At 66.1% G+C, this 53912-nt stretch carries 63 protein-coding genes, 2 tRNA genes and 1 pseudogene (1 of these 66 running past the window's edge); 21 read left to right on the top strand and 45 right to left on the bottom strand.

Annotation, left to right across the window (positions count from 1 at the left end; genetic code table 11):
• From NATPE_RS08220 to NATPE_RS08185, 8 genes are all read right to left on the bottom strand, one after another.
• Positions 1–566, bottom strand: partial view of an FAD-binding and (Fe-S)-binding domain-containing protein gene (locus NATPE_RS08220; protein WP_006182184.1) — the 5' portion only. It extends 2575 nt beyond the left edge of the window; 566 of the gene's 3141 nt are visible here — the first part of the coding sequence; its start codon is at positions 564–566; its stop codon lies off the left edge, out of view.
• Positions 567–741: 175 nt separating this feature from the next.
• Entirely contained in the window at positions 742–1344 is a 603-nt protein-coding gene (sod, locus tag NATPE_RS08215) for a superoxide dismutase (RefSeq protein ID WP_006182183.1), read from the bottom strand.
• Between the two features lie 286 nt (positions 1345–1630).
• Positions 1631–2038 (bottom strand): DUF7344 domain-containing protein, encoded by a 408-nt coding sequence (locus NATPE_RS08210; protein ID WP_015298896.1) that lies wholly within the window; start codon positions 2036–2038, stop codon positions 1631–1633.
• Between the two features lie 176 nt (positions 2039–2214).
• Positions 2215–2679 carry a nucleoside-diphosphate kinase gene (gene ndk, locus NATPE_RS08205; protein WP_006182181.1) on the bottom strand — a complete coding sequence of 155 codons (465 nt, stop codon included), beginning with the start codon at positions 2677–2679 and terminating at the stop codon, positions 2215–2217.
• Positions 2676–3026 carry a 50S ribosomal protein L24e gene (locus NATPE_RS08200; RefSeq protein ID WP_006182180.1) on the bottom strand — a complete coding sequence of 117 codons (351 nt, stop codon included), beginning with the start codon at positions 3024–3026 and terminating at the stop codon, positions 2676–2678. Before NATPE_RS08200 ends, ndk begins: the two co-directional genes overlap by 4 nt.
• Complete coding sequence (locus tag NATPE_RS08195; RefSeq protein WP_006064297.1) at positions 3026–3250, bottom strand: 30S ribosomal protein S28e; 225 nt, start codon at positions 3248–3250, stop codon at positions 3026–3028. The genes NATPE_RS08200 and NATPE_RS08195 overlap by 1 nt, the downstream gene beginning before the upstream one ends.
• Positions 3251–3261: 11 nt before the next feature.
• Positions 3262–3624, bottom strand: a complete 363-nt coding sequence (rpl7ae, locus tag NATPE_RS08190; RefSeq protein WP_006182179.1) for a 50S ribosomal protein L7Ae — start codon at positions 3622–3624, stop codon at positions 3262–3264.
• Between the two features lie 308 nt (positions 3625–3932).
• Positions 3933–5531 carry an oleate hydratase gene (locus tag NATPE_RS08185; RefSeq protein WP_006182177.1) on the bottom strand — a complete coding sequence of 533 codons (1599 nt, stop codon included), beginning with the start codon at positions 5529–5531 and terminating at the stop codon, positions 3933–3935.
• A 173-nt stretch (positions 5532–5704) separates the two neighbouring features.
• Here NATPE_RS08185 and NATPE_RS23225 point away from each other — a divergent pair, with 173 nt between their 5' ends.
• Together NATPE_RS23225 and tmcA are read left to right on the top strand one after the other, a co-directional pair.
• Positions 5705–5827, top strand: a complete 123-nt coding sequence (locus NATPE_RS23225) for a hypothetical protein (protein ID WP_275040174.1) — start codon at positions 5705–5707, stop codon at positions 5825–5827.
• 35 nt (positions 5828–5862) lie between these two features.
• Positions 5863–8130: a tRNA(Met) cytidine acetyltransferase TmcA gene (gene tmcA, locus NATPE_RS08180; RefSeq protein WP_006182176.1), complete on the top strand. Its 2268-nt coding sequence runs from the start codon at positions 5863–5865 to the stop codon at positions 8128–8130.
• 31 nt (positions 8131–8161) lie between these two features.
• On the opposite strand, the gene NATPE_RS08175 is transcribed toward tmcA, so the two are convergent.
• Both NATPE_RS08175 and NATPE_RS08170 read right to left on the bottom strand, forming a co-directional pair.
• On the bottom strand, positions 8162–8434 hold the full coding sequence (locus NATPE_RS08175; protein WP_006182175.1) for a HalOD1 output domain-containing protein: 273 nt from the start codon (positions 8432–8434) through the stop codon (positions 8162–8164).
• Between the two features lie 79 nt (positions 8435–8513).
• The gene (locus tag NATPE_RS08170; protein ID WP_006182174.1) at positions 8514–9254 is read right to left on the bottom strand and encodes an SDR family NAD(P)-dependent oxidoreductase; all 741 of its coding nucleotides are present in this window, start codon (positions 9252–9254) and stop codon (positions 8514–8516) included.
• A gap of 77 nt (positions 9255–9331) precedes the next feature.
• On the opposite strand from NATPE_RS08170, the gene NATPE_RS08165 reads away from it, so the two are divergent.
• The gene (locus NATPE_RS08165) at positions 9332–9817 is read left to right on the top strand and encodes a DUF456 domain-containing protein (RefSeq protein WP_006182173.1); all 486 of its coding nucleotides are present in this window, start codon (positions 9332–9334) and stop codon (positions 9815–9817) included.
• A gap of 44 nt (positions 9818–9861) precedes the next feature.
• Complete coding sequence (locus NATPE_RS22645; RefSeq protein ID WP_006182172.1) at positions 9862–10026, top strand: hypothetical protein; 165 nt, start codon at positions 9862–9864, stop codon at positions 10024–10026.
• 55 nt (positions 10027–10081) lie between these two features.
• Here the strand turns inward: NATPE_RS22645 and NATPE_RS08160 are convergent, their stop codons facing one another.
• From NATPE_RS08160 to NATPE_RS08145, 4 genes are all read right to left on the bottom strand, one after another.
• The gene (locus NATPE_RS08160) at positions 10082–11824 is read right to left on the bottom strand and encodes a glutamate--tRNA ligase (protein ID WP_006182171.1); all 1743 of its coding nucleotides are present in this window, start codon (positions 11822–11824) and stop codon (positions 10082–10084) included.
• Positions 11824–12240, bottom strand: coding sequence for a hypothetical protein (locus NATPE_RS08155; protein WP_006182170.1), 417 nt, complete (start codon positions 12238–12240; stop codon positions 11824–11826). Before NATPE_RS08155 ends, NATPE_RS08160 begins: the two co-directional genes overlap by 1 nt.
• Before the next feature lie 106 nt (positions 12241–12346).
• The gene (gene idsA3 / locus NATPE_RS08150; RefSeq protein ID WP_006182169.1) at positions 12347–13399 is read right to left on the bottom strand and encodes a geranylfarnesyl diphosphate synthase; all 1053 of its coding nucleotides are present in this window, start codon (positions 13397–13399) and stop codon (positions 12347–12349) included.
• A 1-nt stretch (position 13400) separates the two neighbouring features.
• Entirely contained in the window at positions 13401–14747 is a 1347-nt protein-coding gene (locus NATPE_RS08145; RefSeq protein WP_006182168.1) for a ribonuclease J, read from the bottom strand.
• Between the two features lie 357 nt (positions 14748–15104).
• Here NATPE_RS08145 and trkA point away from each other — a divergent pair, with 357 nt between their 5' ends.
• On the top strand, positions 15105–16436 hold the full coding sequence (trkA, locus tag NATPE_RS08140) for a Trk system potassium transporter TrkA (protein WP_006182167.1): 1332 nt from the start codon (positions 15105–15107) through the stop codon (positions 16434–16436).
• A 126-nt stretch (positions 16437–16562) separates the two neighbouring features.
• Here trkA and NATPE_RS08135 read toward each other — a convergent pair whose 3' ends face one another.
• The 4 genes from NATPE_RS08135 to NATPE_RS08120 all read right to left on the bottom strand — a co-directional run bounded on the left by NATPE_RS08135 (position 16563) and on the right by NATPE_RS08120 (position 19491).
• Positions 16563–16766 (bottom strand): hypothetical protein, encoded by a 204-nt coding sequence (locus tag NATPE_RS08135; RefSeq protein WP_006182166.1) that lies wholly within the window; start codon positions 16764–16766, stop codon positions 16563–16565.
• Positions 16763–18313 carry a TrkH family potassium uptake protein gene (locus tag NATPE_RS08130; protein ID WP_006182165.1) on the bottom strand — a complete coding sequence of 517 codons (1551 nt, stop codon included), beginning with the start codon at positions 18311–18313 and terminating at the stop codon, positions 16763–16765. The genes NATPE_RS08135 and NATPE_RS08130 overlap by 4 nt, the downstream gene beginning before the upstream one ends.
• Positions 18314–18440: 127 nt before the next feature.
• Entirely contained in the window at positions 18441–19127 is a 687-nt protein-coding gene (locus tag NATPE_RS08125) for a potassium channel family protein (RefSeq protein WP_006182164.1), read from the bottom strand.
• 118 nt (positions 19128–19245) lie between these two features.
• Positions 19246–19491, bottom strand: coding sequence for a hypothetical protein (locus tag NATPE_RS08120; protein ID WP_006182163.1), 246 nt, complete (start codon positions 19489–19491; stop codon positions 19246–19248).
• 200 nt (positions 19492–19691) lie between these two features.
• On the opposite strand from NATPE_RS08120, the gene NATPE_RS08115 reads away from it, so the two are divergent.
• Positions 19692–21236, top strand: a complete 1545-nt coding sequence (locus NATPE_RS08115) for a TrkH family potassium uptake protein (RefSeq protein ID WP_006182162.1) — start codon at positions 19692–19694, stop codon at positions 21234–21236.
• A gap of 127 nt (positions 21237–21363) precedes the next feature.
• Here the strand turns inward: NATPE_RS08115 and NATPE_RS08110 are convergent, their stop codons facing one another.
• Positions 21364–22098 (bottom strand): isopentenyl phosphate kinase, encoded by a 735-nt coding sequence (locus NATPE_RS08110; protein WP_006182161.1) that lies wholly within the window; start codon positions 22096–22098, stop codon positions 21364–21366.
• Positions 22095–23081, bottom strand: a complete 987-nt coding sequence (mvk, locus tag NATPE_RS08105) for a mevalonate kinase (protein WP_006182160.1) — start codon at positions 23079–23081, stop codon at positions 22095–22097. The genes NATPE_RS08110 and mvk overlap by 4 nt, the downstream gene beginning before the upstream one ends.
• 133 nt (positions 23082–23214) lie before the next feature.
• On the opposite strand from mvk, the gene NATPE_RS08100 reads away from it, so the two are divergent.
• The 4 genes from NATPE_RS08100 to NATPE_RS08085 are packed head-to-tail and all read left to right on the top strand — an operon-like array spanning position 23215 to position 26788.
• Positions 23215–24123 (top strand): phosphate/phosphite/phosphonate ABC transporter substrate-binding protein, encoded by a 909-nt coding sequence (locus NATPE_RS08100; protein ID WP_006182159.1) that lies wholly within the window; start codon positions 23215–23217, stop codon positions 24121–24123.
• Between the two features lie 11 nt (positions 24124–24134).
• The gene (locus NATPE_RS08095) at positions 24135–24836 is read left to right on the top strand and encodes a phosphonate ABC transporter ATP-binding protein (protein WP_006182158.1); all 702 of its coding nucleotides are present in this window, start codon (positions 24135–24137) and stop codon (positions 24834–24836) included.
• Complete coding sequence (phnE, locus tag NATPE_RS08090; protein WP_006182157.1) at positions 24829–25785, top strand: phosphonate ABC transporter, permease protein PhnE; 957 nt, start codon at positions 24829–24831, stop codon at positions 25783–25785. The genes NATPE_RS08095 and phnE overlap by 8 nt, the downstream gene beginning before the upstream one ends.
• Before the next feature lie 58 nt (positions 25786–25843).
• Positions 25844–26788: a thiamine-phosphate synthase family protein gene (locus NATPE_RS08085; RefSeq protein ID WP_006182156.1), complete on the top strand. Its 945-nt coding sequence runs from the start codon at positions 25844–25846 to the stop codon at positions 26786–26788.
• Here the strand turns inward: NATPE_RS08085 and NATPE_RS08080 are convergent.
• The 15 genes from NATPE_RS08080 to moaA form a co-directional block, all read right to left on the bottom strand.
• Positions 26785–27201, bottom strand: coding sequence for a hypothetical protein (locus NATPE_RS08080; protein WP_006182155.1), 417 nt, complete (start codon positions 27199–27201; stop codon positions 26785–26787). The two genes, NATPE_RS08085 and NATPE_RS08080, sit on opposite strands and share 4 nt — an antisense overlap.
• 156 nt (positions 27202–27357) lie before the next feature.
• Positions 27358–28161 (bottom strand): 30S ribosomal protein S2, encoded by an 804-nt coding sequence (rpsB, locus tag NATPE_RS08075; protein ID WP_006182154.1) that lies wholly within the window; start codon positions 28159–28161, stop codon positions 27358–27360.
• Positions 28158–29363 carry a phosphopyruvate hydratase gene (eno, locus tag NATPE_RS08070; protein WP_015298893.1) on the bottom strand — a complete coding sequence of 402 codons (1206 nt, stop codon included), beginning with the start codon at positions 29361–29363 and terminating at the stop codon, positions 28158–28160. Before eno ends, rpsB begins: the two co-directional genes overlap by 4 nt.
• Entirely contained in the window at positions 29360–29542 is a 183-nt protein-coding gene (locus NATPE_RS08065; protein WP_006182151.1) for a DNA-directed RNA polymerase subunit K, read from the bottom strand. The genes eno and NATPE_RS08065 overlap by 4 nt, the downstream gene beginning before the upstream one ends.
• 3 nt (positions 29543–29545) lie before the next feature.
• A complete protein-coding gene (locus NATPE_RS08060; protein WP_006182150.1) occupies positions 29546–29740 on the bottom strand; it encodes a DNA-directed RNA polymerase subunit N in 195 nt (64 codons plus the stop codon).
• Between the two features lie 12 nt (positions 29741–29752).
• A complete protein-coding gene (locus NATPE_RS08055; RefSeq protein WP_006182149.1) occupies positions 29753–30151 on the bottom strand; it encodes a 30S ribosomal protein S9 in 399 nt (132 codons plus the stop codon).
• A complete protein-coding gene (locus NATPE_RS08050) occupies positions 30145–30594 on the bottom strand; it encodes a 50S ribosomal protein L13 (RefSeq protein WP_006182148.1) in 450 nt (149 codons plus the stop codon). The genes NATPE_RS08055 and NATPE_RS08050 overlap by 7 nt, the downstream gene beginning before the upstream one ends.
• Complete coding sequence (locus NATPE_RS08045; protein WP_006182147.1) at positions 30591–30944, bottom strand: 50S ribosomal protein L18e; 354 nt, start codon at positions 30942–30944, stop codon at positions 30591–30593. The genes NATPE_RS08050 and NATPE_RS08045 overlap by 4 nt, the downstream gene beginning before the upstream one ends.
• Before the next feature lie 128 nt (positions 30945–31072).
• A tRNA-Leu gene (locus NATPE_RS08040) sits at positions 31073–31157 on the bottom strand.
• Between the two features lie 129 nt (positions 31158–31286).
• A complete protein-coding gene (locus NATPE_RS08035) occupies positions 31287–32036 on the bottom strand; it encodes a DNA-directed RNA polymerase subunit D (RefSeq protein ID WP_006182146.1) in 750 nt (249 codons plus the stop codon).
• Positions 32037–32039: 3 nt separating this feature from the next.
• Positions 32040–32429, bottom strand: a complete 390-nt coding sequence (locus NATPE_RS08030; RefSeq protein WP_006182145.1) for a 30S ribosomal protein S11 — start codon at positions 32427–32429, stop codon at positions 32040–32042.
• A 3-nt stretch (positions 32430–32432) separates the two neighbouring features.
• Positions 32433–32954: a 30S ribosomal protein S4 gene (locus NATPE_RS08025; RefSeq protein WP_006182144.1), complete on the bottom strand. Its 522-nt coding sequence runs from the start codon at positions 32952–32954 to the stop codon at positions 32433–32435.
• The gene (locus NATPE_RS08020) at positions 32954–33481 is read right to left on the bottom strand and encodes a 30S ribosomal protein S13 (RefSeq protein WP_006182143.1); all 528 of its coding nucleotides are present in this window, start codon (positions 33479–33481) and stop codon (positions 32954–32956) included. Before NATPE_RS08020 ends, NATPE_RS08025 begins: the two co-directional genes overlap by 1 nt.
• Before the next feature lie 72 nt (positions 33482–33553).
• Positions 33554–33636, bottom strand: a tRNA-Ser gene (locus NATPE_RS08015).
• A gap of 220 nt (positions 33637–33856) precedes the next feature.
• A complete protein-coding gene (moaA, locus tag NATPE_RS08010) occupies positions 33857–34873 on the bottom strand; it encodes a GTP 3',8-cyclase MoaA (RefSeq protein WP_015298892.1) in 1017 nt (338 codons plus the stop codon).
• 151 nt (positions 34874–35024) lie between these two features.
• Here moaA and NATPE_RS21065 point away from each other — a divergent pair, with 151 nt between their 5' ends.
• Positions 35025–35234, top strand: coding sequence for a hypothetical protein (locus NATPE_RS21065; RefSeq protein WP_006182141.1), 210 nt, complete (start codon positions 35025–35027; stop codon positions 35232–35234).
• 344 nt (positions 35235–35578) lie between these two features.
• Here NATPE_RS21065 and NATPE_RS08000 read toward each other — a convergent pair whose 3' ends face one another.
• The 3 genes and pseudogenes from NATPE_RS08000 to NATPE_RS07995 all read right to left on the bottom strand — a co-directional run bounded on the left by NATPE_RS08000 (position 35579) and on the right by NATPE_RS07995 (position 39047).
• Positions 35579–38119 carry an RtcB family protein gene (locus NATPE_RS08000; protein WP_394296295.1) on the bottom strand — a complete coding sequence of 847 codons (2541 nt, stop codon included), beginning with the start codon at positions 38117–38119 and terminating at the stop codon, positions 35579–35581.
• A gap of 48 nt (positions 38120–38167) precedes the next feature.
• Positions 38168–38476 (bottom strand): annotated as a pseudogene (locus NATPE_RS23350) (RtcB family protein); the annotation flags it as partial.
• 133 nt (positions 38477–38609) lie between these two features.
• On the bottom strand, positions 38610–39047 hold the full coding sequence (locus NATPE_RS07995; RefSeq protein WP_006182139.1) for an archease: 438 nt from the start codon (positions 39045–39047) through the stop codon (positions 38610–38612).
• A 159-nt stretch (positions 39048–39206) separates the two neighbouring features.
• Here NATPE_RS07995 and NATPE_RS07990 point away from each other — a divergent pair, with 159 nt between their 5' ends.
• Positions 39207–39683 carry a GNAT family N-acetyltransferase gene (locus tag NATPE_RS07990; RefSeq protein WP_006182138.1) on the top strand — a complete coding sequence of 159 codons (477 nt, stop codon included), beginning with the start codon at positions 39207–39209 and terminating at the stop codon, positions 39681–39683.
• Positions 39684–39710: 27 nt separating this feature from the next.
• Here the strand turns inward: NATPE_RS07990 and NATPE_RS07985 are convergent, their stop codons facing one another.
• Entirely contained in the window at positions 39711–40253 is a 543-nt protein-coding gene (locus NATPE_RS07985) for an ArsR/SmtB family transcription factor (RefSeq protein WP_006182137.1), read from the bottom strand.
• A gap of 294 nt (positions 40254–40547) precedes the next feature.
• On the opposite strand from NATPE_RS07985, the gene NATPE_RS07980 reads away from it, so the two are divergent.
• The 7 genes from NATPE_RS07980 to NATPE_RS07950 all read left to right on the top strand — a co-directional run bounded on the left by NATPE_RS07980 (position 40548) and on the right by NATPE_RS07950 (position 47610).
• On the top strand, positions 40548–40760 hold the full coding sequence (locus NATPE_RS07980) for a heavy-metal-associated domain-containing protein (protein WP_006182136.1): 213 nt from the start codon (positions 40548–40550) through the stop codon (positions 40758–40760).
• A gap of 6 nt (positions 40761–40766) precedes the next feature.
• Positions 40767–42698: a heavy metal translocating P-type ATPase gene (locus tag NATPE_RS07975; protein ID WP_006182135.1), complete on the top strand. Its 1932-nt coding sequence runs from the start codon at positions 40767–40769 to the stop codon at positions 42696–42698.
• Between the two features lie 30 nt (positions 42699–42728).
• Positions 42729–43388, top strand: coding sequence for an FmdE family protein (locus NATPE_RS07970; RefSeq protein ID WP_006182134.1), 660 nt, complete (start codon positions 42729–42731; stop codon positions 43386–43388).
• A 117-nt stretch (positions 43389–43505) separates the two neighbouring features.
• Positions 43506–44681, top strand: coding sequence for a DNA primase small subunit PriS (gene priS / locus NATPE_RS07965; protein ID WP_006182133.1), 1176 nt, complete (start codon positions 43506–43508; stop codon positions 44679–44681).
• The gene (locus NATPE_RS07960) at positions 44678–45622 is read left to right on the top strand and encodes a hypothetical protein (RefSeq protein ID WP_006182132.1); all 945 of its coding nucleotides are present in this window, start codon (positions 44678–44680) and stop codon (positions 45620–45622) included. Before priS ends, NATPE_RS07960 begins: the two co-directional genes overlap by 4 nt.
• Positions 45623–45753: 131 nt before the next feature.
• Positions 45754–46233: a peroxiredoxin gene (locus tag NATPE_RS07955; RefSeq protein ID WP_006182131.1), complete on the top strand. Its 480-nt coding sequence runs from the start codon at positions 45754–45756 to the stop codon at positions 46231–46233.
• A gap of 105 nt (positions 46234–46338) precedes the next feature.
• Entirely contained in the window at positions 46339–47610 is a 1272-nt protein-coding gene (locus NATPE_RS07950) for an MFS transporter (protein WP_006182130.1), read from the top strand.
• A gap of 77 nt (positions 47611–47687) precedes the next feature.
• On the opposite strand, the gene NATPE_RS07945 is transcribed toward NATPE_RS07950, so the two are convergent.
• Positions 47688–49952, bottom strand: a complete 2265-nt coding sequence (locus NATPE_RS07945; protein ID WP_006182129.1) for a CDC48 family AAA ATPase — start codon at positions 49950–49952, stop codon at positions 47688–47690.
• The gene (locus tag NATPE_RS07940; RefSeq protein WP_006182128.1) at positions 49949–50197 is read right to left on the bottom strand and encodes a DUF7127 family protein; all 249 of its coding nucleotides are present in this window, start codon (positions 50195–50197) and stop codon (positions 49949–49951) included. The genes NATPE_RS07945 and NATPE_RS07940 overlap by 4 nt, the downstream gene beginning before the upstream one ends.
• A 237-nt stretch (positions 50198–50434) precedes the next feature.
• On the opposite strand from NATPE_RS07940, the gene NATPE_RS07935 reads away from it, so the two are divergent.
• Positions 50435–51211, top strand: a complete 777-nt coding sequence (locus tag NATPE_RS07935; protein WP_006182127.1) for an alpha/beta fold hydrolase — start codon at positions 50435–50437, stop codon at positions 51209–51211.
• Positions 51212–51274: 63 nt separating this feature from the next.
• On the opposite strand, the gene NATPE_RS07930 is transcribed toward NATPE_RS07935, so the two are convergent.
• Entirely contained in the window at positions 51275–51475 is a 201-nt protein-coding gene (locus NATPE_RS07930; protein WP_006182126.1) for a DUF7511 domain-containing protein, read from the bottom strand.
• A 177-nt stretch (positions 51476–51652) separates the two neighbouring features.
• Positions 51653–52465 carry a 3-methyl-2-oxobutanoate hydroxymethyltransferase gene (gene panB, locus NATPE_RS07925; protein WP_006182125.1) on the bottom strand — a complete coding sequence of 271 codons (813 nt, stop codon included), beginning with the start codon at positions 52463–52465 and terminating at the stop codon, positions 51653–51655.
• Positions 52466–52563: 98 nt separating this feature from the next.
• Between panB and NATPE_RS07920 the strand changes: the two genes are divergently transcribed.
• On the top strand, positions 52564–52797 hold the full coding sequence (locus NATPE_RS07920; protein ID WP_006182124.1) for a DUF5822 domain-containing protein: 234 nt from the start codon (positions 52564–52566) through the stop codon (positions 52795–52797).
• A 29-nt stretch (positions 52798–52826) separates the two neighbouring features.
• Here NATPE_RS07920 and NATPE_RS07915 read toward each other — a convergent pair whose 3' ends face one another.
• Entirely contained in the window at positions 52827–53366 is a 540-nt protein-coding gene (locus NATPE_RS07915; RefSeq protein WP_006182123.1) for an HAD family hydrolase, read from the bottom strand.
• Positions 53367–53431: 65 nt separating this feature from the next.
• Complete coding sequence (locus tag NATPE_RS07910) at positions 53432–53851, bottom strand: hypothetical protein (protein ID WP_006182122.1); 420 nt, start codon at positions 53849–53851, stop codon at positions 53432–53434.
• Between the last annotated feature and the right edge of the window lie 61 nt (positions 53852–53912).

Here is a 53912-nt window from a genome sequence, read left to right as displayed (position 1 = left end):
GTGATCCCGTACCGGACCGAGTGGGCACCCGTCGAGTTGTTGCCGATCCCGCCGCCGATCGTCGCCCGGTTCGAGGAGGCCGGATCGGGCGCGAACCGCAGTCCGTGGGGCTCGAGGGCGTCGTCGAGATCGTCCTGAACGACCCCTGGCTGGACGACGGCAGTCCGGCCGTCGGGCTCGATCTCACGGATCTCGTCCATATGCCGCAATAGGTCGAGGACGACACAGCCCGGTCCCACGGTCTGTCCGGCGAGCGACGACCCTGCACCCCGGGGCAGGACCGGCACGTCGTGGTCGGCCGCGACGGTCATCGCCGCGCGGACGTCGGCGGTGTCCCGCGGGAAGACGACGCCGGCAGGCTGTGCGCCGTAGATGCTCCCGTCCGTCGCATAGAGGACCCGCGTGTACTCGTCGAACCGAACGTCGCCGTCGACGGCTGCTCGCAGGTCGGCCGCGAGTTCCCCGCCGGCATCGTCGCCGCCCGCTCCCGTCTCGAGCGGCGGCCGGTGTCGCGTCCCGTCTCTATTCTCGACCCTCGCGTTGACGCCGCTGTCCTCGGCAGCCATAGAATGGGGATCGTCCCACGAACAGTTAAACCATGGCAGTCATTCACAGCCACTGTCCGCGAGCGAGCGTCGGGCGATCGGCTCGAGCGGGTTCGGCAATGGTGTCGGGTCGGGACCGGCAGCGGTGGCTACCGGGACTGGCACAAGAAAAATTCGGGATCGACTGGCTCGTCGCTTACTCGAAGTGGTCGAGGCAGGTCTGGTACTCTTCTTCGGCCTTCTCCCAGTTGACGACGTCGAAGAAGCCGTCGATGAACTCGCCACGGTCCGGTCCGTAGTCGTAGTAGTAGGAGTGTTCCCAGACGTCCAGCGCGAGGATGGGGTGGGAGCCCCAGAGTGCGCCCTGGTCGTGCTTGTCGACCGCGACGTTGCGAAGCTGTTTCGCAACCGGGTCGTAGACCAGCAGTGCCCAGCCACCGGCGGCACCGGCAGCGGCCTCGAACTCGCCCTTCCAGCCCTCGTAGGAACCGAAGTCCTCCTCGATGCGGTCGGCGAGGTCGCCCTCGGGTTCGCCGCCGCCGTTGGGGGACATGTTCTCCCAGAACAGCGTGTGGAGATAGTGGCCACAGCCGTTGTGGGTGACGTCGCTGAGCGCGCCCGGCGTCGAGCCGAAGTCGCCCTCCTCGCGGTTCTGGGCGAGGGTTTCCTCGGCGGAGTTGAGGCCGTTGACATAGCCCTGATGGTGCGTGTCGTGATGCCAGGTCAGTACCTGTTCGGACAGTGCCGGTTCGAGCGCGTCGTAATCGTACGGCAGTGGTGGAAGTTCGTGGTCAGCCATAGTATACACCTCATGAATCGTATCGGTTTCTCGCCTGTTAAGTTTTGAGGAGAGAGACGATATCACACGCCATAAAGTATCGCCGCTCCCGCTGGCGATTTCCCGATACGTCACCGGAACCACTACGGACTCGGACTTAAACCTTTCAGACCGTCTCCGGTCCGTCGTTGCCGGTGGGACCGCGACTGGCCTGTGGTCCCACCGGGCTCGGGACAGCAAACCGAATCAGCGACCCCAACCCGACCGCCCACCGCCGGCTCCGCGTTCGCGGTCCGTGACCGACGGTCTACGACATCTCCTTGTGATGTGCATGCTCGAGCCACTCCTCGAGCGACGGCTGTCCCCAGTACCGCACCGTCTCGCTTCGCCGGTCGTGTTCGAGAACACCGGCATCCTCGAGTTTCGGGAGGTGGACGTGTCGGAGTTCCACCCGAACGGTTTCCCGTTCGTCGGCGGGGTCCGCGTCCCGGTCGGGTGGCGACCGCGCCGAATCGCGGTCGGCGTCCTTGGCGGCGATCCGCTCGAACGCGACGACGTTCTGTGCCAGGGCTGTGACCGTCGCGACGCCATCGGATTGCTGATTGAGGTAGTATAGCGCGTAGCGCCGTCGTCTGTTCGAGAGGAGATCGAAAACGAGGTCCAGCGACGGCATCGCGTCGGCCTGCAAGCTCGATACACCCTCCCGTTCACGCATCCACGAACCACCTACCGTCTGTTCCCATTCGAAACCACCACGGGCGTCTACTTCGGCCGCCACATTAGACTTTACGTCTGTCTGAAAATATATGTATGCCAACGTCTCAGCTCGCCGTAACTGATACTAGCGACAGCCAAAACCGGCGGTGAAGCCGCCGTTCGATCCGGAATGCGTTACTCGTAGAGCCACTCGGCGTCGTGCTGATCGTAGTCGATCAGCTCGTCCTCGTCGAAGTGGATCGCGATCTCGCGTTCGTTCGCACCCTCGTCCTCGTGGTCGGCGGCGTGAACGACGTTCCGACCGAGGTCGAGCGCGTAGTCGCCCCGGATCGTTCCGGGTTCGGCCTCGAGCGGGTCGGTCTCGCCGATCATCTGGCGGACCTGTCGGGTCGCGTCCTGGCCCTCCCAGACCATCGGGACGACCGGTCCCGAGGTGATGAAGTCCACGAGGTCGTCGTAGAACGGCTTGTCCTCGTGTTCACCGTAGTGTTCTTCAGCCCGTTCGCGGGGCATGTTCTCGACTTTGATGCCGACGAGCTTGAGCCCGCGGTCCTCGAGTCGGGAGACGACCTCGCCCACGAGTCCGCGCGCGAAGGCGTCGGGCTTGACCATCACGAAGGTTCGCTCGTGATCGGTCATGCTTCCTCGGCCTCGGTTTCGGCGTCTTCGGCCTCGTCGGCCTCCGCTTCCTCGGTCTCGTCGACCGCGTCGTCACCGGCGGGCGCGTCTTCCTCGTCGTCGGCGTCCGTCTCGAGGTCCTCGTCCTCGTCGGTCTCGTCGGCAGGCGTCTCGTCCTGCGCGGGACCCTTGCCGCGACGACCCTCTTCGGTCCACTCCAGGTCTCGGGGTTCGCGCCCGAGCTTGTAGTTTTTCTCCGCCTTGGAGTCGACGAAGTGGAGTACGGAGCCGTCGTTTTTGACGTACATGATGCCCGTACCGGGTTCGATCTCTTCGCCCGTGTAGTCGCAGGTTCGTTTCTCGACCATTATTGTCCCCCGATGGAGTCGGCCTCGCGGGCGGTCTCGCGAAGTTGGAGTACGTCCCCTTCGCGGACCGGCCCGAGGCAGTTACGGGTGATGATGCGTCCCTGATTCTCGCCCTCCTTGATTCGGCATTTGACCTGCATGGCTTCGCCGTGCATGCCGGTCTTGCCGACGATCTCGATGACCTCGGCGGGCGTGGAGCCGCTTTCTTCCTCTTCAGCACTCATCTTTGGTCACCTCAGTCGAGGTCCTCGACCTTGTCGGCGATGTCCTCGACGTCGTCTTCTGCCTCGCCGGCGTCGACGATCGCCGCAGCGGCCGAGCCGACCTCGAGGCCGGCGGCGTGGCCGACGTCGTCTTGGGTCTCGATGAAGACGACGGGGATGCCCTTCTCCTCGGCGAGGTCGGGCAGGTGCATGACGATCTCCTCGGGGGAGACGTCTTCGGCGACGTAGACCAGATCGGCGTTGCCGCGCTCGATGGCCTTCGTGGTTTCGTTCGTTCCTTTCTTTACGCGTCCGGTGTCTCGTGCGACCTCGAGCGCCTCAAGGGCGTCGTCGGCGAGGTCGGCTGGGATGTCGGTGTTGACGTAGACTGACATGGTTGTTCACCTCTCCTACACGTGGGCTCGCGCTCCCCTGCCGTCCGGGCACTGGGTACCCGTGCCGGGCCGATCCCGGCGGAAGTCCTGTGAAGCTAGGAGCATCATCAACCCCGCGTAGGGTGTACACTCGAATAGCGTTGCCCCCCTTAAAAGCGTGTTCAAACGGATGGCGAAGTGAGACACCTCCGCACGGACGAGATCGGTTCGGATCGCCATCGGGTGCGAAAAATGACAGAATTGAACGGGCGTGTTCTCCCGGCCGGCAGTGGGTTCCCACACCGCCGGTGAGTACTCCGGTATCGGGACTATCTGAACGCCGCTTTCGCGGCGTCGACGAGAACCTCGGGTTCGTACTGGTGCGTACTTACCGGGGGCACCTCCCGATCCACGTCGAGTTGGTCGTAGACGGCCCGCATCGCGGACCGTACCGAATACTCGACGGTGAACACCACGTCCCGGGGTTGCTCCGCGAACTGGCCGATGAACGCGAGGTTGTTCGATCCCGGTGGGACGACGTCCGGCCGATCGCCGGGCGTCCGCGGCATGAAGTGACTCGTGATAAACGGCATATTACAGGGGATACAGTTCGCGTCCTCGAGGACCGACGGGAGTTCATCGAGATAGCCGAGGTGGTAGCACAGTTCCTCGAGGATCTCTTCGCCGGTGCAGTTCCCCATCTTCTTCTCGACGTAGTTCCCCTCCTCTTCGGGGAACAGGCCGTACCCCCAGAAGACCTTCACGTCGTCGGGCTGGTTCGCGAAGTGGGGCTGGGCGGCGACGACGATGGACATCAACCAGTTCGACTCGGTGAACGTGATCAATCCGTTCCCGGGCGCTTCGCCCGTGACCTCGACGATGTGTTCGAGCAGGTCCGGCTCGTCGAGCGTGACGGTGTAGGACGGCCACTTCGTCTCCTGGACGTGGTCGGTAAACGCCGACGGCGTCCCGAACTCGGGGTTGTCCTCGGCGATGTTCTTCCACAGTTCGAAGGACGCCCCCGTCGTGTTCAGGTCGGGCGCTTCGGTCATCGATCCGAGATCCGAGCCGTCGGTCATCGAGCCGTTGGTCACGAAGACGAGATCCGTCGGCTCGACGTCGATCGTCTCGGCTACGCCGTCGGCCTCGTAGTGGATCCGTTCGACGGTCTTGCCGTCCCGACCGGGCACGATATCCATGTCCGTCACTTCACAGCCGCCCCGGAACTCGACGCCGTGGTCTTCCAGCCACCGCCGAATCGGGCGGACCATCGAGTCGTACTGGTTGTACTTGGTCCGGTGGATCCCCTCCATGGTGTTCAACCGGGGGAACTCGTGCATGAAGCGGTGCATGTATCGGCGCATCTCCGCGACGCTGTGCCAGGGCTGGAAGGCAAACGTCGTCGCCCAGATGTACCAGAACGTCGTCTCGAAAAAGGAATCGGAAAACCACTCTTCGATCCGCGTGTCGCCGAGTTGCTCCTCGGGCGTCAGGACCAGTTGAAGCAAAGAGAGCCGATGCTCCATCTCGAACCCGTACGACGAGACGTCGAGGACTTCCTGCTCGTCACCCACCAACCGGGCGACGGCGTACGTCTGGTGTTCCTCGTTGAACTCGTCCATGACGTCTTTGACCGATCGCTCGCGGTCCTCGAGCGACGGAATCGTCTCGAGCAGGTCCCACGTACACTCGTACGTCGGGAAGTTGAGCATCCGGCCGCCCCGAATGACGTACCCTTCCTCGGGCGAGCCGGCTCCGTCGAGTGCCCCGCCCATCACGTCCAGTTTCTCGAGGACGTGGACGTTCTCGCCCGGCAGTTCGCTGTCACGGACGAGGAACGCGGCTCCGGCGAGGGATGCGATCCCCCCGCCGACGAAGTACGCCTCCCGGTCCGATCCGTCCTGTCGCTGGGGTTGTTCGTTACTCATCTGATCTTCCCTCCGTGTTTCCGATCGACATTCCGTTTCGCCGGCGTGACCGGTTCGAATCCGTCCTGTCGTACATGTACAACCACACTTGGGGATTTGACACGATTAGTATTGAAAGCGTACAGCAGTTCTCATAGCGTGGAAATGATGAACAAGTTATGAGTTTTCGGAAATTGCCATCCCAATCGGACGCGATTCGACGGACGGAGACGGCGAGAGTCGCCGAATCGATCCTCGAGGCGGGACACGGAGTCGCGATGGTCGACGGTGCCCTCGACGACGGCGTTCGCGCATGAGTGAATAATTATACCGGCACACACGAAGCGGGCGTATGAACGCGGACGCGGACGTCGTTACACTCGCGCGAACACTCCGCGCGGAAGCCGAGCGCGCCACCGAACGGCGGGCGTTGGTCCTTGCGGGAGACCGAGAGCGCGGGTACGATCGTCTCGAGTCGGTCCTCGATACCCTGTCGGTCCCGATTACGTCGACGACGCTGGTCGGGCCCGACGACCGACTTCGCTGCGAACAGTTGCCCCAGGCCAACGCGAGCGAATTGCTGGGAACGACGCGAGAGGTGATCGCCGTCGACGCTCACGCGGAACTCCGGCCCAACGCCGTCGGGAAAGTCGCCGGTGCGGTCGACGGCGGCGGCCTCCTCGTCTTGCTCGTGCCGCCGCTCGAGGCGTGGCCGGACCGCCGTGACGGGTTCGACGAATCGCTTGCCGTCCCGCCGTTCGAACTGGACGATGTCTCCGGCCGCTTCCGACGACGGCTCGTCGAGACATTGCGGGCACACCGCGGCATCGCCATCGTCGACCTCGAGTCAGGACGGATCGAGGCCGACGGCCTGACCCACCCAGCCCCGCGGCTGGCGACGGCCGATCCCGCGCCGCCGCCGGATCGACGGTTCCCGATGGCCGCCTACGAGGCCTGCCTAACGGACGATCAGGCCGACGCCGTCGCCGCCCTCGAGGCGCTATCCGAGCCCGATCGGGCCGTCGTCCTCGAGGCCGACCGAGGACGGGGCAAGTCCAGCGCGGCGGGGATCGCCGCGGGCGCGTTCGCCACCGCCGGCGAGGACGTCCTCGTGACCGCCCCGGCGGCCCGAAACGCGGCGGAACTGTTCGATCGAGCGGGCGAACTCTGCCGGACGCTCGACGACGACGCGACGGTCGAGTCCCGCCGGATCGAGACGAGCGCGGGCGGCTCGGTCCGGTTCCGCGAGCCGACGGCCGCGGCGGAAACGACCGAAACGGCCGATATCGTCCTCGTCGACGAGGCCGCTGCGCTTCCCGTTGCGACCCTCGAGTCCCTGCTGACCGCGGACCGGGTCGCGTTCGCGACGACGATCCACGGTTACGAGGGAGCCGGCCGGGGGTTCTCGGTCCGGTTCCGGGACCGGCTGGCCGAGAGTAACCACGAGGTGACCGACTGCCGGCTCGTCGAGCCGATCCGGTACGCCGGGGGCGATCCCGTCGAGGTGTGGGCCTTCCGCGCGTTGCTGCTCGACGCCCGGCCCCCGGTCGAGCCGCTGGTCGCCGACGCCGACCCCGACTCGGTCGAGTACCGGCGGCTCGAGCCCGACACCCTCCTCGCGGACGAGCGCCTGCTCCGGGAGGCCTTCGGCCTGCTCGTCCTCGCCCACTACCGGACCGAACCCAACGACCTCGCGCGCCTGCTCGACGCCCCCAACCTCGAGGCCCGCGCGTTGGTACAGGACGGCCACGTCGTCAGCGTCGCCTTGCTCGCCCGGGAGGGGAACCTGGCGCCCGAGCGCCGCGCGATGATGTACGAGGGCGGCCGGATCCGGGGCAACATGCTGCCGGACGTGCTGACCAGTCAGGTGCGTGACGAGGCCGCCGGCGAGCCCGCGGGCCTGCGGGTCGTCCGCATCGCGACCCACCACGCGGCCCGCTCGCGGGGGCTGGGTTCGGCGCTGCTCGAGCGCGTTCGCGAGGAGTTCGGCGACGGCGCGGATTCGATCGACTGGCTCGGGACCGGCTTCGGCGCGACCCCTGGCCTGCTCGCGTTCTGGCGGGCGAACGGCTATCGGACTGTCCACGTCTCGACGACCCGTAATGATTCGAGCGGCGAATACTCCGCACTCATGCTCGCGCCGACGACGGACGCGGGCCGGCGGCTCCACGACCGCCACGCCGAGTGGTTTGCCGGCCGATTCGGGGCCTGCTGTTCGGACTCGCTCACCGACCTCGAGCCCGACGTGGCCCGTGCCGTCCTCCGGAGCGTCGACGCCGAAGCCGCGCCACCGCTCGAGTTGTCCGATCACGAGTGGCGGGTCGTCGCCGGGGCCGCCTACGGGCCGGGCCTGTTCGACGTCGACCCCGGTCCCTTCCGCGATCTCGTCGTCCGATACCTCGTCGACGACCCCGACGGCGTCGACCTGACCGCCCGCGAGGAGCGGCTGCTCGTCCTGCGAGCCCTCCAAGTTCGGGACTGGGAGACCGTTGCCGACCGCCTCGAGTACCACTCTACCGGCCAGTGCATGCGCGCACTGGGCGACGCGTTCTGCCCGCTGGTCGATCGCTACGGGACCGCGGCGGCGCTCGCGGTTCGGGAGCGGTTCGCCGACGAGTGAGCCCGCAGTACCGCGAACGGCGGGCCGTCCCTCACCCTGTTTTCACGAACTTCGCTTCCCCGTTCTGTTCGACCGTGATCCGGTACCGGTGATAGCTGAACTCGACTTCCATCTGGGCCTCCGGCGACGGCGGATTCGAAAAGAGTTCGTTGAGCATCCCGTCAACGCAGTCGTATATCGTCGGGAGGTTGGTGGAATCGACGCCCTCGAGATCCATGATCGCCTCGATGATCTGTACCGTCGGGTTCTCGCCGTCGGGGTCGAGCGTCCGGTGAACGATCTCACTCTCGGTCTGATCCGTCATCGTCCCTGCCAACGGGAACCCCCAGTATAGATGTCCGGCATGATTCCGCTCTCCGAGACGCCGTCCCCGGCACGCACCCTCAAAACAGCCGTCGACGCAGCCGCTCGGGAAGGAGATCAACGAGCCACGCGATGGCCCGCCAGCGCCGCGTGACGTAGGCGTGTTTTCGCTTTTTCTCGATCGCTCGAGCGATCTGTGCGGCCGCCGTCTCGGGCGAACACTCCCAGAAGCCGCCCAGCGACAGCTTGGTGTCGACGAACCCCGGCTCGATGGTCGTGATCGTCACGTCCGTATCGCGATCGCCCTCCCGATAGCGAAGCCCTTCCAGATACGTCGAGACGTAGGCCTTGGAGGCGCTGTACGCCGGCGCGTCGTCGTTACCGATGTGGGCCGCCACGGACGAGATCCCCACGAGGTGCCCGTCCGACTCGCTGGCGTGGTCCGGCGTCGACTCGAAGTATTCCATCGCGGCCGTCGCCAGCGCCGTGAACCCGCGGACGTTGACGTCGATCGTCTGCCGTTCGGGCTCCCACTCGAGGTCGCGGTTGACCGACGCGACCCCGGCGCTGAGGACGACGAGGTCGACCGACGGCATCGCCGCCGCGAGGTCGAAAAAGCCCTGTCTGGCGTCCTCGACTGCGGTAACGTCCATCGTCGCGACGTAGGCCTTGGTCGGTAGTTCGTTCCCGATCCGTCGCATCCGTTCGGTCCGCCGGGCCGCAAGTCCGATCTCGTAGCCGTCGGCCGCCAGCCGTCGGGAAAGCGCCTCGCCGATCCCCGAGGACGCGCCGACGACGATCGCACCGCGTTGTTGTGTCATACCTACAGGTTCGGATCCTCGCACCTAACCCTACTGAAGGCGGTAGGCATTTGCCGTGGTCCCTCGTCGCCGTTGGTATGGTCGATGTGGTCCTCGTCGTCGCCGTCGCGTTGCTCGCCGGTGCGATCGTCGGCGCGGCCGTCCCGATGGTGCCCAGCGGCCTCCTCTCGCTGGCCGGCCTCGGCGTCTACTGGTGGGGGTCCGGATCGGCGGAGATCAGTGCCATCACCGTCGCCGTCCTGGCCGTCATCGCCGTCGTCACGGCACTCGTCGAGTTCTTCGGCGGCTCGATCGCCGCTCGAGCCGGCGGCGCGTCGTGGCTGACGACCGCCGTCGCCGCCGTCGTCGGCATCGTCCTCATGCTCGTCACCGGCCCGGTCGGGCTACTGGCCGGCCTCTTCGGGACCGTCTTCGTCCTCGAGTTCGTCCGCGGCGAGGAACTCGAGGGCAGCGCCCGGTCGGCGCTCTACACGACCGTCGGCACCCTCGCATCGACGGCAGTCCAGGTGCTGTTGACGGCCACGATTTTGCTTGGCTTTCTCGTCGCGGTCTTCCTGCTGTGATCCGCGGGAAACACTGAAGTCGTGGGTATCGTTCACGGAGAATGATGGACTGTACCGAACCCGACTGCCAGCGGCCCGCGACGGTCGAGTTACACGTTCCGTGGGACGAGAACCGGCACGTCTGTGCCGCCCACGCCCGCGTGCTGGGTCGGCAGGATGGCGTCGTCGCCGATCCGTTGCCGGACCGGGGTGACGACCTGCTCGAGTAATCGGCAGGAGCTTTGGAATCCCCGACTCGGAGAGCCGTCCCGTCTCGGAACGGCCTCAGGGATGCGTGTAGTACGCGACGGTCTCCGCGTCGTCCTCCTCGTCACTTTCGTGTCGATCGATTCGCGCGAACCCGACCCGCTCGAACTGCACCAGTTCGTCGGGCTCGAGGTCGGCGACGCCGGGTTCGGCGTGGCCCGTAACGTCGCCCTCGATCGTCCGCATGCGGAGGGGGACGCGGCCGTCGGCCGGCACCCAGTGGACGACGTCGACGCCCTCCTCGCGGACCACGTCGAGGTCGTCGGTGGCGTACCGCAACGCGCCGTCCTCGAGTTCGAACCCGCCCAGTCCCTTCAGCCAGAGGCGCGTGTCGTCGGCGTCCGGGTCCGGGAGGTCCTCGGACTCGAGCATGACCGAGTCACCGACGGGGATCTCTCGGACGCCCCGTTCCTCGTGGTTGGGGTGCAGCGGCGGGTTCGCCTCGGCGGGCGGGTCACCGGCGAGGGGGACCTGATTGCCGTCACGGACGAAAAAGCGGCGGTCAGTCTTCTCGTCGATCAGGTCGCGGTTGGCGGCGTAGATCGAACTCATCGCCAGATCGACGTCGCTGGTCGAGGTGCCGAGGCCCACCATCGCCTCGACGATGGCTTCGCCGCGAATACCGCGCCGGCGCAGGCTCTTGAGCGTCGGCGCTCGCGGGTCGTCCCAGCCGTCGAGTTCGCCTTGCTCGATCAGCTCCGAGATGGTCGAGGTACTCATCTTGACGTCGTAGTCGTCGAGCTGGACGTGGCCCCAGTGGACGACTTCCGGATACTCCCAGTCGAAGTAGTCGTAGACGAACCCCTGTCGCTTCGCAGAGTCCTGCAGGTCGATCCCGCGGATGATGTGGGTGATCCCGAGCAGGTGATCGTCGACCCCCGACTGGAAGTCGAGCATCGGCCAGCAGCGGTACTCGCTGGCTTCCTCGCGGGGGTGGGGCGTATCGATCATCCGGAAGGCGACCCAGTCCCTCAGGGCAGGATTCTTGTGTTCGATGTCCGTTTTCACGCGGAGGACCATCTCGCCGCTCTCGTACTCGCCGTCGATCATGGCCGCGAACTCCTCGCGGACCGTCTCGACGTCTTTCTCGCGGTGGGGACAGGCCTCGCCGCTGTTTTTCAACTCGGAGAACTCCTCGCCCGAACACGAGCAGGTGTAGGCCCCACCGAGGTCGATCAGCTCGCGGGCGTGGTCGTAGTAGGTCTCGAGGCGGTCGCTGGCCTTGTAGGTCGCGTCGGGCTCGAAGCCGAGATACTCGAGGTCCTCGAGGATCGCGTCGTAGGCCTCGAGATCGGGCCGCTTGGTCTCGGGGTCGGTGTCGTCGAAGCGCACGCAGAACCAGCCGTCGTAGCGCTCGCGGTAGCTGCCGATGACGGCGGGCATCCGGGCGTGGCCGACGTGCCACGGGCCGTTGGGGTTGGGCGCACACCGCATCCGGATCTCGTCGTAGTCGTCGGCGTTGGGCAGGTCCGGGAGGTCGTGTTCGTCTTCTTCCTCCTCGGCCTCGATCTCGGCGAGTTCCGCGGGCGCGAGTTCCTCGAGGCGCTCGCGTTTCTCGTCGTAGTCGAGATCGTTGACCCGACCGACGACGCCGCCGGCGATCCCCGGAATCTCGTCGCCGTGTTCGCGGAAATCGGGGTTGTCGCCCATTAGCGGCCCCATGATGGCACCGACGTCGGCGTCGCTCTCGTGTTTGACGGCGTTCAACAGCGCGTGCTTTTCGACCTCGCGCTCGATGCGTTCGCGTAAGTCGTCGTCCATTACCGGGCGGTACTTCCGCCCGGGCCAAAACCCTCGCGATTCGGGCCGCAACCGACGCACACAACGGCGGCTACCCGTGACGGGTCGGGGAAGTCACTACCGGCGCACCCGTCCCCGTGCTGTGGCCGTACAGAAAGATCGGTACGATAGCCCGTCTCAGTCTCGAGGTCCCCCTCGTCTTCTCGGAGCGATGCGACCGGAACGTCGGTTCGCTCGACCAGCGTGTAGAACTCGCCGGCCGTCCCCTCCCGGGGCTCGTTCGGCGCAACGGGGTCGATCTCGTTCTCGCTCGAGCCGGCGGTCCCGAGGACCGAGTCGAGACAGTCGGCGGTTGCGATCGCACCGACCGCCATTGCCGTCCCGAGTAGGTCGGGTCGGGAGAGCCCGCCGGCACCGTCCGTGGAGTCGTCAGTCATACCAACCGCTCGGTGGGAATTCGCAACAGAACCCGGGCGAAATCGAACGCCGTCTCGAGCGGTGCGTCGCCCGTGAGTCGACCGCCAGCGGGTGCCCGATCGAGCGTCAGTAGCCGCGTTCGATCAGGTAATCCGCCAGCTCACAGAGCAGGTCGCGGGCCTCGTTGTCCGGCAGTACCTCGAGTCGGCGCTTGCCCCGTTCGACGAGATCGGTCGCGGTCTCGTCGGCGTAGGCGATCGAGCCCGACGCCTCGAGTTCGGCGACGGCGTCGTCGATCTCGGCCTCCGTGACTGCCTCGACGTCGTCGGTATCGACCAGGTTTTCGACGTCGACGCCCTGCTCACGGGCGTGGACGGTGATCAGGGTCTGTTTGTTCTCGACGAGGTCGCTGCCGCGCTGTTTGCCCAGTTGTTCGCTCGGGACCGTCAGATCGAGAACGTCGTCCCGGATCTGGAACGCGCGGCCGATGTCGAGCCCGTAACCGTAGAGTTCCTCGATGGTCTCGTCGTCGGCCCCGAGCAAGATCGCGGGGAGACACGCCGACGCGGCGTACAACACGGCCGTCTTCTGTTCGACCATCTCGAGGTACTCGTCGGGGGACACGTCGGCCCGTTCCTCGAAGGTGACGTCCAGCGACTGGCCCTCACAGATGTCCGTACAGGTCGTCGCCAGCACGTCGAGCGCGTCGACGATCCGATCCGACTCCGCGCCCGTCTCGAGCATGATCTCGAAGGCCTTCGAGTAGAGCGTGTCGCCGGCGAGGATTGCCGTCTCGAGGTCGTACTCCTTGTGGACGGCCGGCACCCCACGGCGGAGGTCGTCGTCGTCCATGATGTCGTCGTGGATCAGGGTAAACGACTGGATGACCTCGACGCTGACCGCGGCGGCCATCATATCGACCGGCCCGCTCCCGTCGACCGGGTCGAACGAGCGGTAGTCCGCCGACAGCGGATCGACGTCGGTCAGCGCCTCCGCGGTCGTCAGCAACACCGTCGGTCGGAGTCGCTTGCCGCCCGCATCGAGCAAGTAGCGGGAGGCCTCGTAGAGCCGCTCGGGTCGCTTGATCGGTAGCTCCTCGGGGATCGCGTCGTTGACCTGCTCGCGGCGCTTCCGGACCGCCTCGAGCACCGCCTCTTCGCGTGCCTCTGGGCTCGTCATATCAGTCGACTAGCTGGATGAGGTTCCCGTTGCGTGTCACGTGAAGATCTCGGCCCATCTTGTAGCCCTCGCTCTCACAGAGATTGACGTAGCTGGAGAAGCCGCTCATGTCCTGGTGGGCTGGGATGACGTGTTGCGGTTGGAGCGCATCGAGCATCTCGTAGTGGCCCTCTTGGTTGAGGTGCCCCGAGACGTGGATGTCGTCGTAGACACGTGCGCCCTGCATGCCGAGCAACTTCTCGGCCTGGTAGCGCTGGCCCTCGTTGGTCGGTTCCGGGATGACCCGTGCCGAGAAGACGACCTTGTCGCCGTCGTCCAGTTCGTAGGGCGTCTCGCCGCGGGCCATTCGGGTGAGCATCGCGCGGGGCTCGCCCTGGTGGCCGGTGACGATGGGCAAGTAGTTCTCCTTGCCTTCGTTCATGATGCGTTTGAACGTCCGGTCGACGGATTTGCGGTGGCCGAACATTCCCAGATCCGAGGGGAAGTCGATGAAGTCGAGCCGTTCGGCAGTGCCCGAATACTTCTCCATCGACCGCCCGAGCAGGACCGGCTGCCGGCCGATGTCGTCGGCGAACTCGACCAGCGATTTGACGCGGGCGATGTGGCTCGAGAACGTCGTCGCGACGATGCCGCCGTCGTAATCTTCCACACTGTAGAGGACGTCCCGGAGGTGTTCGCGGGCGACCTTCTCGGAGGGGGTCCGTCCCTTCTTGTTGGCGTTGGTACAGTCCTCGATGTAACACAGCACGCCGTTGCCCTCGCGACCGATCTCGCGGAACCGCTCCATGTCGATCGGGTCGCCGATGACGGGCGTGTGGTCCATGCGCTTGTCCAGCCCGTAGACGATCGCTCCCTCGGGCGTGTGAAGGACCGGGTTGATGGCGTCGATGATCGAGTGGGTGACGTTGACGAACTCGAGTTCGTTGCGGTCGCCGATCGACATCGTCTCGCCGGCCTCCATCTTGACGAGGTCGTTCTCGACGCCGAACTTCTGTTCGCCCTCGATCTGTTGTTTGACCAACTCGATCGTAAACGGCGACGCGACGATCGGCGCGTCGTATCGGTGTGCCAGCTTCGAGATGGCACCGATGTGGTCGAGGTGCCCGTGGGTCGGCACGATGGCCTTGACGTCGCCCTCGAGGTCGCTCATGACCCGGTCGTCCGGGATTGCGCCCATATCGATCAGGTCGAGACTGTGCATCCGCTCGGTTTCGACGTTGTCGTGGATCAGGACCTGCGAGAGGTTCAGACCCATGTCGAAGATGACGACGTCGTCGCCGGCGCGGACGGCAGTCATCTGCCGTCCGACTTCTTCGTAGCCGCCAATGGTTGCGATTTCGATTTCCATGGTTCGTAGCACTGAAAGCCGCGTGATGGACTCTCATCGAAACTGTCCGCGGACGCCTAGTCGTACGGCCCCGGCGTCTTGCAGCGCGTCGGCCATCCCGCTATGCGCTCGCGGGGACGATCGTCCCCGTCCGGCTCACGACATCGTGAGCCGCCGAACGCACTTGCCCGCGGGTTTCGTTGCTCCCCCCTACACGCCCGGGCATTAAAAACGCAGTGGGTTGGCCGTCCGGAGCGACCGTCTCGTGGGGGCGATCCGGACGGAACGCGGGGGCCTGTCATGGGTTTCGAGACACCGTAATCCATTTCTCTATTCGGCCGAAACCGGTGGACAATACATGCTTTCGGAGGGATCGTCGTGTACGTAATCATCGTCGGTGCCGGCGAGGTCGGGCGCTCGATCGCCGCGAACCTCGAGGACGGCCACGACGTGGTCGTCATCGACCGCGACGCGGACGTCGTCGAGGAACTCACCTACTCGCTGGACGTGCTGACGATTCGGGGCGACGGGACCGACCTCGAGATCCTTCGTGAGGCGGACCTCGAGCGGGCAGAACTGGTCATCGCCTGTACCGACAACGACGAGACCAACGCGGTCGTCTGTGGCGCGGCCAAGGCCGCGACGGACGTCTTCACGGTCGCTCGAGTGCGCCGCCGGACGCTGCTGGAAACGTGGCAGGGATCGCAGGGTGCCTTCGGCGTCGATTTCATGGTCTGTACGGACCTGTTGACCGCGCGGGCGATCTTCCGTATCTCCGGCCTGCCCAGCGCACACGACGTCGACACGTTCGCCGGCGGACTGGTCCGGATGGCCGAGTTCGACATTCCGACGGACAGTCCGATCGTGGACCTGACCGTCAGCGAGGCCGACTGTTACGACTCGCTGACGTTCGCGGCGATCTTCCGCGACGACGAGATGATCGTAACCCGGGGTGACACACACATTCGGGCGGGCGACCGGGTCGTCGTCATCGGTAGTCCCGACTCGATCAACGAGTTCGCCGACGAGGTCGCGACCAAACCGGACGACGCCGAGGAGGTCGTCATCGTCGGCGGCAGCGAGGTCGGCTACCAAGCGGCCCGCGAGTTCGAGGACCACGGGTTCCGGCCGCGGCTGATCGAGCGGGATCACGAACGGGCCCGCGAGATCGCCGAATCGCTGCCGAACACGATGGTCATGGAAAGCGACGCGACCAACTCCGAGTTCCTCGCGCGCGAACACGTCGGCGAGGCCGACGTCGTCGTCGCCGCCTTAGACAGCGACGAGAAGAACCTGCTCGTCTCCCTGCTTGCCGATCGGCTCGGCGTCGACCGTACCGTCGCGATCATCGAGAACCCCGAGTACGCCGACCTCTTCGAGACCGTCGGGATCGACGTCGCGATCAACCCCCGCGAGGAGACCGCCGAAGAGATCATCCGGTTTACCCGGACCGACAACACCGAGAAGATCGCGATGCTCGAACACGACCGTGCCGAGGTCATCGAGATCGAGATCGGGCCGGAGAGCGTCCTCGCCGGGCGCGAGATCGTCGACGCGACCGACGATCTCCCTCCCGGCGTCGTCATCGGCGCGATTTCGCGGTCCGGCGACCACATCACACCCCGCGGGTCGACCGTCATCGAACCCGGCGACCACGTCATCGTCTTCGTCGACGCGACGGTCCTCGACGACGTCCTCGAGCTGATCTAGCGCTGCTCTCGTTCCCCGCAGTTTCCGTCGCTACAGCCGCCGCTCTCGTCGACCAAACACTGTCACTCGTCTCGATCCCGGTTCGACAGTCGCCTCGAGGACGAGGCGACGGGCCACCGCCAACCGTCAGCGACGGACACCGCGATAAAGGACGTATGCGACGAAGAAGAGAACGTACGCCGCTGCGAGACCGACCGTAACGGTCGAGCGCCCGAGGACGGCGATGATGAGTATCAGGACCGGCCCCGCAAGCAGGAGCGAATCGAAGACCCGGTCCTCCGCGCCCGACTCGAGGAGGTCGCCAACGACCGGGACGTCCGCGAGCCTCATCGGTAGAGCCCCCCGCGGTCGAAGACCGCCCGCAGCGTCACCAGCACGGGAATGATCTCGAGGCGCCCGATCCACATGTTAAAGAGGAACATGACCTTGCCGAGCGTCGGGAGCGACTCCGGTCCGGTGATCCCCGCCGAGAGGCCGACGTTACCCTGTGCGCTTGCCACTTCGAAGATAACGTTCTCGAGGGTGTACTCGCCCTGCGGGAGCATGATGAGGAGCGCGAAGGTGCCGAGCCCGAGGAAGAGGAACCAGAGCGCGGCGATGATCGCCGCTTCCTCGAACTCCTGGCGCATTTCCTGCTCGTTGAGCCGACGGCCGTTGATCTTCAGTCGGCGGACGGCCGTCTCGGGGTAGAAGACGTCCGCGATACGGAACCGGATCCCCTTCAGGAGGGTGAGCGCCCGGATCAGCTTGATCCCACCGACTGTCGACCCCGCCGCGCCGCCGACGACCATCCCGAACACGACGGTGAGCTGGGCCTGTGCCGACCAGCGCCCCAACGCGACGTTCGTCGTGTCGGCCGCGGTCTGGAAGCCGGCACAGGTCGCCGCCGAGACGAACTGGAACGAGCCGTACCGGAACGCGGTAAACAGGGAGTCGTACGTGTCACTGACGTAGACCAACACGGTCAGCAGGACCGTCCCGATCCCCATGTAGATGAACACCCAGCGGGTCTGTAGGTCCGAATAGAGGTTCCGCAGGTCACCCTGTAGGATGAGATAGTGGACGGGGAACGCGATGCTGCCAAGCAGCATGACCGGGAGGAGCGCGAAGTCGATGGCCACGCTGTCGTAGGTCGCGATCGAGTTGTCGGTGATCGAGAACCCGCCGGTCGCCAGCCCCGTCATGCCGTGGTTGATCGCCCCCCAGAGCGGCATTCCGACGACCCACAGCAGCAGGATCGAGACGAACGTAAAGAGGATGAAGATCCACCAGATCGTCTGCACGGTCGAGACGATGCTCGGATGGATTCGCTCGGAGCGGGCTTCGCTCTCGTAGAGGGTGAGCGAGCCGCTCCCCGGCCGGGCGAGGATCGCCGTCGTGAGGACGATCACGCCCACGCCGCCGATCCACTCGATGAACGTCCGCCACCACTGCAGCGTCCGCGGCAGGACCTCCTCGTTGTCGGTCATCGTCAGCCCGGTCCCGGTGAAGCCGCTCATGCTCTCGAAGACGGCATTGATCGGGTTCGTAAACGCCGCGAGCGTCGACGTCTGGGACGGCTCGCCGAGGATCGGCGGCGCGAGTTCGACCGTCCACGCGATGAGGAGAAACGGCAGCGACCCGAAGATCGCGACACAGAACCAGCCCAGCGCGGCGATGATCATCCCGTGGAGCTTGCCGGGCCGGGCCGCGTCCCGGAACCGCGAGGTCAAGATGTAGCCGACGACGAAGGGGACCAGTCCCGCGACGACCAGTGCCGGAATCGCGTAGTACTCCCCCCAGATGAGCGCCACGAGGATCGAAACGAACAGCAGTCCGGCCAGCGCCTGAAAGATGCGGCCCAGATCCCGTCCGATGGTCCGTGCCGCCCCCTTCATCCGTCACCCTCCACCGGCTTTAGAGACGCCGGTACAGTGAGGGCTTGCCGCCCCGCTCGAGACAGGGCTCTCGAAGACGGCCGTACGGTACCAGCGGCGTCGATCCGGGCCCACCGTCGATCGACCGTCATTGGACTCGGTCTTCGGGATGGCCGAACACGTCCGTGAGTTCGGGTTCCGCACCGAACGCCGAATAGACCGTCAGGAGGTCTCCGGCCTCGATCCGCGTATTCCCTCGTGGCGTGATCGGCTGATCCTCGCCCTCCCGTTCGATGGCGACGACGAGGACGTCCTCGGAGAGGAGGTCCTCATCGGCCGCATCGATGAGCGTCTTCCCGGCGAGCGGCGCGTTTGCCGTCACCTCGATCTCGAACACTTCCGCCTGCTCGCCGATCCGCATGTAGTCGACGATCGCCGGGCGAGCAACCGCCCGATAGAGGTATTCGGCGATGAGTTCCTGCGGATTCTCCATCGTGTTGACGCCGATCTGGCGGAACACGTTCATGTGTTCGGGATCGTGAACGACCGAGACGATGTTGGGGACCTCGTGTTCCTGGGCGAGCAGACAGACCATGATGTTGGTCGCGTCCCGGTCGGTCGTACTGATCAGGGCGTCCGCCCGCTCGATGCCGGCGTCCTGAAGCGCATTGTGATCGGTTGCATCGTCCTCGAGGATCAGACAGTCGTACGTACCGGCGGCCCGATCCGCACGTTCGGGGTCGTTCTCGATGACGACGACTTCGTTTCCCGAACGCGTCGCGATATCGATGAGTGGTTGACCGATATCGCCCGCACCGACGATGACGATATACATTAGGTCGGTGTTCTTGCGTGACCGTTGAAAATATACCGCTTCGGTGACCGTCCCGGTCGCCTCGAACGAGAGGAACTCGATCCCGTACGACTCCGTCGAGAGAGCTACCGGGACGGGGTCATTTCCACGGCCAGTCCCGTTGGCGCTGCCGTCTCGACCGCTCCGTGGTTTCCGACAGAATCCGTTCGATCGCCCAACCGGCCCACAGGAAGACGACCGCGATGAAAACGGCCATCTCGAGTCGGATCACCTCCCCGTATCGGACGGCAAGGACGAGGGCCATGATCGCCACCGCGACAGTGACGACGCCAAAGACGTCGTAGAACGTATGCGGGTGGCGAACGCTTGGGAATCGAACGTGCATGGTACTATCTACGCGCTGTCAGTATATAATCCTATTCACGAAACCGATCGATACTCCCATTCGAGGCCGCATTTTCGAGGCGCTTTTTCGCCGGCCACAACGGTGTCACGGGCGGAAACCGTCTTACGATGGATTAATGGGACCGAATCGAAATGCGATAACTACCGTGTCTAGATGTACTTCCGCGAGCGGGGTGTTCCATGCGGCTCCGAACTGACTGGCGCGCCAGCGTCGCGCTCGTCGGAACCGTTCTCAAGTATCTCTCCGTGCCGCTGGTGATCCCGCTCGTCGTGGCGCTTATCTATCGCGATCCAGTCGTCCCGTTCGTCGCGACGATCGCGCTGACGATCGCAGTCGGCGAGGGCCTCGAGCGGCTCAGCCCCGAACCGGACCTCGATATCCGCGAGGCGATGCTGTTCGTCGCGATCTCGTGGCTCGCCGTCGCGATCGTGGGCGCAGTACCGTACGTGATCGCGGGCTGGGGAACCGAGTCGACCCTTGCCCATCCCGTCAACGCCCTCTTCGAGTCGATGTCCGGGTTCACGACAACCGGAGCGACCGTCCTGGGCGAGATCTCCCTCGAGCGCCACTCCCACGCGATCATGATGTGGCGACAGCTCACCCAGTGGCTCGGCGGGATGGGGATCATCGTGTTGATGGTCGCAATCTTGCCGGAAGTCGCCGTCAGCGGTGCCCAGCTCGTCGAGTCGGAGGCCCCGGGTCCCGAGCTACAGAAACTCACGCCGCGGATCGCGGAGACCGCCCGCATCCTCTGGTTGGTCTACTTCGCCTTTACCGTCGTCTATATCGCCATTCTCTACGGCCTGCACCTCGCTGGGATGGCGCCCAATATGGGGCTATACAACGCCATCGCCCACGGGTTCACGACGCTCCCGACCGGCGGGTTCTCGCCGGAGGCCGACAGCGTCGCAGCCTTCTCGGCGGCCGTGCAGTGGACCGCCGTTCCGTTCATGATCATCGCCGGGACCAACTTCGCGCTGTTCTGGCACGTCTTCAGCGGGGAGGGCCACCGCTTCGTCCGAAACTCCGAGTTCCGCGCCTACATCACCGCGATCGCCGGACTCACCGCCCTCCTGGCCGGGATGCTCTATGTCGGCACCGCGCCCGCGCTGGCGGAACTCGGCGGCGTGACCGAAGGCGTGTTCGAGAACTCGCTGCGCCAGAGCGCTTTCCAGATCTCCTCGCTGTTGACCTCGACGGGGTACGCGACCAGCGACTTCGTCGACTGGAGTTCGACGGGGAAGATCGTCCTCCTGTTCGCGATGCTCGTGGGCGGCTGTGCCGGCTCGACGGGCGGCGGCGTCAAGGTCGTCCGATGGCTGATCATCTTCAAAGTCCTTCGGCGGGAGCTGTTTACCGCATCCCACCCCGAAGTCGTCCGTCCGATCCGGCTCGGCGGCAACGTCGTCGACGAGGACGCCATCCGGGGCGTCCTCGGCTTTACCTTCATGTACCTCATCATCTTCGCCGGCGCAACCTTGCTGATCGCGCTGGACGTCAGTCGGGCCAGTGCGATCGCGAACTTCTCGCCGCTCGAGGCCTTCAGCGCGAGCCTCGCGACGATCGGGAACATCGGCCCCGGCTTCGGCCACCTCGGACCGTTCGGCAGCTACCTGGACTTCCCGGTCCCGTCGAAACTCCTGATGATCTTCCTGATGTGGATCGGCCGCCTCGAGATCATCCCGGTACTGGTCCTCTTTACCGGCGGGTTCTGGACCCGCTGAACGGACCGGCCCGCCTCCGTGCGGTCGATCCCGCTCCCTGCTCTCGCGTTCGTCCGATTCCCGTCAGTCCCGACACGGCCACGATCTGCACCACGGCTGCGCCGGGACCCAGTAATAGCACCCCTCCTCAGTCGATCGTCGTCCCCGGGTTCTCGCCCGCGAGGAACGACTCCAAACCCTCGAGTCCGAAGATCGACGCCTCGGCCTCGAGAGCGAGCAGCGTCCGCACCTTGCCGGCCATCCCGCCGGTCACGTCGGTCGCCTCGCTGGCTCCCAGGACGTCGGCCACGGCGTCGAAGTCGTCGATCCGGTCGATGACCGCGTCCTCGCCGTCCAGTACGCCGGGAACCGTCGAACAGAGCCCGACCCGATCGGCCTCGAGGGCTCGAGCCAGGGTCGCCACCAGTTCGTCACCGCTGACGACGGTCGCGCCTTCGCCCGCGTGGGCGATCATATCGCCGTGGAGGACGGGAACGAATCCCTCGGTGAGCATCGTCTCGACCTGCCCGGTCGGCAGCTGGAGGTTCCCTTCAGCGTCGCGACGGCCCGCCGAGAAGGGATGGACCGGCACCGCCTCGACGTCGCGCTCGAGCAGCCGCCCGAGGACGAACTGGTTCAGGGTCTTCATCGCACCGTGAACGTCGAGCGCCGCGCTCGCGTCGTGAGTCCCCGCCGTCGTGGTGATGCCGTGTTCGCTGGCGTTGTGGTGCCCGAAGCTCCCCCCGCCGTGGACGACGACGAGGTCCTCGTCGCCCTCGAGCGCCGCGATCGCGTCCGCCGCCCGCGCTAAGGCGTCGCCGTCGAGCGTCTCGGGCCGATCCTTCTCCGTGATGACGCTGCCGCCGAGTTTCAAAACGATCATTCGACCCGCTTCACCCCGGTTTCGGCCAGTTCGGCGCGGAAGGCGTCCTCACAGCCCGGCGTGAACGAGAGGGCCGTCTCGGTCTCCTCGGTGGGATCGAGCGCGACGATACAGCCCCCGCCGCCGGCACCGGTCAGCTTCGCGCCGTGAGCGCCCGCGTCGCGGGCCGCCCAGACCATCGTGTCCAGCGAACGCGAGGAGACCCCCAGCGCGGAGAGCAGGCCGTGGTTGAAGTCCATCAGCCGGCCGATCTCCTCGACATCGCCGTCGGCGAGCGCGTCCTCGCCGTTGCGAACCACGTCACCGATCGCTTCGACCGTGTGGGCCGCGAAGTCGTACTCCTCGCGTAGGTCGCGAACGCCCGCGACCAGTTGGCCGGTATCGCCCGCGCCGCCGTCGAACCCGATCACGATCGGGAGTTCCGGTGCCTCGAGCGAGCGACAGTCGTCGCCCTCGACCCGGACCGCGCCGCCGGTCGCCGAGCAGAACGTGTCGGCGCGGGAGGCCTGGCCGTCCTGAACCTGTGACTCCGTTCGATAGGCCCGGTCGGCGAGTTCGTCGCGATCCAAGGTGACGCCGAGTTCTCGAGTGGCCGCGTCGATGGCGGCGACGACGACCGCCGCAGAGGACCCCAGGCCCGCCCCGAGCGGGATGTCGCTCTCGATGGTCACGTCGAAGCCGGCCTCTTCCGCACCGGTGACCTCGCGGACCTGTTCGATCGCGCCGTCGACGTACTGGGTCGCCGCCGTCACCAGCGATTCGGGGACATCCACGTCGGGGCGAGCGTCGGCCGTCGCCCCGTACTCGACGGTGAAGCCGTTCAGGCTCAGATCCTCCGCGTTGACCCGGAGCCGTCCGTCATCCCGTTGCTGGACTTCGACACGGGCCCGCCGCTCGATTGCACACGGGACAGCGGGCTCGCCGTACACCACCGCATGCTCCCCGAAGAGGTACACCTTGCCGGGAGCGCTCGAGAGTGTCATGGCCGGCCGTTCGTCCGACGGCCGTTAATAGCTATCTCTACCGGGCGAGGTCTCCCGCCGCTCCATCGAGGACGGATCCGGCCGCCCGCGGCGTATTCGTAGGTGTTATATCTCGGTGGTGACGACAGCGGCTGTGAACCGACGGACGTATCTCGGAACCGTCGCCGGGGCCGCGACCGCCGTTGTCGGCGGTTGTCTCGGCGGCGAGAGTATCGACGGTGACGACCACCCGGTCGCCGCGTGGGCGGACGGGACGATCGAGTTCGCCCTCCCGCCGTTTCAGGACGCGGAGGAACTCGAAGCTCAGTACGCCGGCACGTTCGAATGGATCGCGGACGGGTTCGACGAAGTCGATTCGGTCAAGGGGACGCCGACGACCAGTTACAGCGCGGTCGTCGAGAGCGTCGTGCAGGGCCACACGGAGCTGGCGAACCTCTCGCCGGTCATCTATGCCATGGCCCGGGACGAGGGGATCCACCCGCTGGCGATCAACTGGTCCCACGGCAGCGACGCGTACCACACGTACGTCGCCACGCGGGCTGAAACCGACGTGGAACGCCTCGCTGATCTCGAGGGGAAGACCGTGGCGATGGTCGACCCGCTGAGTACGAGCGGCGGGCTGTTCCCGCGGTACATGCTCTCGGAGGCGGGTCTCGACGCCGGCGATATCGATACCGAACCGGCGGACTTCGATATCGAGTGGTCGTTCGGTCACGACGCGTCGCTTCAGGCCCTCGAGAACGGCCACGTCGACGCTGCCGCCTACGGCGACTTCCAGCATCCGGACGACGACGCGATCGTCAAGCTCGCCGAGAGCGATCCGATCCCGTTCGACCCGATCGTCGCGGAGCCCGACACTCCGGAGACGGTCCGCGAGCGGGTGACCGAGCGATTACTCGAGACCCCGGACGAGGCCCTCGAAGACCATCGGGTCGACAGGTACGGACCCGTCGAGCCCGGCACCTACGATCCCGTGAGGGACGTCGCCGAGGAACTCGGCATCGAAATCGCCGATCTGGAGGAAGAAGACGAGGAGGACTAGATCCCGCACCGATGCTCAGCGTAACCGGCCTCGAGAAACGCTACGGCAACGAGGTCGCGGTCGACGGCGTCGACGTGACCCTCTCGCCGGGCGAACTGACGGTCCTGATCGGCCGCTCGGGAGCCGGCAAGACGACGCTGCTTCGCTGTCTGGACGGGCTCACGGACCCCGACTCGGGCACCGTCCGGCTGAGGGGCGAGCGACCGGCCCCGACCGACGTCGCGCTCGTCTTCCAAGCGGGAGCACTGATCGATCGCAAGTCCGCGCTCGAGAACGTTCTCGACGGCGGTCTCGGTCGGGAGCCCGCGTGGCGGGAGCTGCTCGGCTGGCACGCCCCGGCCGCGAAGCGGGCGGCGATCGAACGGCTCCACGCCGTCGGATTGGACGGCTACGCGGCCCGGCGCGTCGGAGCGCTCTCGGGCGGCCAGCGCCAGCGCGTCGGCATCGCCCGCGCGCTTCAGCAAGAACCCGCGGTGTTGCTCGCCGACGAGCCGGTCGCCGCTCTGGACCCCGCGACGGGCCGCTCGGTCCTCGAGCGTCTCGCAGCGGTCGTCCGCCGGCGGGATCTCGTCGGCGTCGTCAGTCTCCACCAGCCCCGGCTGGCCGACGGCGTCGCCGACCGGTATCTCGGCCTCGCCGACGGCCGCCTCGTCCTCGACGCCGCGGCCGAAGAGGTCGACGACGCCCGAATCGAGGCGGTGTACGATGGCTGACCGCGAACCCGCCGACCGCGAGGATGCGGTCGAATCCGCGACGGCCCCCGAACGAACGGCGGGAACAGAACCGACCGAGGAAAGCGGCGGGACCGCCCCGTCGGCGGACTCGGTCGCTACCGAGTTCGATCGCGTCCAGCAGCGGTGGCGTCGCCGAACGGTGGGCCGTGCCGCGCTGCTCGTCGCGCTCGTGGCGGGCGTCGTCGCGACCGCACAGTGGCTCGGGTTCGACCTCGCCTACCTCTACGCCCACCGGGAGAATCTCGTTTCGATCCTGTTCGAGGAGATGCTGGCCCCGGACCGGCTCGCAGCGCAGTTGCGCGCGGACGGCCCCTCGCTGGCTGCAGCGGCCCTCGAGACCCTCGCGATCGCGGCCGTCGGGACCGCGCTGGGCCTGCCGCCGGCGCTGTGCGTGGGCGTCCTCGCGGCGAGCAACGTCACGCCCCGGCTCGTCTACGGGCCGGCCCGTCTCCTTCTCGGGGGTCTCCGTGCGGTGCCGAGCATGGTGTACGCGCTGCTGTTCGTCGTCCTCGCCGGACTCGGTCCCGTCGCGGGAACCCTCGCGATTGCGATGGGGACGGTCGGCGACCTCGGCCGGCTGTTCGCTGACGAGATGGAGGAGATCGACCCCGATCCGGTCGAGGCCGTCCGGTCGGCGGGGGCCGGTATCGTCGCGACGACGGCCGCCGCCCGGCTCCCGCAGGTGACGACGGCCTACGTGGCTTGGACCCTGTTCTACCTCGAGCTCAACGCGCGGAAGAGTTCGGTACTCGGGATCGTCGGAGCGGGCGGGATCGGCTACCCGTTGATCATGGCCTTCCGAGCACGGAACTACACGCGGGTGATGGCGGCGATCGTGGTCGTTCTCGCCCTGATCGTCGGCGTCGAGGCCGTCGCGAACGCGCTCCGGAGCGGCCTCGACGCGGACCGGCGGGCGTCCGAACGGTGAGCCGGCCGCCCCGGCGCGGGTAGTCGGACTTATGTCGGTCCGCCCGCTCGTCGGTCCTATGTCGCTGGTCTTGCCGAGCGAACTCGTCGTCGACCGGTTCCTGCCGACGGTCCGGGCGATGCTGGCCGCCCGACTCGCGGATCGCGGGCTGACCCAGCGGGAGATCGCCGCCGAACTCGGCGTCACGCAAGCCGCAGTCAGCAAGTACGTCGCCGGCGAGGGCGGCGGCGACGACCGCTTTCGCGACGATCCCGAGACGGTCGCGACCGTCGACCGGATCGCGGACGGCCTCGCAAGCGGCGAGATGGACGGCTACGACGCCCTGTCCGAACTGCTCTCGCTCGTCCGCAGTCTCGAGGACCGCGGGCCGATCTGTGAACTCCACGAGGAGGAGATGCCCGCGTTACGGGGGCTGGGCTGTGACCTCTGTGTCCGGGGCCTCGATCCCGACGTGCGCGCCGAGCGGGACGTCCTCGCGAACGTCCGGACGGCGGCACGGACCCTCGCGTCGGTCCCCGGGATGGTTGATGCCGTCCCGAACGTCGGGACCAACGTCGGGATGTCGCTTCCCGATCCCGCCGACGAGACCGACATCGCCGCCATCCCCGGCCGAATCTACGCCATGGGCGGCCGGATCGAGATCCCCGCCAACCCCGAGTTCGGCGCGTCGAAACACGTCGCAACGGCCGTCCTCGCCGCCAACGACACCGACCCCGATATCCGGGCGGCGATCAACGTCGCTACCCACGACGGCCTGCTCGCTGCGGCTCGAGAGCAGGGGATCGACCCCCTCGAGTTCGATGCCGACTACGAGGACCGCGGTGAGCATCTCGGCGACCGGTTCGCGGACCGCGGTGCCGTCCCCGCCGTCGCCTACCACCGGGGCGCGTTCGGAATCGAACCGGTGACCTACGTCTTCGGGGCAACGGCCGTCGAGGCTGCCGAACTGGTCGGGGAGTTGCTCGCGGCCCGGTCCACGTCGGCGGCCGGCGGTTCCGCCTAACCGCTGAGTTCGCTCCCCCGATCCCCGCCCCGCCGTTCGTGTTCGATCGTTCGACAGCCCAGCGCCAACCGATCCGGTAACGCCCCCGCGTTCGCGTACAGGCTCTGTAGGACGAGTCCGGCGTCCTCGAAATTACAGCCGCGGTAGGCGCGCAGCGGCTCCCCTTCCCACTCGACGATCCGCTCGCGCTCGAGCAGCGGGAGGTGATGGTGTCGTAACCGAAGCCGTACCCGCTCGAGATCCGTGTCGATATTCGGGTTCGTCGCGACTTCCGGTAATGGAACCGATTCGCCGGCCGGGACATCCAACAGCGCGTCGATGATCTGCCGGCGCGGCTCCGCAGCGAGTATCTCGAAGATGCGATCCCATCGGTCGACGGCGGCGGCCGCCTCGCCGGACACTGGCTCGGACATAGTCGCGGGCACGGCGACGTGTCCACTAAACCTTGTGGCAAGTTTCCACGCCAGTATTTAGGCATCGGTCGCCGCGGCCGCCGACCCCGAACGCTCCAGTGCGACCGCTGATCGAGGCGAACGGTGGGAAAACGAACAGTCTCGAAATCGACCGAATCAGACGCCGCTTTCGAAGTCCTCGAGCGAGTAGGACGGCTCGGCACCGCGTCGATCGAGAACCTCGTTGGCGAGCAGCCAGTAGACGACCGAGAGGGCCTTGCGACCCTTGTTGTTCGTCGGGACGACCAGGTCGACGTTGCTGACCTGGTTGTTCGAGTCACACATCGCGATGACCGGGATGCCGACCGTGATGGCCTCCTTGACGGCCTGGGCGTCGCCGATCGGGTCGGTGACGACCAGCACGTCCGGCTCGATGTAGCCGTCGTACTTGGGGTTGGTCAGCGTGCCCGGGATGAAGCGGCCGGTACGGGCGCGAGCGCCGACGGCCTCGGCGAACTTCTCCGCCGGGAAGCGACCGTACTGGCGACTCGAGGTGACCAGGATCTGTTCGGGGTCGTAGTTCGCGAGGAAGTCCGCGGCCGTGCGGATGCGGCCGTCGGTCTTCGAGACGTCCAGCACGTAGAGACCGTCGGTCCGGACGCGGTGGATGAACCGGTCCATGTCCTCGGTCTTTTGCTGGGTCCCGATGTGGACCCCCGCGCCGAGGTAGTCCTCGACGGGGATCAGCAGGTCCGCCTCCTCGTCGGACATGACGTCGTCGTCGAGGGTCGGTCCGGCGTCTTCCTCGGCGTCGTCGGCTTTGTCGGCGTCGGCCGCGGGCGTTCCCTCGGCGTCGGCGGGCTGTTCGTCTACTGGCTCGACGTCCTCCTCGGCGGCGGGGCCAGCCCCTTCGGCTGGCTCCTCGTCGATGTCCTCCTCGGCGGCGTCGAGCCCTTCTTGGGTTGCGTCGTTTTCTGTCATGTCGCGTCGTCTGCGATTCGAATGAGCTCGTTGAGCTTGGCAGTTCGCTCGCCGCCGACCGCGCCCGTCTTGATGTAGGGGGCGTCGGTCGCGACGGCGAGGTGTGCGATCGTCGCGTCTTCGGTCTCGCCCGACCGGTGGGAGACGACCGAATCGTAGCCGTTCCGTCTCGCGAGTTCGATCGCGTCGACGGCGTCGGACAGCGTCCCGATCTGGTTCGGCTTGATCAGGATGCTGTTTGCCGCGCCGCGATCGATGCCCTCGACGAGCCGATCGGTGTTGGTGACGAACAGGTCGTCGCCACAGATCAGCGTCTGGTCTCCGACCTCGTCGGTGAGGTCGGCGAAGGCGTCGTAGTCGTCCTCGTCGAGGGGATCCTCGACGTAGACGAGGTCGTACTCCTCGACCAGGTCCGCGATGTAGGCGATCTGTTCCTCGGTGTCGCGGCTCCGGTCGCTGTACTCGTAGGTGCCGGAATCGGCATCGTACAGCTCCGCGCCGGCGACGTCGAGGCCGAAGCCGACGTTGAAGCCGACCTCGTCTTGGACACGGGAGACCGCCTCGGCGACGATCTCGAACGCCTCGCCGTCGTCGATCGACGGTGCCCACGCGCCCTCGTCGCCTTTCCCACACGGAACGTCGCGTTCCTCGAGCAGGTCGGCGACGGTCCCGTGAACGGCGGCGTTGGCGAAGACGGCGTCGGCGACGCTCGGCGCACCGACGGGTGCGGCCAGGAACTCCTGGATGTCTGTCGCGTCGGCAGCGTGTTCGCCGCCGCCGACGACGTTCCCGAGCGGGATCGGGAAGTTGTCGCCGCGGAACGTCCCACCCAGATGTTGGAACAGCGGGGCACCGAGGACGTCGGCACCGGCCTTGGCTGCGGCCATCGAGATCGCGACCGCGCTATTGGCACCGATCTCCGAGAAGTCGTCGGTCCCGTCGGCGGCATGGAGCGCGGCGTCGACGTCGCGCTGGTTGCCCGCGTAGACCTCGCCGACCAGTCGGGGAACGGCGTGTTCCCGTGCCGCGGCGATCGCTTCGCCGGGCGGCCGTTCGACGGCCTCGTACTCGCCGGTACTGGCACCGCTCGGTGCCGCGGCGCGGCCGAAGCCGCCGCTTTCGGTCAGAACGTCGGCCTCGACCGTCGGGTTGCCCCGCGAGTCGAGGATGCGACGCAGCCGAACGTCGGTGATCAGCGTCATTTCCGGTCGTACCCCCGCTTGACGGTAAAGGGCAACACGCCGGCGTCGTACTCCTCGGCGGCGATGAGGATCGGTTGGGTCTGCTCCGTCTCGATCAACACCGGCGCGCCGTAGGAGACCTGCAGCGCTCGCGCGCCGAGGATGCGTGCCTTCTCGTAGCGGTTGTGTTGTTGTTGCATGGGTTACTGGTACGGGGAGACGACGTCGACGAGGTCCTCGTGACTGACGAGCATGCGCCGACAGCAGTAGCGGTCGACACCGAGTTCGTCGAGGACCTTTTCGGGGTCCTCGTCGCCCTCGTTGGCCCGCTCGTCGAACTCCTCCCAGTGTTCGCCGACGACGTTACCACAGGTGAAACACCGGACCGGTACCATCATGATTGGATCACCTCAGCGGTAGGACTTCTGGTAGCGCGCCCGAGCGCCCGGGCCGCCCCACTTTTTCGGTTCGGACTGGCGAACGTCGTTGACCAGCAGCGAGCGGTCGAACTCCATGAACGCGTCGCGGAGTTCGGCGTCGTTGGTGTGCTGGACGATCCCGCGTGCGATGGCGGTGCGGACGGCGTCTGCCTGTCCGCTGATGCCGCCGCCCTCGACGTCGACGTCGATGTCCATCTCGCCGCGGAGGTCCTCGCCGACGATGCGGAACGGTTCGAGCATCTTGAGCCGGGACGTCTCCGGTTCGACCAGCTCGACCGGCTGGGAATTGATTCGAACGCGACCCTCGCCGTCGCGCACCGTGGCGCGGGCGACGGCCGTCTTTTTCTTGCCACTCGTGTTGGTTACCATGTGACGTTAGCACCTAACTGTTCGGACACTTCGTGCAGGTGGACGAAGCGGATGTTCGACAGACGGTCCAGCGACGTACCCTCGAGAACCGTCGACTCGTGGTCGTCGTCGTGTTCGTAGGGGTTGCCGACGTAGACACGGACGCTGTCGAGTGCTTCGCGACCACGGGGCTTCTTGTACGGCAACATCCCGCGAACGGACCGCTTGAAGATCGTGTCCGGCCGGCGGGGGTAGTAGGGCCCGCTGTCCGAGCCCATCTGGAGTCGCGTACGGTACGTCTCGAAGATGTCTTCCTTGTCGCCGGTGATGACGGCGTCCTCGGCGTTGATGATCGCGACGCTCTCGCCGTCCAGCGCGCGCTGGGCGACCTCGCTGGCGACGCGACCGAGGATGCAGTCCTGGGCATCGACGACGGTATCGGCGTCGAACTCTGCGAGACTCATCGAATCACCCGGACATCGGAGCCTTCGGGGTTTGCTTCGAGCGCTTGCTCGAGCGGTACGGATTCACCGACCTGGTCGATCTTCGTCTCGGCGGACGAAGAGAAATCGACTGCAGCGACGGTGACGTTCTTTTGTAGTGCGCCCGATCCCAGCACCTTGCCGGGAACGACGACAGTCTCTTCTTCGCGTGCGTATCGCTCGATGCGGCCCAGGTTTACCTCAGCGTGGGTGCGCCGGGGCTTTTCGAGTCGATCCGCGACGTCTCGCCAGACGTCGGCGTCCCGCTCACGGGACGTCGACTTCAGCTCGGCGATGAGATCGTTGAGCCTCGGATTGGTTTTGCTACTCATTGTATCCTCCAAATACGGTCGTCTCGGCGAGGCGAGGAAGCGTCTCGCCGATGGTGGAATCGGTTCGCTGCCGGCCGACGACGCGCCGATCGTCGCTGATCGGTGTCGGTCGGCGGTGAAGAAGTGGATGCAGGGAGCAGGATTTGAACCTGCGGACTCCTACGAGACAGCGCCCTGAACGCTGCGCCGTTGGCCTGACTTGGCTATCCCTGCTCGCACTTCCGTGTATCCGCCGCCCCTTCAAACCCCTTTCGATTCCAGTAGGCGAGCTATCGCCGGCCTCGTGGCTGACGGCACCGGCGAGCGGCTCGACCAGTTCGGGTCGGGGGCGTCGGTTCATATCTATAGCTGTACTGCGTCTTCGAGTTCGGTCGCGCGTGCCTCGAGCGTGTCCGCTGCTCGAGTCACGAGCTCTTCGATGCTGAAGGAGCCGTCCGTCTCCACGTGGAAGACGAACGCTTCGGGCACGTCCTCGACGCGGACTTCCTTGCCCGGGTATCGGTTCGAGAGATCGTGATCGAACTCGCTTGTCGGCACGAGTTCGCCGTCGTCCTCGATGACGCCGCGAATGATCCGGCGCTCTTCGTCCTCGAACTCCGGTAGGTCACCCTCGACCTCCACGCGCTGGAGGTGTCGGTAGCCGACCGCGACCCCGCCCTGGTGTTTGGCGTGGTCTTTCCCGCGGTCGATGACGGCGTCGGCCTCGGCCTCGAGGCGCTGGCCGTCCTTGAGATCGATGATCGGGACGTTCTCGTCGGCGGGTTGGACGAGGTCGTCCTCGGAGACGAGGTCGCCGGAGTAGGCGGTGTCCGGCCCTTCGACGTCGATCGAGAGCGTGACGGTGTCGTCCTCGGCGAACTCGCCGACCGGCGGCGTCGTCAGCGGGACGAGCCCCATTCGCAGGGCGAGTTGCTCGTCGAACATGACCGACGAGTTCTCGACGAACCGGACGGTATCGATCGCCATCGTCGGCACGTCGGCGATCATCGCTCGGCGGATGCCGTTTGCGAACCCGGGTGTCACGCCGCGAACGAGGAATCGTGCTTCACGATCCTCGCGTTCGACGAACTCGACGTCGTACTCAGCAGTCATGATCTAGTAGCCGCCCTTGCCTTTCGGAGCGCGCGATCCGTCGTGTGGGATCGGCGTGACGTCCTCGATGCGCCCGATCTCGATGCCCGAGCGGGCCAGCGCGCGGATCGTCGCCTGCGCGCCGGGACCGGGGGACTTCTGGAGGTTGCCACCGGGGCCACGGACTCGCACGTGGAGTCCGGTGATGCCCGCGGCCTTGACCTCCTCGGCGACGGACTCGGCCATCTGCATGGCCGCGTACGGCGACGCCTCGTCGCGGTTCTGCTTGACCGCCGTCCCACCGGAGGACTTGGCGATCGTCTCCGCGCCCGTGAGGTCGGTCACGGTCATGACGGTGTTGTTGAACGATGCATGCACGTGGGCGATACCCCACTTTTCGTCGTCCTGACTCATGGTTTACTGGCCCTCCGCGCGTTCGGGGTGGAGTTCGTCCGCGAGCGGGCTGTTCTCCTCGAAGGCCACCAGCTCCTCCTCGTCGACGTCGACGACGTAGGAGGGGACGCGGTGACGCTGCCCGTCGACCACGATGTGGCCGTGGGTGATGTACTGGCGTGCCTGCTGGGTCGTGTTCGCCAGCCCCTTGCGGTAGACGACCGTCTGGAGACGGCGCTCGAGGATGTCCTCGATCTCGAGCGACAGAATGTCGCCGAGTTCGTCGGCCTCGTCGAGGATGCCGACGCGTTTGAGCCGACCGAGGAACTCCTCGGAGCGCCGTTGGACGACCTCGTCGCCCTGGGCCTGACCGAGCAGTTCCCGGGCCTCGCGCCGGTAGGAGCGAAGCTCGGATTGGGCGCGCCAGAGTTCTTCCTTGTTCTTGAGGCCGTAGCGGTCGATCAGCGAGTGTTCGCTGGCGATGCGTTCACCCTGGTAGGGGTGGTTCGGCGTCTCGTATTGTTTGGTGTCAGTGCCGAGTGGCATTATTCGCCCTCATCCTCTTCTTCGGCGGCGGCCTCCTCGGCCTGTTCTTCGCGGATCTCTTCGACGTTGACTCCGATGGTGCCCTCCGTTCGGCCGGTGGACTTGGTTCGCTGACCGCGGACCTTCTGGCCGCGCTTGTGGCGCGTGCCCTTGTAGGAGTCGATCATCTTCATCCGGTTGATGTCGTGCTGACGCGTCAGCTGGAGGTCGTTGCCGATCTCGTGGGTCGTCTCGCCGGAGTAGAAGTCGTCCTGACGGTTGTTGAGCCAGTCGGGGACTTCCTCGGCGTAGTTCTCTACGAGTTCGACGACCTCGTCGATCACGTCTTCGTCGAGTCGACCGAACGTGTCCGTTCGGTCGACGCCCGCTTCCTCGGCGATGAGCCGGGCGGTCCGGTGACCGATCCCGTTCATCTCCGTGAGCGAGCGCTCGACGGACTTCGTCCCATCGAGGTCGGTTTGCCCGATGCGGACGAAGTAGCGGAGATCTTCGTCGTCTTCTTGCTCTTGAGGTTCTTCCGCGCTCATGTTGTCGTGTATGTGTGTCTAGTCTGCGTGCGTTGCAAATCGACTGGCGGGAAAACGCCAGCTGAGTTCCGACGTTGTGGCGGGGATTCGAACCCCGGAGGCTTGACGCCACATGGTTAGCAACCATGCGCCTTGGGCCGCTTGGCTACCACAACACCGTCGGTCTATCGTCGCCCTCTCGGACTCGGGGATCGCTCCCCTACACGTATCGCACCCGGACCTACCCCTGTCTGCTACTTAAGGGCAACGAAAGGCAGCCAGTTCGAATGGGGTCGACTCACATGGGTATCGAACGAACCGCAGCCGAATCGTCGGTCACGACGGGGCGGGGTAGGAATCATACAAGGACGGACGTGAAGCTGGCTTGAACCGTGTTCAAACGCCGGCGTACTCCTCGATGTACTTCTCGTTGATCTCCCACTCGCCGTCGTCGTTTTGCACCATGTACTCCCCGTAGTAGGGGACCCGGTTGGCGACGACCTCGCGGAAGGCGTCCCGGATCTCGGGTTTGGTCATCTCGCCCATCGTCTTGAGGTCGTCGTTGCGATTCAAACAGCCCTTCAGGTAGCCCTCGTGAGTCACCCGAACGCGGTGACAGTTCGCACAGAAGGTGGGGTTCTCGACAGGGTCGACGATCTCGACCATCCCTCGACCTTCGGCGTTCGACCCGCTATCGTTCGCATCGCTCGAGTCGTCGCTGACCCAGTAGCGCCTGCGGTCGTGCATCTCCCGGTGTTCGATCTCGTCGGCCTGTTCGGCCAGCCAGTCGTGGACGCGCTCGATGTCGATGTTCCACTCGGGCTTACCGGTCAGTTCCGGCATGTACTCGATCAGCTGCAGTTGAAGGCCGTCGTTTTCCGCGACGTGGTCGACCATTTCCGGGACGTAGCCCGCGGTGTGTTCGAAGACGACCATGTTGAGTTTGACCGGATCCAGCCCCGCGTCCAGTGCCGCGTCGACCCCCTCGAGGACCTTCTCGTACGCCCCGCTTTTCGTCACGGCGGCGAAGTCCTCGGGATCGAGCGCGTCCTGCGAGACGTTGACCCGCTCTAACCCGGCGTCGACGAGGTCCTCGGCCCGCCCCGGAAGGAAGGTGCCGTTGGTCGTCAGCGAGACCTCCATCCCGTCGGGCGTGCGTTCGATGATCTCCTCGAGATCCTGTCGGAGCATCGGTTCCCCGCCGGTGAACTTGACCGCGTCGACGTCGAACTCGGCGGCGACCTCGAGAAAGCGGACGACGTCGTCGGTCGACATCTCGTCGTCCTGTGGGTCCATCGGCCCGCGGGTGTCCCCCAGCCCTTCGTTGTGACAGTAGACACAATCGAAATTACACCGGTCGGTGAGGGAGACGCGTACCCCGGTTACCTCCCGCCCGAACTCGTCGGTGAGCATGCCAACGAGTTGCAGCCGGATCCGCTTAAACGCGCCGGGAATTCCGACCCGACGTAACCGATTTCGGTTCGCAAACCCTGTCAGCCCGCTACGAGGATCGGCGACGCCGACCGGCGGAAGGTCTACGCCGCTCGCGCTCGAACCGCCGGCCATGGACGACGACATGCTCGAGGACCAGCGACGGCTGGTCGACCTCATCGAGGACGAAGGCTGGGACGTAACCGATCTCGAGATCTCGGCCTACGACAGCCCGTGGGCCGACGAGGACGACCCCGAGGCGACGGTGACGATCACCGCGCGGAAACCGTACGAGAGCGACGGTGACGGCGAGGACGAGGACAATCCGTACCGACTGAAGTGAACGCAAGCGGCGACGGTCAGTCCGTTTCTTCGAGTTCGGTTCGTCCCGCTTCCCGAGGGTCGCGTCCAACGCGCTCTCCTTGAGTTCGTCGGCCGTTTTTTCGCTCCGTCGCGCTTCGTCGCGAAGGGCCTCGAGCGGCTCGTCCGGGACCGGAACGAGTACGAGGCGATCCCCGCGATCGATCAGTTCGAACTCGTCCCCGAACGTCTCCCGGATCGATTCGGGAAGACGGATACAGCCGTCGTCCGTACTGACCCGCATACCTGCGTTTACGTGGCAAAATCGCAGTATTCTTCCGATGAGCAGCACGGAACGAGTCTATAAAAGCAGCGGACAGTTCCCAATCAGCCCTTGATGTTACAGACGGGGAACGTCCGCGCGACCTTGTCGCCGATCCCGAGCGCGTCCGAGACGCGGACGACCTCGTCGACGTCCTTGTAGACGCCCGGGGCCTCCTCGGCGACCGTCGCGCCCGACTGAGCCTTGACGTAGATCTGGCTCTGTTCCTCGAGGTCCTGTTGGACATCGCCGCCCCAGAACTCGTCTTTGGCCTGCGTGCGGCTCATCAACCGACCTGCGCCGTGGGCGGTCGAGCCAAACGTGAGGTCCATGGAATTCTCGCCGCCGCGGAGGACGTAGCTGCCCGCGCCCATGCTGCCGGGGATGATCACCGGCTGGCCGACGTCACGGTAGGCCGAGGGGACTTCGGGGTGGCCCGCGGGGAACGCCCGCGTCGCGCCCTTGCGGTGGACGTAGAGTTCCCGTTCCTCGCCGTCCTCGCCGACCGTGTGGGTCTCTTTCTTCGCGATGTTGTGAGCCACGTCGTACAGCAGGTGCATGTCCATCTCCTCCCAGGAGCGATCGAACACGCGCTCGAAGACCTGCCGCGTGCGGTGCATGATCAGCTGGCGGTTGACCCACGCGAAGTTGATGGCGGCGTTCATCGCCGCGTAGTAGTCCTCGGCCAGTTGCGAGCCGGCGGGCGCGGCCGCCAGTTCGGTATCCGGCAGCTGGTTCAGCAGTCCCTCGTGTTGCTGCTCGATCTTCCGCAGGTAGTCGTTACAGGTCTGGTGGCCCAGTCCCCGCGACCCGCAGTGGATGAGGACGACGATCTGGTCCTCGGAGAGGCCGTAGGCCTCGCCCACCTCGCCGTCGAACACGTCGGTCACGCGCTGGACCTCGAGGAAGTGGTTGCCCGAGCCCAGCGAGCCGATCTGGTTCTTCCCGCGGTCCTTGGCCTTCTGGCTCACCTTGTCCGGGTCCGCGCCCTCGCGCATGCCCTCGTCCTCGCAGTGCAGTAAGTCGTCCTCGACGGCGTGGCCGTTCTCGAGCGCCCAGTCGACGCCGCGGGCCAGGATCTCCTCAACGGTGTCGACGCCGGCCTCGACGATGCCGCCGCCGCCCAGGCCCGACGGGACGTTCGCGAAGAGGGAGTCGACGAGTTCCTCCTCGCGGCCCTGTACGTCGTCGTAGGTGAGGTTCGTCCGCATCATCCGGACACCGCAATTAGAGACGACAAACCCGTTAGCGACGAAATTATGCGCATTGTGGGAGACGCCGATATCGTACACCGTTTGCGGTTCATCGACTCTCTCGATGGATCCGATTCGGGTTGATACGGTGTAATTGTCATCGACGCTCGTCGTTTCACAGTAGTCCTCGAATCCGGGGAATTCCGTCGGTGGTCGTGGCCGTCCGCTTCGCCCACCCCAGATACTCCGTTCGATGAACCGCTCGTTGATCTCGAATTCCGATTTGATGTCGCTCGCTGGCGTTCCACCGTCGGCCATCGCTTTCGCTTCGCGGGCGATCGTCGCTCGACGATCGATCACGGCCTCTTTTGTCTTGAGATACTGGACTGCTTTGGCAGCTTTTTGTCGCTTTTCATGATTATAGCGGTAGCCAACGGTCGAAAAGAACGTAATGAGGTTCTCGGAATCGTTTTTGATACCGAGCCGAAGTCTGATCGTCTCTCGATCCGCGCTCGAGTCCGTTTCGAACCGTTCGATCTCGTTCGTTTCGATACCGAGATCGTCGAGGAAGGAAGCCAGTTCCCCCATGAATTTCTCACCGGCGTCCGCAACGTCGGCGACACGCGTCTGTGACACCTTCGGACAGTACAGGTTCTTGTCGTGCTGGGCCGCGGGAGCGTTCATTTCGGCTCCGAAATACGCCGAGACGTACAGCGCTTTCTGCCAGTTCGTCAGTCGAGCGAAGTACCACGGCGTCGTGAAGTCCGACTCGATCTTGCGTCCGTCAGGAGCCCCCAGTGCGAGCAGCATTTTCTGGAACGCCTTCGAAGTCGATCGAACACTGTACTCCGTCGTCTCGAACGTTTTTCCGTCGATCTCGTGCGATCGATCTCGCTCGTAAATTTTCGAAGGGGTAAATCCAATCGCTTCGATATCGTTCCGGATAGATTCGAGGTCTTCGGGTTCTCCGTAGAACCATGTCTGTCCGCCGCTTCCGATCGCACCGTCGCCAGTATGGAACCCGACGAGTTTGAGGAATCGGTTGAACGCGTCGTCGGTCGACTGCAGCGGAAGGAGATCCCGCTTCTCGAGCGCGCGGACGAGTTGTGGATTCTCGTCCGCGAAGTCATCCTTGCTGAGGACGGTGAACTCATCGGGTTCCTCGTCGGGAACGCCGTGGAACGGTTGGATGTGGACCTCGTCGCCCTCGGAGAGTTTCTCGAGCGGTCGCATCCCGTCAGGCGTTCGGAAGGGGTGATCCGCGGTCGCAGTGATCTGATCGCCGGTTTCGGTCTCTACTTCGTACACAGCCGCGTTCTCGCGTTCGGTAAACAGCCGAATCGGAGACGGTGTGAGGTCATTATCCACGACCATCGCGTTCTCCGCTTCGAAGCGGTCCTCGAGAGTTTCGATCGGGGTGCGACGGCCGTATTCGAGGAGTACTTCCGAATCGCCTGTAAGGCAATTGATGTCGTAGCCGACCGCTCCCGGCGAAATACAGCCGTTCTCGGCGTCGAGCGCACCCACCCCACCGACGGGGAAGCCATAGCCCTGATGGCCGTCGGGCATACAGATCGCGTGGTCGGTGATCCCCGGCAGGTGGGTCGTGTTTTTGATCTGCTCGAGTGTCTTGTCGTCCTCGATCTGTTCGAGCAGGGCCTCGCTGGCCAACACTCGCGCCGGGACGCGCATGTCACCCTCTCGTGGGATCTCCCAGACGTACTCGCGCACCCGCTCTAACGTGATGCCGTTCGCGTCGTAGGTAGTCATACCCGAGCATCCGACCCCGGCGATGAAAGATGTTCGTCTTACCAGCGCCCTCGAGAGTCCGTCTCACTGTCGGGTCGCGGCGACGGGAGGGGCCAACGGTGACCGCGACGACTCGCGCGGATGGACGGCACGGTCAGACGTCGAAGACGACGTAGGCCTCCCAGCCGTCCGCAACGGACTCGAGGCGCATCTCCGAGTAGGTCACGGCCTTCACCTCGCGGGCGTCGACCGCCCCGAGCGGGACGCCACGGGCGCTGGCCTCGAGGGACCACGCGGTCGCGTCGGCGTCGCTCTCGGCCTCGGTCGCTTCGATGCTCTCGACTCGGTTATCGACGGGCAGCTCGGCGCGGACGTCCCGCAGGTAGATCAGTTCGCCGAGATAGTCGAACAACAGCGCCTCGCGTCGCTCGGCGGTCACGGTCAGGGAGAACCGCTCACCGGTCTCGGGCGGGATGTCGTCGGAGGACGCGGCCGCGAGGCCGTCGGCCGTCGCTTCGAAGACTGCCTCGAGGGAATCGCCGGTCGCAGCGACCGCGACGTCGGCCGTGTGATCGCGCAGTTCGAACCCCATGTGGCGGCCGTTCGCGGACGGGGGTGGTATGACCGTCGGTTCGGCCTCGAGGACGACGCCACCAACGGCGTGTCGAGGAGGTACCACACCCCGTCGTCCGACGTTCCCGAGACCGCACTGCCGGTGGAATTATAGTGGACAGGCTGGTAGACTATGATAGTGAGCGTCAACATCGATAGTCGCGTCGTCGCGCCGGGGAGCGACGATTTCGTCGACGACGCCTGGGAACTCAAAGAGGAGATCCGTCGCGAGGAGGGCGTACTCAAACAGCGCCACGACTTCTTTACCGACGCGTACCGACGGTCGAAGGTCCACTGCTACGTCCGGGACGACGAGTTGATCGGGTTCGCGGCGGTGCGACGCGACGGCTATATTCTCTTTCTCGCGGTCGCACCCCGTTATCGCAGCGAGGGGATCGGGAAGCGACTCGTCGCCCGCGTGGCCGACGATCACGATACCATCACGTGTCATGCCCGGACGAGCAACGAGAACGCCCTCCAGTTCTACGAGCATCTGGGCTTCGAGATCAAGCGCCGGATCGACGACTACTACGAGGACGGCGGCGACGCCTACTACCTGAAACTGGGTGCGGACGTCGGGATCACGGACAAGATCTCGGATCTGATTCGGCGGTAACGACCGGTTCTGCGGCTCGTCGACGCGCTATCCGTCAGCCGCCGGCCCGTCCCTGACGGTTCCCGCGACGAACGCCCGGCGGAGGACCGTCGACAGCAGGTAGGTCTCGTACTTCTGTGTGCGGCAGTGTTCACAAGGTGCCATCTCCCCGACGATTCGGTCGATCTCCTCGCCGTACTCCTCGCGTAGCTCCGCCACGAGGGCGGCTACCTCGGGGGCGATCTCGTCGGCCATCGCCGCGACCGCCGCGTCGGCGTCGTCGGGCAGCGCGTACGAGAGGACGATCGTATTCGCGCGGTAGTACTTCGTCGTCGCGCCGCCACGTTCCTCGAGGCGGGCGACCTCGACGAGGCCGGCGTCGCGGAGTTCGTTGACGTGATGGCGTACCGTGTTCGGGGTCCGGTCGTATCCCCGCTCGCCCAGCGCCGCGTGAATCTCCGCGACGGAGCGTGCCCGTTCTGCCAGCATGTCGAGGATCATCGCGCGCAGCGGTTCGTCGACGGCGCTCGAGACGTTCGTGTCCCGGACCGCGATGTCCTCGATCGTCACGTCCGAGGTGAATTCGGCCATTGAGTGGTCGTGGTTGGGCGTCGAACGGTAAAAGTGATTCAGCCGAACGCCCTCGAGAGAGCGCACCCGTATTCAAAAAATGACATTGTTGCATGAGTCGTCGACGAACGGATCCGAATCGAGACAGTGTTCTGCGATCGGGACAGCAGAAGCGACGTCCCACAGTGTGTCGGTCGAGACTGGCCCGCCGTCTAGACGAGTCGTTTCACCGGCGGAATCCCCCGTCCGTGCGACCAAACAAGTCATTTGGGTGATGTATTTACGAACGGGGTCCCTATACTCACTCGAGCAACGATGACCGAGATCGAATACCGCGTGACCGACTTCGACTGTCCGACCTGTGCGAGCAACGTCGAGCGGGCGCTGTCGAAAACCGACGGCGTCGACCGCGTCGAGGTCCACTACACGACCGGCCGCGTCGAGATCGAGTACGACGACGGTGTCGTCGAGACGGACGCCCTCGAGCGAACCATCACGAAACAGGGGTATACCCCCCGGGTGCGGTGACGAAACGTGAACGCCAAGCGATACGTTCGCGCCCACCGGCAACCGATCGTCGTCGCGGCGAGCGGCCTGTTGCTTTCGGTCGGCTGGACCGTCGGCACCCTCCACGACGTGGCCCTGCTGAGCGCGGGACTGCTGATCCTCGCCGCGGCCGTCGGCGGCTACGACGTCGCGAAGAAGGCCTTTTACACCCTTCGAAGCGGCACCGTCGGTATCAACACCCTCGTCACGCTGGCCGCGGTCGGAGCGATCGTCATCGGCGAGTACTGGGAGGCCGCCGCCGTCGTCTTCCTGTTCTCGCTCGGCAACTACCTCGAGGCTCGGACGATGGCCAAGACCCGGTCGGCCCTCGAGGAGTTGCTCGAGTTGGCCCCCGATACGGCGATCGTCCGCCGCGACGGCGAGACTGTCGAGGTTCCCGCCCGCGAGGTCGAACCGGGCGAGACCGTGATCGTCAAACCCGGCGCGAAAGTGCCCGTCGACGGCGAGGTTACCGACGGTGAGAGCGCGATCGACCAGTCGCCCGTGACCGGCGAGAGCGCGCCCGTCCGCAAGTCCGCGGGCGACGAAGTCTACGCCGGGACGATCAACCAAGCGGGGGCACTCGAGGTCGTCGCGACCGACACCGGCCGGGACACGACCCTCGAGCGGATCATCCGCCGGGTCGAGGAGGCACAGGAAGCGCAAGCGCCGACGGAGACGATCATCGAGCGCTTCGCACGGTACTACACGCCCGCGATCGTCGTGCTGGCGGTCGGAACGTACGCGATCACCGGCAACGCCGTCACGTCGCTGACGCTGCTTGTCATCGGCTGTCCCGGTGCCCTGGTCATCGGGCCGCCGGTCAGCATCGTCAGCGCCATCGGCTCGGCCGCCCGCTCCGGCGTCCTGCTGAAAGGCGGGGAACACCTCGAGACCGCCGGAAAGATCGACTGCGTCGCGTTCGACAAGACCGGCACCCTGACCAAGGGCGAGCCGGCCGTCGCGAACGTCGACGGATTCGGGGTCGCCGATGACGACGTGCTTCGCTCCGCGGCCATCGCCGAAAAGAAGAGCGAACACCACCTCGCTGACGCGATCCTCGCGGCCGCTCGGGCTGGCGAGGGCACCGCTCGCGGGACCGCCACCGACGGCGGCGTCGTCACCGACCGCGCGGGGGATTCGGCCGGCCCCGAGCCCGACGGGCCGACGGTCTCCGATCCCGAGGCCTTCGACGTCGTCGCGGGCAAGGGCGTCGTCGCCCGGTACGACGGCCGGACGATCGCGGTCGGCAACCGCGCGCTCCTCGCCGACCGCGGGCTCGAGGTCCCGTCGGAGATCGCGGCTCATGCCCGCGAACGCGAGGCGGCCGGCGAGACGGCGGTCTACGTTGCCCTCGAGGGCGAGGTCGTCGGTGTCGTCTCGATACGGGACGAACTCCGACCCGCAGCGAGCGACGCCGTGGCGGCCCTGGAAGATACCGGCGTCCGCACGGTGATGCTGACCGGCGACAACGAACGCACCGCGCGGTCGGTCGCCGAGGCGGTCGGAATCGAGGACTACCGGGCCGAACTGCTGCCCGAGGAGAAGCGAGACGCCATCGAGTCGCTCCGGGCCGAGGGCCACGTCGTGGCGATGGTCGGCGACGGCATCAACGACGCGCCGTCGCTCGCAACCGCCGACGTCGGGGTCGCGATGGGCGCTGCGGGCACCGATGCGGCCATCGAGACCGCCGACATGGCGCTGCTGGCCGACGACCTCGAGCGGGTTCCCGAGGCCGTTGGGCTCAGCAAGGCGACCCGCCGGAACGTCTCGGAAAACGTTGCGATCGCCGTCGCGACGGTTGGCCTGCTGCTGGCCGGCGTCGTCGCCGGGGCCGTCCACATGGCCGCCGGGATGTTGCTTCACATCGCCAGCGTGTTGCTGGTGATCCTGAACGGGATGCGGTTGCTGCGGTACTGACTACCGACCGATGCGATCTTCGAATCCACAATGACAGAGACGACCAACGACACCGACCGAACGAACTGGGCGATCGACTACGACGATATCGAACCGATTCGGCTGCGCGACCCCGCCGCGGAGGCGCTGGCCGTCCTCGAGCCGGGCGACCCGATCGTCATCACCTACGAGGACGTGGTGAAGGCGGCGGGCCACTCCTGTCCCACGGCGGCGGGGGCGTACCGAATGGCACGGGACGGCCTCGAGGCGCTGTACCCGGACTCGCTCCCGGTCCGGAGCGAGATCGAAGTTCTCGCGGGCGGCCCGCGGAACGACCCCGCCTACGGCGTCACGTCGCGGCTGCTCTCGTACGTGACCGGGGCCGCCGGCGAGGACGGCTTCGCGGGCTTGGCAGGCGGCCACGGCGGTCGGAAAGACCTGCTCCGGTTCGGGGCGATCGGCACCGACGGCGTCACCTTTGAGTTCACCCGCACCGACACCGACGAGACCGTCCGGGTCACCTACGACACGACGGCGATTCCGGAGGCCGGGCCGGGCACGCGGCACCTCCAGTCGCTGATCGACGGCGAAGCGACGGCCGAGGAACGTGCGGCCTTCGCCAAGGACTGGCACGGCCGTGTCGAACGGATCCTCCGCGGCGACGGCTTCGTCACGGTCAATGGCCCCGCGACTCGGCCCGGCGACGACTGAGCGCCGTTCGAGCCCGTGACCGCCGCCGTCGGCGAACCGCTCGAGCCGCCCCGTCCCGCCCGTCGCGCGGCCAGTCCAATACAATTATACCGGCCCCACCCCGAGTAGGCCAATCGTATGGAAGAGCGAACGAGGGCCTATCTTCGCGGGCGATTTCGCGACCACTACCGACGGACGGAGATCACGCCGCCGCCCGCGGCCAACGAACGCGAGTGGGGCTTCATCCCGTGGACGGAGGGCCCCGACACGACGATGGTCCGCCACCGTTCGCTGCTCGAGCTGGGGGATCTCTCCGAGTTTCTGGTCCGGAAGCGCCCGCGCCACGTCTACTTCTCGGCGGGGCGCTTTCGCGATCCCGGCGCGAGTTCGATGCACGAGAAAGACTGGCAGTCGGCCGACCTCGTCTTCGACCTCGACGCCGACCACCTGCCCAGCGTGACGCTGGGCGAGGACAGCTACGCCGAGATGCTCGCCAAATGCAAAGACGCCCTGCTTCGGCTGCTCGATTTCCTCGAGACCGACTTCGCCTTCGAGGACCTCGAGATCGTCTTTTCCGGCGGCCGGGGATATCACGTCCACGTCCGCGACGAGAACGTCCTTGGCCTCGATCGGGAACACCGCCGCGAGATCGTCGACTACGTCCGGGGGATCGGGCTGGAGTTCGACGAACTGATCGAGACCGAGACCGTCGCGGGGCTGGGGCGCAAGACGCCGACAGAGCGACGCACTCTCCAGATCGAGGGTGGCTGGGGCGCACGAATCCACGATCACTTCATGAGCTTCGTCGACGAACTGCTCGAACTCGAGGAGGAGGCTGCCCTCGACCGGCTGCAGTCGTTCGACGGGATCGGCGAGGGGAAAGCCCAAGCCACGCTGAACGCGGCCCGCAACAACCGCGAGGGACTCGAGGCGGGCAACGTGACCGTCCACACCGCGATCGCGCAGTTGGCCGAACGGTTCGCGAACGAGGCCGTCGAGCGGGACAACGCGCCCATCGACGAACCCGTCACGACGGACACGAACCGGCTGATCCGCCTGCCGGGCAGCCTCCACGGCGGCAGTGGCCTGAAGACCGTCCGGCTCGAGCGCGACGAGATCGCGGACTTCGATCCCCTCGTCGACGCCGTTCCCGAGACCTTCGAGAACCACGAGATCACCGTCGACGTCACCGACGGCGGCGAGGTCGAACTCGGAGGAGATAGCTTTACGGTCGCGGAGGGTGACCAGTCACTACCCGAGTACGTCGCCGTGTTCCTGATGGCACGCGGCCGCGCCGAGAAGGAGAAAGAATGAACTTGGACGAACTGCGCTCGGTCCAGAGCAAGGAGCGCCAGAAGGACAGCCTCCAGAACCTGCGCCCCTCGTTCTACCAGGAGGTCGGGGAGTACATCGCCGATCTGGAGGCCGAACGCGACCGGGTCGCCGAGGCGTCCGAGGATCCCTTCTCCTCGCCCGAGGTCGGCCGACTGACCGACGAGATCGAGACCGCCAAGGACGTGGTCGAAGCGATCTACGAGCGCCGAATGGGCAAACTCGTCAAGCAGGCCAGCCTCGCCGCCGCCGGAATGCCCGCCGACGACGAGGGGCTGACCGCCGAGGAGGCCGACCTGTTCGACGACCTCGTCGACCGCATCGGATCGAACAAGACTCGCGTCCTCGACGTTCTCGAGGGCGTCGAGGGATCGACCGGTGGCGGCGACGCCGTCCCGTCGAACGACACACCTGCCCCGAACGACGCGGATCCGGGACACCCCGGTTCACCCTCGAGCGATCCGGCACCCGAGCCCGACGACGCCCCGCCGGCACCGCCCGAGGAGCCGCCTGCCGGAATCGGGTCCGGTCCGGACGACGGCGACTCGAGCGGCGTCTCCCCCGCGGACGTCATGGGCGGCGACGGACCAGCGGCCGACGACCCTGTCGATGCGGGCGGCTCTGCGGACCCGGAAACTCCCCCGGAGCCGTCCGGCGAGCCCGGTTCGGAAGTCGCTCCCGAACCCGACCCGTCGCCCTCGAGCGACGGCGCGGACGGGGCGGCCGCCGATCCTGACACGGCCGACGAGCGCGCGACGGCCGGCGACGTGGACCGGACGACCGTCCGGATCACCGACGACATCGGGTCGATCTACGGCGTCGACGGTCGTGAGTACACGCTGAGCAGCGACGACGTGGTTGAACTCCCGGAACAGAACGCCGCCCCGTTCGTCGATCGCGGCGCGGCCGAACGCCTCGAGTGACCATCCCTACCCGGCCGTTTTTCGCTCGCCTGACTTTCCATCCCTTGCTGACCGTCACGGACCGATCGGCCGGCATGGCACTGATCGTGTGAAACCGTAACACCTACAGTAACCCCCGCTAACTCGAACCCATGCTCGACGTCGGCGACGACGCACCGGAGTTCGAATTGCTAAATCAGTACGGCGAGACCGTCTCGCGGTCCGATTTCGACGGCCAGCGGCTCGTCGTCTACTTCTATCCCCGCGCCAACACCGAGGGCTGTACGCTCGAGGCCCGCGGGTTCGACGAGGCGCTCGCGCGCTTCGAGGACCGCGACGTCGGCGTCGTCGGTATCAGCGACGACCCCGTCGACGACCTCGAGTCGTTCGCCGACGAGTACGACTTCGGGTTCGACCTCCTGTCGGACGAGTTCGGCGAAGTCGCGACGCTGTACGACTCCTACGGCGAGAAACAGATGTTCGGGAACACCTTCGACGGCGTCTTCCGCAACACGTACGTCGTCGGTCCCGACGGCCGCATCGAAGCGGTCTACGAGGACGTGACCCCCGAGGGCCACGCCGAAGAGATCCTCGCGGACCTCGCGGACGCCTCGGCGGAAGCCACACCGTAGCCGGGCTGACGCTTGCCGTCCCGTCACCGGACGAACCGCTCACCGTTCGTTTCCAAGTTCTGAAGTAGCCGGGCACGAACCGACCGGTATCGACCCTTCGACGATATGACGCTCAACGATAACGACCGCTCGATCGCGGCCTTCGCCATGCTCGCCCACGCGACCGTCCACTGGTTCGAACTGGCGATCCCGATCTTTCTGGTCGTCTGGCTCGAGGCGTTCGACATCTCCATCGCGGTCGCCGGAATCGCGGTCGCGGCCGGCTACGCGCTGTTCGGGATCGGCGCGTTGCCCGCCGGCCTGCTCGCCGATCGCTACGGGCCGAAGCGGCTCGTTCTGGCCTGCCTCGTCGGGATGAGCGTCTCCTTCGTGGGACTCTCGCTCGCGACCTCGATCTACGGCATCGCCGCCGCGCTGGTCTGTTGGGGCGTCACCGCGAGCGTCTACCACCCCGCGGGGCTGGCGCTCATCAGTACCGGCGTCGAGGACCGCGGGACGGTCTTCGCCTGGCACGGCATCGCCGGCAACCTCGGCATCGCGCTCGGTCCCTTCGCGACCGCGACGCTGTTGCTCGTACTGGACTGGCGGCTCGTCGCCGTCGTGTTGTCGATCCCCGGCGCGGTCGCGACCCTCTACGGGCTGCGGGCCCGGTTCGATCCGACTGCGGCAGTCGCGGACGACGGCGAGTCGACCGGCTCGCGCTCCGTGGCCGAGTTCGTCGCGACCTCGCGATCGCTGCTTACCGGCTCGTTCCTACTGGTCTTTGCCGTCGTCACCGTCGTCGGGCTCTACTACCGGGGTGTCCTCACCTACCTGCCGGAACTGCTCAACGGGCTGCCGGCGCTTGCTGGAATCGAGCCGCCGGCCGCCCTCGAGGAACTCTCGCTTGGCGACTACTTCTACGTCGCCCTGCTGGTCGCCGGGATGGCCGGCCAGTACGTCGCCGGAAAGCTGACGAGCCGCGTGCCCGTCGCCCGCGGACTGGCGGTGGTCTTCGTCGGCCTCGCGGTCCTCGCGGTCGCGTTCGTGCCGGTCTCGGGGCTGGGACTGCTCCCGATCCTACTGTACTGTGGCGTCCTCGGGTTCGCGCTGTTCGCGATCGAGCCGTTCTACCAGGAGGCCGTCGCCGTCTACACGCCCCCGGACGCGCGGGGACTCTCCTACGGCTACACCTACCTCGGCATGTTCGGTCTGGGTTCGCTCAGCATCGCACTGGGCGGCTACCTGCTCGATCACGCGACGACGGCGGCGCTGTTCGTGACCCTCGCGGCGATCGCGTTACTCGGTGCCGGGATCGCAGCGCGGTTGCTGTTCAGCCCGACGCCGGTCGCGAGCGAGTCGCCCGACGCGGCGGACGCGAGCGCGGGCGACGACTGAGATCGGTGCCGTCGCTCGACGGTCGAGTCGCCATCGAAAATTGAAACGGTCGGAACGGGCCGCGGACTCCAGTTCGCTTACTGGAAGGTGCGGCCGAGTTGCTCTTCTTCCTGAGCCGGTTCGGCGGTGTCGAACTGCTCTTCGATCTCCTCGTACTGCTCGCGGGTTTCGGGGGTCACGCTCGGGTTGACCTCCTCGAGGGCGTGTTCGAAGTGTTCCTTGCTGATGCGGACGTTGCCGACGGTGTCGGCCATCTCCTCGGGATCGACCGAGTTGATGAACTCGCGGCTGGCGGCCATCGAGGCCTCGCGGGTGACCGCTTCGATGTCGGCGCCGACGTAGCCTTCCGTCTCCGCGGCGAGCCAGTCGAGGTCGACCGCGTCGGCCAGGGGCTTGTCGCGGGTGTGGACCTCGAAGATCTTCCGGCGGCCGCCCTCGTCGGGGACGGGCACGTGGACGTGACGGTCCAGGCGTCCCGGACGGAGCAGGGCCGAATCGATCAGGTCGGGCCGGTTGGTCGTGGCGATCACGACGACGTCCTCGAGTTCCTCGAGCCCGTCGAGTTCAGTGAGCAGCTGGGAGACGACGCGTTCGCCGACGCCGGAGTCGCCCTGCTGGCGGCCGCGCTGGCCCGCGATCGAGTCGATCTCGTCGAAGAAGATCACGGTCGGTGCGTTCGACCGCGCCTTCTCGAAGACCTCGCGGACGCCCTTCTCGGACTCGCCGACGTACTTGTTCAGCAGCTCGGGGCCCTTGATCGAGATGAAGTTCGACTGGGCCTCGTTGGCGACGGCCTTCGCGAGCAGGGTCTTCCCGGTGCCCGGCGGGCCGTACATCAGCACGCCCTTGGCGGCCTGCATGTCCAGTTCGTCGAACACCTCGGGGTAGTCGAGCGGCCATTGGACGTTCTCGCGGAGCCGCTCTTTGGTGTCTTCTAAGCCACCAACGTCGTTCCACGTGACGTCGGGGACCTCGACGAAGACCTCCCGCATCGCGGACGGTTGGATGCCCTTGAGCGCCTCCTTGAAGTCGCCCTCGGTGACCTCGAGCGTCTCGAGGACCTCGGCATCGATCTCGTCTTCCTCGAGATCGAGATCGGGACGGATGCGACGGAGGGCGTTCATCGCGCCCTCGCGGGTCAGGCTCTCTAAGTCGGCCCCGACGAAGCCGTGGGTGTTCTCGGCGTACCGATCGAGGTCGATCCCCTCCTGCAGGGGCATCCCGCGGGTGTGGACCTGCAGGATCTCCTTGCGGCCGTCCTTGTCGGGGACGCCGATCTCGATCTCGCGGTCGAAGCGACCGCCACGCCGGAGCGCGGGGTCGATGTCGTCGATGCGGTTGGTCGCGGCGATGACCGTGACCCGGCCCCGTTCCTCGAGGCCGTCCATCAGCGAGAGCAGTTGGGCGACGACGCGTCGTTCGACGTCACCGCCGGCGTCCTCGCGCTTTGCCGCGATGGAGTCGAGTTCGTCGATGAAGACGATCGCGGGCGCGTTCTCCTCGGCCTCCTCGAAGACCTCGCGGAGCTTCTCCTCGCTCTCGCCGTAGTACTTCGACATGATCTCCGGCCCGGAGATGGTCTCGAAGTGGGCATCGATCTCGTTGGCGACGGCCTTGGCCATCAGGGTCTTCCCGGTGCCCGGCGGGCCGTGCAGCAGGACGCCCTTCGGCGGCTCGATGCCGAGCTGTTGGAACAGCTCGGGGTGGCGCATCGGCAGCTCGATCATCTCGCGGACCTGGTCGAGTTCGTCGTCCAGACCGCCGATGTCCTCGTAGGTGACGTTGGGGACGCCCTCGGCGGACGCGCCGCCCCCGGACTGAACCTGTTCGGCCGGCGTCTCGGAGATTTCGATGCTGGTCGAGTCCGTGATGACGACCGTGCCCGACGGCGAGGTACTGGCGATCTTCAGCGGGACCGACTGGCCGGAGCTGGCCATCGGGCCGAACGAGAGCGAGAACGGCACCGTCTGGCCCTCAGTGACGGCCTGTCCGGAGAGCTTGTCGCGGACGAGCGGCCCGATGTCGCCCCGGATACGCAGGTTCTGCGGGAGCGCGACCGTGACCGACTTCGCGGGTTTGACGTCGGCGGGTTCGATGTCGACCGTATCGTCGATCCCGACGTCGGCCTCCTGACGGAGACGGCCGTCGATCCGGACGATACCCCGGCCCTCGTCCTCCGGGTAGCCCGGCCAGACGCGAGCGACGGCTTGTCCCTCCCCCTTCCCCGAGATGACGATGTAGTCACCGTTCTCGAGGTCGAGTTCGTTCATCGATACCCGGTCGATCGCGGCGAGTCCGCGGCCGGCGTCCTTCTGTTTCAGTGGTTTGACGGTAAGCTTCATAGTTCCTCCTCTAACTCGATAGTGAACACGCCGTTTTTCATAAACGTGTGCGCGTCCCCGGCAGCGGCCGGGAGTTCGATCTCGTACTGGTCGTCCGCAAGGACGACGATGGCGGTGTCGTCGACGACGTCGACAGCGACGTCCCCGACGTCGGTCCCGAAGTCGACGGCCATGACCGTGGCGTCGTCGTACTCGTACCGACGGGCTAACTGCCCCTCTTCGCGGGTGAATTGGTCGAGAGTCATGCTGTAACTAACCCAAGGTAAGTGACGCTAATATATAAACCTTTTGCCGATAGACCGCATGAAGGCGGCGGGGTGGATAGAGAGATCGTTGTTCGTAGTTCACGGTGTGCCGGTCGGCGAGGCAGCCGCCGGCCCGGGACGCGGTCGTTGGACCCGAACGGGGATATCCCCCGTGCCGGCGTTCTCCGGTGAGAACCGCCTCGAGTCTTTATGCCCATCCCCCTCGTGTCCTCGCGTATGGAAACGGTAACACATCACGGCAGGGAGACGGCGTACGAGGTTATCGACCGAGGGGCCGACGGACCGCCGATCTGTTTCGTCCACGGCAGCGGGGGATCGCGCGACGTCTGGACGGGCCAGCACGCGCTGGCGGAACACCGTCCCGTCGTCGCGATGGACCTCAGCGGCCACGGCGACTCAGCGGACATCGACGCCAGCGCTGGCTACAGCACGTTGTCGGCCTACACCGACGACGCCCTCGCCGTCGTCGAGGCGACCGGGGCCGAGGTCTTCGTCGGGAATTCGCTCGGCGGTGCGGTCGTCCTCCAACTGCTCCTCGAGCGCCACGTCGATCCCGACGCCGCCGTTCTGACCGGGACGGGCGCGCGGCTGGGCGTTCTCGACGACCTGTTGACGTGGCTGCAATCGGACTTCGAGCGGGCGATCGAATTTCTGCACGGCTCGGACCGGCTCTTTCACGACCCCGACCCGGCCGTCCGCGAGCGATCGATGGACCGGATGGCCGACACCGGACAGGCAGTCACGCGACGGGATTTCTTGACTTCCCACGAGTTCGACGTCCGCGACCGCCTCGACGAGATCGCCGTCCCGACGCTCGCGCTCTATGGGGAACACGACCAGTTGACGCCGCCGTGGTTCCACGAGTTCCTCGCCGACGAGATCGAGAGAGGCCGGCTCGCCGAGATCGAGGATGCGGCGCATCTGGCGATGATCGAGCGTCCGGACGCGTTCAACGGGGTCGTCGAGGCGTTTCTCGCGGATCTCGAGGGCTGATCGGGAGCGACGACAGCCACCCGTACTACCGGGGGAGAACGGCGACCGTCCCGCGAGCGGGAGCTACCGGCGGTCCTCGAGCGCGACGAACGAGTCGGTCGTGGCGGTGAGCCACGCCGTCGATATCGCGTCCTCGTCGATCTCCTGTGGGAACATCGTACACACTGCGATATCGTCGTGTTCGACGGTGACGTGTTGCAGTTCCGATCCGTGGTCGCTAGCCGACTCGCGTTCGCCGGTGGCGCGTTTCGATGATTCGGACATGATACCGATCCTCTGCGGTCTATCCGCGTCTTCCCCGTTCTGGCATATAACTGTCTGCCCTAAACCGAGAGTACAATACCATGTAGTATTATCACCCTTATATATTTACTGTCGAGCGACCCCTGGGATTGCAAGCGGACCGTTCGGGCTCGGCCGCGCGAGCCGAGAACGGAGCCGTCAGTAGAGTTCCTCGAGATCGCTCTCCTCGTGGCCGTGTTCCGCGGCGGGGAACTCGCCAGATTCGACGGCCGCGACGTAGTCGTCGATCGCCGACTCCATCTCCCCACGGACGTCCCCGAACTGTTTCGAGAACGAGGGAGTCCACTCACTTAGCCCGACGGCGTCGTCGACGACCAGTACCTGTCCGTCGCAGTCCGGCCCGGCGCCGATCCCGATCGTCGGGATGTCGATGGCGTCGGTGACCTCCGCCGCGAGGTTCGAGGGGACGTGTTCCAGCACCAGCGAGAACGCACCCGCGTTCTCGTGGGCCTCGGCCAGCTCGAGGATGCGTTCGGCGGCCTCCTGGTCGGTTCCCTGCCGAGGATAGCCGCCGTACTGGTTGACGTGTTGGGGGGTGAGCCCGAGATGTGCCATCACTGGAATCCCGAGCTGGACCAGCTTTTTCGTGAGATCGACGGTGTGGGGACCGCACTCGAGTTTGACCGCGTGGGCGTCCTCTTCCTTGAGCATCCGGCCGGCGTTCTCGATGCTTGCGGCCTCGTCGACGCCGATCGAGAGGAAGGGCATGTCGGCGACGATCAACGCGTCCTCGGTCGCCCGCGCGACAGCGCCCGTGTGCCGGGCCATATCGTCAACGGTCACTGGCAGGGTCGTCTCGTGGCCGAGCGTCGTGTTTCCGAGGCTGTCCCCGACCAGAATGATGTCGACGCCGGCCTCGTCGACGATCGAGGCCGTCGGCGCATCGTACGCCGTCAACATCGTGATCGGTTCCTCGCCCGCTTTCGATCTGACATCCCGTACGGTAGGCATACCCATAGCTTGACCTCCCACGATTAAACCTCGTTGTTCTCCGGCCGCGCTCGGCCGGACCCGGCGCGCTTAAGAGGGACCGGTCGCCATACTCACGCGTGCCAGAACGCGTCGAAACGACCTCGCCCGACGGGGTCGACTACGGCTGGGTGATGCAGACGACGTTCGTCGCCACCATTCTGGTCGGCGCACCGATCGTCGTCGCCCTCTCGACGACCGTGACCCTGCCGTCGTGGGCCGACCGGGCCGAGTTCGCGATCCGGGTCGGGGCCCCCGTTTGGTTAGTCACGTCGCTCGTGGTCTTTGCCTACGCCAAGCGAAAGCAGACGTAATCGGAAGATTCGGCCGCCGCTGGTCGGTCTCAGACGCCCGACGGTCTCTCGCCGACGTACTCGAAGTCCATTCCCGCTCGTTCTGCGGTCCGGAGATCGCGCTCGGAGTCGCCGACGAACAGCGCCCGCCCCGGCTCGACCTCGAGCCGGCGCGCCGTCGCGAGCAACGGCTCCGGATCCGGCTTCCACGTCCCGACCGTGTCCCGACCGACGACCGCCTCGACCGCCGCCGAGAGGGCGTGTTCCTCGAGCGCGATCCGGCAGGCCCGCTCGCAGTTCAGCGAGCAGACCCCTGCGGGCAGCGACCGCTCGAGCAGCTCGTCGGCGTGTGCGAGCCGCTCGGAGGACCGCGCACCCTCGTGTTCGTGGGCCGCGATGGCCGCCTCGACCTCCGCGTGGAGTCCGACTTCGGCCGCGCCCTCGAGCATGGCCCAGAGCCCCTCACCTGGGGGGTCGAGGTTCGCGTCGTCGTACACCGCGCGGACGTCGGTGGCGACGGCGTCCCAGTCGACCACGAGATCGACGAGTGTCCCGTCCAGATCGTAGACGATGGCGTCGTACTCGGACATACGGAACGCTAGGGGCACGACGGATTAGTGACTTCGGTCTCGAGAGGGTCCTGCCCGTCGCTCGTTCACTCGATCGAATCCGACGCACCGAGCGCCGGTCGGACGACGTGGCGAGCAGTCGACGCGATGGCCGCTCCCCAGAGAAATGCGATCGAAAAATGCAGGAACGTCGCGATGTGCTCTCTCGGGAGCAAAATCCAGAGGAGGACCGTCACAGCGCCGATTATCGTGACGCCTACGACCGTCCCAAGCAGGTCGTCCTGCGGACCGAGCTGCGCGTCGGACAGTGTGAGACTGACCGCAGCCCCGACGACTACGCCGAGTCCGACGGCTGCCACTGACGCTTCCATCGATGCGAGTTCCCGACTCGGTTCCGGGAACAGCAGGAGCGGTGTCATAACGGTCGCATAGAGGAGTTCGCGGAGCGCCCGTGACCGCTCGTCAGAGCCGGACACTGAGAGCTTTCCGACGGAAACATCTACCATAAAAACAGTCGTCTTTCGTGACGTAAATACGTTCCCGTGATACCGCCGAGTACCGCTTACT

Origin of the sequence: Natrinema pellirubrum DSM 15624 (assembly GCF_000230735.2) — an archaeon.
Lineage (GTDB): Archaea > Halobacteriota > Halobacteria > Halobacteriales > Natrialbaceae > Natrinema > Natrinema pellirubrum.
The sequence above is the reverse complement of the archived record's forward strand: the minus strand, read 5'-3'. Positions and strand labels throughout refer to the sequence as shown.

Bases quoted from the DNA above. Each gene is read 5' to 3' on its own strand.
- sod (WP_006182183.1), bottom strand. From the start codon at position 1,344: ATGGCTGACCACGAACTTCCACCACTGCCGTACGATTACGACGCGCTC.
- NATPE_RS08210 (WP_015298896.1), bottom strand. From the start codon at position 2,038: ATGCGTGAACGGGAGGGTGTATCGAGCTTGCAGGCCGACGCGATGCCG.
- ndk (WP_006182181.1), bottom strand. From the start codon at position 2,679: ATGACCGATCACGAGCGAACCTTCGTGATGGTCAAGCCCGACGCCTTC.
- NATPE_RS08200 (WP_006182180.1), bottom strand. From the start codon at position 3,026: ATGGTCGAGAAACGAACCTGCGACTACACGGGCGAAGAGATCGAACCC.
- NATPE_RS08195 (WP_006064297.1), bottom strand. From the start codon at position 3,250: ATGAGTGCTGAAGAGGAAGAAAGCGGCTCCACGCCCGCCGAGGTCATC.
- rpl7ae (WP_006182179.1), bottom strand. From the start codon at position 3,624: ATGTCAGTCTACGTCAACACCGACATCCCAGCCGACCTCGCCGACGAC.
- NATPE_RS08185 (WP_006182177.1), bottom strand. From the start codon at position 5,531: ATGAGTAACGAACAACCCCAGCGACAGGACGGATCGGACCGGGAGGCG.
- tmcA (WP_006182176.1), top strand. From the start codon at position 5,863: ATGAACGCGGACGCGGACGTCGTTACACTCGCGCGAACACTCCGCGCG.
- NATPE_RS08175 (WP_006182175.1), bottom strand. From the start codon at position 8,434: ATGACGGATCAGACCGAGAGTGAGATCGTTCACCGGACGCTCGACCCC.
- NATPE_RS08170 (WP_006182174.1), bottom strand. From the start codon at position 9,254: ATGACACAACAACGCGGTGCGATCGTCGTCGGCGCGTCCTCGGGGATC.
- NATPE_RS08165 (WP_006182173.1), top strand. From the start codon at position 9,332: ATGGTCGATGTGGTCCTCGTCGTCGCCGTCGCGTTGCTCGCCGGTGCG.
- NATPE_RS22645 (WP_006182172.1), top strand. From the start codon at position 9,862: ATGGACTGTACCGAACCCGACTGCCAGCGGCCCGCGACGGTCGAGTTA.
- NATPE_RS08160 (WP_006182171.1), bottom strand. From the start codon at position 11,824: ATGGACGACGACTTACGCGAACGCATCGAGCGCGAGGTCGAAAAGCAC.
- NATPE_RS08155 (WP_006182170.1), bottom strand. From the start codon at position 12,240: ATGACTGACGACTCCACGGACGGTGCCGGCGGGCTCTCCCGACCCGAC.
- idsA3 (WP_006182169.1), bottom strand. From the start codon at position 13,399: ATGACGAGCCCAGAGGCACGCGAAGAGGCGGTGCTCGAGGCGGTCCGG.
- NATPE_RS08145 (WP_006182168.1), bottom strand. From the start codon at position 14,747: ATGGAAATCGAAATCGCAACCATTGGCGGCTACGAAGAAGTCGGACGG.
- NATPE_RS08135 (WP_006182166.1), bottom strand. From the start codon at position 16,766: ATGAGGCTCGCGGACGTCCCGGTCGTTGGCGACCTCCTCGAGTCGGGC.
- NATPE_RS08130 (WP_006182165.1), bottom strand. From the start codon at position 18,313: ATGAAGGGGGCGGCACGGACCATCGGACGGGATCTGGGCCGCATCTTT.
- NATPE_RS08125 (WP_006182164.1), bottom strand. From the start codon at position 19,127: ATGTATATCGTCATCGTCGGTGCGGGCGATATCGGTCAACCACTCATC.
- NATPE_RS08120 (WP_006182163.1), bottom strand. From the start codon at position 19,491: ATGCACGTTCGATTCCCAAGCGTTCGCCACCCGCATACGTTCTACGAC.
- NATPE_RS08115 (WP_006182162.1), top strand. From the start codon at position 19,692: ATGCGGCTCCGAACTGACTGGCGCGCCAGCGTCGCGCTCGTCGGAACC.
- NATPE_RS08110 (WP_006182161.1), bottom strand. From the start codon at position 22,098: ATGATCGTTTTGAAACTCGGCGGCAGCGTCATCACGGAGAAGGATCGG.
- mvk (WP_006182160.1), bottom strand. From the start codon at position 23,081: ATGACACTCTCGAGCGCTCCCGGCAAGGTGTACCTCTTCGGGGAGCAT.
- NATPE_RS08095 (WP_006182158.1), top strand. From the start codon at position 24,135: ATGCTCAGCGTAACCGGCCTCGAGAAACGCTACGGCAACGAGGTCGCG.
- phnE (WP_006182157.1), top strand. From the start codon at position 24,829: ATGGCTGACCGCGAACCCGCCGACCGCGAGGATGCGGTCGAATCCGCG.
- NATPE_RS08085 (WP_006182156.1), top strand. From the start codon at position 25,844: ATGTCGCTGGTCTTGCCGAGCGAACTCGTCGTCGACCGGTTCCTGCCG.
- NATPE_RS08080 (WP_006182155.1), bottom strand. From the start codon at position 27,201: ATGTCCGAGCCAGTGTCCGGCGAGGCGGCCGCCGCCGTCGACCGATGG.
- rpsB (WP_006182154.1), bottom strand. From the start codon at position 28,161: ATGACAGAAAACGACGCAACCCAAGAAGGGCTCGACGCCGCCGAGGAG.
- eno (WP_015298893.1), bottom strand. From the start codon at position 29,363: ATGACGCTGATCACCGACGTTCGGCTGCGTCGCATCCTCGACTCGCGG.
- NATPE_RS08065 (WP_006182151.1), bottom strand. From the start codon at position 29,542: ATGCAACAACAACACAACCGCTACGAGAAGGCACGCATCCTCGGCGCG.
- NATPE_RS08060 (WP_006182150.1), bottom strand. From the start codon at position 29,740: ATGATGGTACCGGTCCGGTGTTTCACCTGTGGTAACGTCGTCGGCGAA.
- NATPE_RS08055 (WP_006182149.1), bottom strand. From the start codon at position 30,151: ATGGTAACCAACACGAGTGGCAAGAAAAAGACGGCCGTCGCCCGCGCC.
- NATPE_RS08050 (WP_006182148.1), bottom strand. From the start codon at position 30,594: ATGAGTCTCGCAGAGTTCGACGCCGATACCGTCGTCGATGCCCAGGAC.
- NATPE_RS08045 (WP_006182147.1), bottom strand. From the start codon at position 30,944: ATGAGTAGCAAAACCAATCCGAGGCTCAACGATCTCATCGCCGAGCTG.
- NATPE_RS08035 (WP_006182146.1), bottom strand. From the start codon at position 32,036: ATGACTGCTGAGTACGACGTCGAGTTCGTCGAACGCGAGGATCGTGAA.
- NATPE_RS08030 (WP_006182145.1), bottom strand. From the start codon at position 32,429: ATGAGTCAGGACGACGAAAAGTGGGGTATCGCCCACGTGCATGCATCG.
- NATPE_RS08025 (WP_006182144.1), bottom strand. From the start codon at position 32,954: ATGCCACTCGGCACTGACACCAAACAATACGAGACGCCGAACCACCCC.
- NATPE_RS08020 (WP_006182143.1), bottom strand. From the start codon at position 33,481: ATGAGCGCGGAAGAACCTCAAGAGCAAGAAGACGACGAAGATCTCCGC.
- moaA (WP_015298892.1), bottom strand. From the start codon at position 34,873: ATGCTCACCGACGAGTTCGGGCGGGAGGTAACCGGGGTACGCGTCTCC.
- NATPE_RS21065 (WP_006182141.1), top strand. From the start codon at position 35,025: ATGGACGACGACATGCTCGAGGACCAGCGACGGCTGGTCGACCTCATC.
- NATPE_RS07995 (WP_006182139.1), bottom strand. From the start codon at position 39,047: ATGGGGTTCGAACTGCGCGATCACACGGCCGACGTCGCGGTCGCTGCG.
- NATPE_RS07985 (WP_006182137.1), bottom strand. From the start codon at position 40,253: ATGGCCGAATTCACCTCGGACGTGACGATCGAGGACATCGCGGTCCGG.
- NATPE_RS07980 (WP_006182136.1), top strand. From the start codon at position 40,548: ATGACCGAGATCGAATACCGCGTGACCGACTTCGACTGTCCGACCTGT.
- NATPE_RS07970 (WP_006182134.1), top strand. From the start codon at position 42,729: ATGACAGAGACGACCAACGACACCGACCGAACGAACTGGGCGATCGAC.
- priS (WP_006182133.1), top strand. From the start codon at position 43,506: ATGGAAGAGCGAACGAGGGCCTATCTTCGCGGGCGATTTCGCGACCAC.
- NATPE_RS07960 (WP_006182132.1), top strand. From the start codon at position 44,678: ATGAACTTGGACGAACTGCGCTCGGTCCAGAGCAAGGAGCGCCAGAAG.
- NATPE_RS07955 (WP_006182131.1), top strand. From the start codon at position 45,754: ATGCTCGACGTCGGCGACGACGCACCGGAGTTCGAATTGCTAAATCAG.
- NATPE_RS07950 (WP_006182130.1), top strand. From the start codon at position 46,339: ATGACGCTCAACGATAACGACCGCTCGATCGCGGCCTTCGCCATGCTC.
- NATPE_RS07945 (WP_006182129.1), bottom strand. From the start codon at position 49,952: ATGAAGCTTACCGTCAAACCACTGAAACAGAAGGACGCCGGCCGCGGA.
- NATPE_RS07940 (WP_006182128.1), bottom strand. From the start codon at position 50,197: ATGACTCTCGACCAATTCACCCGCGAAGAGGGGCAGTTAGCCCGTCGG.
- NATPE_RS07935 (WP_006182127.1), top strand. From the start codon at position 50,435: ATGGAAACGGTAACACATCACGGCAGGGAGACGGCGTACGAGGTTATC.
- NATPE_RS07930 (WP_006182126.1), bottom strand. From the start codon at position 51,475: ATGTCCGAATCATCGAAACGCGCCACCGGCGAACGCGAGTCGGCTAGC.
- panB (WP_006182125.1), bottom strand. From the start codon at position 52,465: ATGCCTACCGTACGGGATGTCAGATCGAAAGCGGGCGAGGAACCGATC.
- NATPE_RS07915 (WP_006182123.1), bottom strand. From the start codon at position 53,366: ATGTCCGAGTACGACGCCATCGTCTACGATCTGGACGGGACACTCGTC.
- NATPE_RS07910 (WP_006182122.1), bottom strand. From the start codon at position 53,851: ATGGTAGATGTTTCCGTCGGAAAGCTCTCAGTGTCCGGCTCTGACGAG.